This is a genomic window from Ilyomonas limi (genome assembly GCF_005233845.1).
Lineage (GTDB): Bacteria > Bacteroidota > Bacteroidia > Chitinophagales > Chitinophagaceae > Ilyomonas > Ilyomonas limi.
In genome coordinates, this window is sequence record NZ_SZQL01000001.1 from 359304 (window position 1) to 416974 (window position 57671).

Below are 57671 nucleotides of genomic sequence, written 5' to 3' on the forward strand. Positions count from 1 at the left end.
CAATGCTACCAACATAGATTGGGAAGACCTTGCACAGGATGATAACTACATTTATATTGGTGATTTTGGTAACAATGCGCAGGGCAACAGGAACGATCTGAAGATTTATAAGGTTAAAAAATCGGATGTACTGAGTAAGACTTCGGTGCAGGCAACTGTTATCAACTATTCGTATAACGATCAAACCAATTTTACAGCTACCGGCAACAACAATACAAACTTCGATTGTGAAGCATTGATAGCTTACGGCGATAGCTTGTTTTTGTTTAGTAAAGATTGGGTGGATAATAAAACGCGGTTGTATGAGTTGCCTAAAACAGCCGGCACCTATACGACAGTTAAAGTTGGTGAACTGAACGTGCAGGGCTTAATAACCGGAGCTGAAATTATTGCAGATAAAAGAGTAATAGTACTTACCGGATACAGTACATCCGTGTCGCCATTTATTTATCTCTTGTATGATTTTGCCGGCAATCAGTTTTTTGCTGCTAATAAGCGAAAGGTGGGCATTAAGCAAAGCTTCCTGCAGTTAGAAGGCATCTGCGCTACCACCGACACTAGTTTTTCTATAAGCAACGAACGGCTGGAAACAATAATTACTACCAAAGCTAAACTGCAAACACTTAACCTGGCAGCGCTGTTAAACCCTTATTATAGCACACTGCCTGCAGCACAGGTTCCTGTAGTTAACTATACCGTTGTTCATTCTCTTAAGTGAATAGATTACTTTTTTGAAATAGATTTTATAAACGGAAACTAACAGAACAACAGCTTTAACATGCTGTTCAATGTAGCCCCATTGCCGTCTTCTTGTGAAGCCTTACCTGCGATGAGTGCTTCCCTTACGACACTTTTACCAGAGAAAACGTGCCTTTATCAAGCATTGCCTTATGCATGTATATTAGTCCTATGCCTTTCCTACGCACTTTTTAACATCTCCTTTTCCTAATATTGATGATGCCTGTAGAAGTATTATAATGATAGCATGGTCATTGTACTCTACCATATTTAACGCAGTGTATAAACTTTACTTCATCTCTTTGTCAAATGTTTCTTAGGATTATCTCAACACTTGGGCACTCAATAGCCAAATATCTTTCTGTAAAAATATGTGTAGCTTTTTTTGCTCTAGCATGCAGCTTCCATACTTCCCATGCGCAGCCAAGTCCCCTTGCCATCCATGCAGCAAACACTCATAAGGTAAATATTGGTGCTATCAAACCAGCACTTGATACCAGGCTTAGCAATAAGGTTCACGAAACATCCGGTCTGCTCTGGTGGAATAATCAGGTATGGACACATAATGATAGCGGCGGAGAACCGGCATTGTATGCTGTAGATACAACTACCGGAAAAGTTGTTAAAAAAGTGGTAGTTGCCAATGCTACCAACATAGATTGGGAAGACCTTGCACAGGATGATAACTACATTTATATTGGTGATTTTGGTAACAATGCGCAGGGCAACAGGAACGATCTGAAGATTTATAAGGTTAAAAAATCGGATGTAAAAAGTAAAACCAAGGTGGAAGCTACTGTTATTCATTTCTCCTATAACGATCAGACCAGGTTTGCTGCAAGGGGGAGTGAAAATACAAACTTCGACTGCGAAGCTTTTATAGCTTACGGCGACAGCCTGTATTTGTTTAGTAAAGATTGGGTGGATAATAAAACGCGTTTATATAAGCTCCCTAAGACGTCCGGTACCTATACTGCTGTAAATATTGGAGCATTGAATGTGCATGGATTAATAACGGGCGCTACAATTATTGCTGATAAAAGAGTGGTTGTACTTACCGGGTATAATCCGCTAATGATGCCATTCATTTATCTTTTGTATGATTTTACAGGCAATCGTTTTTTTGACGGTGATAAACGAAAGATTAATATAAAGCAACACTTTTTGCAGGTAGAAGGTATTTGCCCGATAACAGATACCAACTTTTATATAAGCAACGAAAGATTCAGGAAATTGATTAACAAACCTGCAATGCTTCAGACAATAAACCTTGCTTCTCTTTTAGATCCTTACTATGCTACGCTATCTTCAAAAGCAATGCCTGTTGCTAAGCAAGAGGCTATTCATTCTTTTAAGAAGAAAGATTTGCCAGAATTGAAGTGAGAAAATGGTAATTATAATAGTAAAAAATGGAGTAATTCCAATTGCCGCAAGTAGCTATGTTCATGTACCAGTCGTTCCTATAGAACGGAGCGGTATATACATTAACTTTATGCTATTCACTAAGCAACCCGAAGGGACAACTGGTGGGTGGATAGCTGCGTTTTGTACCAACAGCTCATCGCTACTATTGGATTTAACCTCTTGAAAAACTTTCTATCCAATGAAGCCTTTAACAAGTGCAATATTGTTCCGGTAATGCATTGCTGTTAGTCAGAAAGAATCATTCATTCGCCATAGACTTTCAGGCCACCTACATACGTAGCAAGCACTTTAGTAGATAAAATACTTGTTGCTGTTGATTGCATCAGGTCTTTATCCAAAATAATAAAATCTGCTTTTTTAGCCGGTTCAATACTGCCTATTTCATTTTCTAAAAAGCCAGCTTTAGCTGCCCAGATGGTCATGCCGCGGATAGCTTGTTCTTTGGTTAACGCATTCTCCATTTGAAAGCCGCCGGGTGGATAGTCTTTTGCATCTACGCGAAACACTGCCGCTAAAAAGGTTTTAAAAGGGCTGATATCTTCTACCGGAAAATCAGTGCCCAGCGGCAGCCAGCCGTTTTGCTGCAGCAATTGTTGAAAAGCATAGCCTTCGCTTTGCAACCGTTCTTTACCCAACCTGTCGGCAGCCCAGTACATATCGCTGGTGGCATGTGTTGGCTGTACCGATGGGACAATAGAAGCTGCACCAAAAAGTTTAAAATCGGTCGGATTAATAATTTGCGCATGTTCTATGCGCCAGCGTTTATCATTTTTGCCATGCAGGTATTTGTTGTAAATAGAAAGTATAACACGATTGGCAGAGTCGCCGATAGCATGGGTACACATCTGGAAATCAGTTGTAGTAAGCATTGCAGCAACAGAATCGAAATGCGATTGCGGGCTTAGCAAAAAGCCATACCAGCCCGGCTTATCATTATAGGGTTGCAGCAAACAAGCGCCGCGGCTACCTAAGGCTCCATCGGCATATACTTTAAAACCTTTTACAAATAGTTTGTCTGTTTGGTAAGGACCACGTTGCAAATAACGGCTATAATTAGCCGGATCATCGCTTAACATAGCATACACCCGCATTGCCAGCTTGCCTGCCTGCTGCAATGAATCGATCAACTGAACAGCATTATACATCAGTCCACAATCCGATACCGTAGTAAGCCCTTGTGCAAAGCAGTTGTGTGCGGCTGCCTGTAACATGGTTTCCATTTCTTCTGCAGAAGGTGCAGGTATTTTTGATGCTACCAGCCCTACGGCATTATCTATTAATATACCTGTAAGTTTACCGTCTTTAGTTTCTATTTCACCGCCTTCAATTTTTTGGTTTGGCTGTATGCCGGCCAGCTCTAATGCCTTTGCATTGGCAAGCGCTGCATGACCATCTATCCTGTCGAGCAATACGGGTGTATTAGGATATAAACGGTTAAGGGTTTCATTGGTTGGAAAAGCCTTACCAGGAAATTTATTCTGGTCCCAACCTCCACCAGTTATCCATTGCCTACCGGGGTGTGCAGCAGCAAATTGCTGCACCCGCGCAACGAGTTCTGCTATGCTTTTTGCATCATACAAATCAACAGAAAAAAGCGATTGGCTATACCCCACAAAATGCGAATGTGCATCTATAAAGCCGGGATAAACAGCCTTACCCTTTACATCTGTTTGCTTTGTAGCAGTATAGTGGTTTAATATATCCTTATTACTTCCAACAGCTATTATTTTACCATCTTTTACAGCAAATGCTTCGGCTTTGGTAAAAGCAATATCTACCGTATATACCACAGCATTGTGTACAATGAGATCTACCCGTTGTACCTGCGAAAAAGCTAAAGTGCAGCAGCACATAATAACAGTTAGTATAAAAAGACGCATGTAATAATTTTTTTGCAAACTTATAGCTTGTACATGCAGCAATAGAAAAATTGCTACTTTTCATCTTTATACTAAATAACTAAAGAAACGTGTAACGAGATAGCGCAGTGCAGCGAAAAGTAATACTACTTTGTGTATTGCAGTGTCTTTGCCGTTCCATTCTTTTTATTATGAAATTACTCACTACATTCTTCTTTATTATTCTTACTCATATTGCATTTGCCCGGCAATATGATGTATGTGTATATGGCGGCACATCTGCCGGTGTAATAGCTGCTTATACGGCTGCTGCAATGGGGAAAAAAGTAATTCTGATAGAACCCGGTAAGCACTTAGGCGGGCTAACTTCGGGCGGATTGGGCTTTACCGATATTGGTAATAAATATGCTATTACCGGGCTGGCAAGAGATTTTTACAGAAGAGTAGGCCAGCATTATGGCAAGTTTGAAACCTGGATATTTGAGCCGCATGTGGCAGAGCAAATTTTTAATGAATATATCAAAGAAGCAAACATTACGGTGTTGTATGATTATCGCATTATTAATGCAACAAAGCAGGCTGGTTTTATACAAAACATTACAGTAGAAAATAGCGCTGCGCAGCTTTCATCTACCAACAAAAATATCACTGCAAAAATGTTTATAGACTGCAGTTACGAAGGCGATTTAATGGCAAAAGCGGGCGTGCAATATACCGTGGGAAGAGAAGACAACAAAGTATATAATGAAACCTGGAATGGCGTGCAGTTATTGGATAAACATCAGTTCCCTGATGGCATTGATCCATATACAATCCCCGGCGATACTGCCAGCGGATTGCTGTGGGGTATTAGTAATAATAAGTTGTTGCCCAATGGCACCGGCAATAAGATGGTACAGGCTTACAATTATCGCATTTGTCTTACCAATAATCCGCAAAATCGTATTCCCATTACTAAACCCGAAGGCTATGATTCCACCTGGTATGAGTTATTGCTCCGGCTAATGCAGGCGCAGCCCGATAAGCGAACACTCAACGATTATATGTTTTTTGGTTTAATGCCCAATGGCAAAACCGACATTAACAACAGAGGAGGTTTTTCTACTGATATGATTGGTATGAATTATAATTATCCCGATGGTGATTATGCTACCAGAGCCAACATTATAAAACAACATGAACTATATACAAAAGGATTGTTTTGGTTTGTTGGAAATGATACACGCGTACCGCAGGAGTTGCGCAATGAAATGCAGCAATGGGGCTATCCCAAAGATGAGTTTGCAGATAACGGTCATTTCACACCGCAGTTGTACATACGCGAAAGCCGCCGTATGATTGGCGATTATGTAATGACGCAAGCCAATTGTGAGAGTCGTGCTACTGTAACCGACGGCGTGGGCATGGCAGCTTATACGATGGACTCACACAACTGTGAGCGCCTGGTGGTAAATGGTATGGTAAAGAACGAAGGTGATGTGCAGAAAGGTGGTTTTGGCCCTTACCCTGTTTCGTACCGTGCACTGATACCCAGGGAAAAAGATTGTAAAAATTTGTATGTGCCGGTATGCCTGAGTGCCAGCCACATTGCGTATGGCTCTATACGCATGGAGCCGGTGTTTATGGTGCTGGCGCAATCGTGCGCTGCGGCTGCTGCTATGGCTATAGATGCGCACCAAACAGTGCAGCAGGTAGATGTGCAGCAACTACAGCAACTGCTTACACAAAACCCGTTAATGAACGGCAGCACACCCGAAGTACTGGCAGATGATAATGATAGTGTGCAGGTAACTATTACGGGCAATTGGATAAAAAAATCAAACGGTGGTTACGGTCCTTCATGGTTGTTTGCTGCACCTGCTAATGCACCGCAAAGTGTACAGTTGAAGCCGCAGATTATTGCGCCGGGTAAGTATGCTTTATATGCGTACATACCTGTGGTGGATAGTGCTGCTACACAAACGCATTATATTATTAATAATGGAACAATAACTAAGGATGTAATTATTTCTCCAAACATTAAAGCAGAAGGACAAACGAGTGGTGAATGGGTATCACTGGGCATTTATACTTTGCCAAAGGGAGCTGCTACAACAGTAACAATTAATACCAAAGATGCAAATGGGTACGTAGTGGCAGATGCGGTGTTGTGCGTGCCGGTGAAGTGAGATGAAAAATCTTTTTGGATGCGGTGAATTATTCAATAATTCACCGCTTTTTTCTAAACTATCGAAGCCTGATAAAATAAATACTGCATGGATTTTGTTTGTTCAACTATTAGAACAATATATTAAGTAGTAACAGATCAGCAGTTATACTGCTATCCAATATTTTAAAATCCAACATTAAAATACCTGATGAAGTTATTTGCCTTTCCCTATTATAACTCATTTCTCCAACCTAATAATTTACTTAGATGAAAATAGCCTTATCAACCGTATTAATTATTTGCCTTCTGCTGTTCAACCATTTACTTTTTGCACAACAGGATACTATTGTTGTACGAAAGAACATTGTCAAATTTAATTTTACAAGCATTGTATTACAACACTATAGTGCTCAGTATGAGCATCTCATTGGCAAGCGCCAATCTTTAGGTATTGGTTTTGGTGTTTCACCAAATGTAAGCATACCTTTTAAGCATACCTTACTTGAAAAATATGGTGGTAGCGATGATACCCGGAGAGCCATTGAAGCTACCAAACTTAATAAGATCAGTATAACACCTGAATATCGCTTTTACTTAGGAAAAAAAGATGCACCTACTGGCTTTTATATTGCTCCATTTGCAAGATATATGCACATGGAAATAGACCAGGATTATTTGCTTACCACTGAAGATAACAGCTTGTATGTAGCTCATGTAAATGGTAAGCTTAATGGTGTTGGAGGCGGCATTCTGTTAGGTGCACAATGGGCATTATCGAAGCATTTTACGTTTGATTGGTTTATAATAGGTCCCTTTATTGGTTCTTTACATTCAAGCATAAAAGGGACAGGTGATATGAGCAATTTATCGGATGATGATAAAGCTTATATTAAGGACGAAATTGAAAGTGTTGACATTCCATTGTGGGATATAAACGCAACTGTCGATAATGATATAGTTGATATCAAAGTAAAAGGTCCTTTTTATGGTGTACGGGCTTTTGGTTTCAACATTGGTTATCGGTTCTAAGTGCAATTCTTAGAATGAAATATTATTAAAAGCCAAAGCCCTGCACAGCAGGGCTTTGGCTTTTAATAAACGCTATTTCAATTCCTGAATTTCAATATCCTTCCATTTCACTTTAATACCACCACCTTCATGTATTTGCAAAGCAATAAATCCTTCACCCTGTCCTATCTTTTCATCTTTAATGTGACACATTTCATGACCATTGAGCCATGTGGTTACTTCATCACCATCTACCTTTAATTTATAGGTATTCCATTCGCCCATTTTCAGGTATTTTTCATCTTCGGGTTTAGGCTGCACCAGCCAGCCTCTGCCATACGATTCATAAATACCGCCCGTATGTTGCCCCTGAGGCGCTACTTCTGCCTGCCAGCCACTAATCTTTACACCTTCGGGTATTTGCGAGCGAAAGAACACGCCGCTGTTGCCATTGGCTTCCTGCTTGAACTGTAAAGTGAGAATAAAGTTTTTATAGTTTTTATCTGTAGATAAATACCCGTACTGCTTATCGGGGCCACTTTCGCAAATAAGTTCGCCATTATCGGCATACCACTTTTCTGTACCATGAACAGTCCAGCCGGTAAGGTCTTTTCCATTAAACAGTTTTTCTTTTTGCTGGCCCATAACAATGGTGCCCATAATCATACATAAACAAAGGAGCAATGCTTTCATTAGAAATTATTTTGACGAATATAGGAAAACAAACATTGCAAATTGTTTTGGCCAATAGCTATCTTAAACAATTGTGTAAAGAAAAAGTAGTATGACTTCAGGTATTGCTAATAGAATAATAAATCTTCCTCATCCTTATAAAAAAACACAGTAAAATTGTAGTAGCAATACTACACGTTGTCATTCAACGTTTTATTTTTGTGTATTTTTAAAAAAATTGAATGAAATAGATTTGATTATTTGAAATATCCTCTTACCTTTATCCCTGTTTTTTAAGGGTTTAGGGTTGAAAAAACTGCCCCTGTCTTCACAGGGGCTTTATTTTTTAATAACCATCACAGACACATTACTTTCTTTAGCTTAATGGTTTAAGCAACTTGTACGCTTGCTAAGTTATTGTTTAAGAAGCAGTTATCAGGTTAATTATTGGGGTAGTGGAAGAATGTTTCTATAACGCAAACACTTGGGTTTTGAGTAATAGCTGGCACCTGAGGCGAAAAAATCAGCACAATAACATCCGGGCAAATTACATAGCTAATAGCAGGTAGTGAGTGCAAACAGCTTTATAATTCTTTTGTTATTTACAACCCACCTGACTGTAAATTGCAGGATGCCGGCACTAAACCAATATTTCCTTACACTTATCGATGGCAGAAAGTTGAGTTATGCTTTGTATGGTCCTATTAATGGCAAACCGGTTTTTTATTTTCATGGTACACCGAGTTCAAGATTAGAGCCCTTATTGCTGAATGTGTATGTCAAAAGTCTGGAGCAATCATTACAGCAGTACAACATTCAGCTGATAGCAGTTGATCGTCCCGGCATAGGGCTTTCCACTTACAATCTGCACAATAGCTTTTCGTCTTTTGCAGGCGATGTGCAGCAGTTAGCAACTCATTTACATATTAGCAGTGCTGGCGTATTAGGATGGTCGGGCGCGGGTCCGTTTGCATTGTCTGTAGCCTTCCATTTTCCAAAGCTGATAACAGCTATATATCTTATTACCACTTTCACCAAAAGCTTCGGCGAGCCGGCTGTTTTTAAAGTAATGCACGCCAACAAATATTACTTTGGTACGGCAAAATATGCTCCATGGTTGTTAAGAGCCATCATGAATATCGTGAGCAAAAAACCGGCAAGAAAACCGATGCCCAAGTGGTTATCAGGCTTACCCAAAGTAGATTATGATTGCATGAATACACCGGAATGTATTCAACACCTGAGTGCGGTTACTATATGCGAATCGTGCATTACCGGCAGCAGAGGCTCGGTGCAGGAAGCTTCGTTGTATTTCAATCCTACGGGTTATGATATTGCACAAATACAACAACCCATTCACTTCTGGTGGGGAACGGCAGATAATGTAGTACCTATTATTCATGCGAAAGCAATTGCAGAACATGTGCCCAATGCGAACATACATTACAAACAAGATGAAGGACATCTGTCCATTTACATCCATTACTTTGAAGAGGTGCTGGCAGCCATAGCAAAGCAGTAAACGATTTAGCTGCCTGGCATAAGCTATTTCTTTTTATATACCCGCACATAATCTACATACATCTTCGCCGGTAGCTTACTGTCATCAATGGTTTGCCCCGGCCAATCGCCGCCCAGTGCAAAATTGAGCAGGATAAAAAATGGTTGATGAAACTCGGTGGTACTATTTACGCCGTTAGCAATATTCACCTCGTGAAACTTTGTTTTATCTATATACCAGCGGATGGAAGCAGCATCCCACTCCACAGCATATACATGGTAAGCAGATGGGGTAGAAGCAATGGTATCGCCCTTTTGTACATGGCCGTTATTATCCCAGTGCAGCGTACCGTACATGAGGCTATCTGCATTAATATGCTCCATAATATCGGTTTCGCCGCAGGCAGGCCAGCCAACAGTTTCAACGTTAGAACCTAACATCCAGAACGCCGGCCAAAAGCCTTGTGCCACGGGTATTTTAATACGCGCTTCTACCCTGCCATACATAAATTCGTGCTTACCCTGCGTAGTCATTCTGGAGGAAGTATAATGGTTAGATCCTACATCTTCTTTTTTGCCGGTTATTACGAGATTACCATCACTTACGGTAGCATTATCAGCCTGGTAATACTCTTGCTCATGGTTGCCCCAGCCTTGCCCGCCAACCTCAAAGTTCCAACTGGTAGTATCCACCGCATTGCCATTAAATTCATCAGACCATGCCAACTGGTAGCCCGGAATGTTACTGACAGATGTAGTAGTTTTTGATAGGCTTTTGCAGGAAACAATGAAAAGAAAAGAAAGAAAGATGGCAAGTTGAAAGTAATCAATTGAAGGTTTTTTCATGATGATAAATAATTAGTGGATAATAGTGCAGTAGTACAAACCGGCTCAGCTAAACAAGATAAAGATAATCCGTAAAGTAGTAAGTAGTTAACCAGGCATTTCTCTTTGCAACCAATTACCCAGCAACGAAAAAGCAACAGATGTGAAGAGGCATATAGCTGCCAGCATCCACCACACCATATTGTAGCCATTATCTTCTGCTAACTGGCTGCCAAAAATGGGTGCTGTAATTTGTGCAATGCTCCACGCCATCGCATATATGGCAGCATATTGCCCGCGGTTGGCTTCGGTAGTGCGGCTTATCCAAAAAGAATTCATAAACGGCATGGCAAATATTTCGCCCAGCGTAATAATAAACATAGATAACACTGCCGTCCATGCTGTAGGTGGCAACAGGTTAAGTGCGGCATAAGCAACGCCTATGAGGAACACGCCTGCACGGATAAAAGTAATTAATGGTTTGGTGCCTTCGAGCGAGTACACCAATATCATTTCGATAAGCACAATGATGACACCATTGAGTGCCATGAGGATGCCTATAAATTGCTCATTAAAATGCCATTCTGATTTGTAGAAAACCGGTAGAATGGTAAATATGTGAAAGAAACTATAAGCCAGTAAAATAGTTAATGCAATAAACACGAGATACACTTTATCTCTGTAAGCGGGCTTAAGAATAATGGGTTCCTTCGTGTTGTTATTCCTCGAGCCGCTCTTTACATAAGGCAACAGCTTAAGCAGTAAAAATGCGGCTGCGATATTGGTACAGCCATCTACCCAAAACAGCAAATGATAATTGGCCGAAGCAAGAAATCCACCCAAAGCGCCGCCTACTGCCCAGCCTAAATTAATAGCCAGCCGGTTGAGCGAAAACGACCTTGTTACATTCTCAGGACTGCTGTAAAAAGCCACTGCGGTTGCATTGGCAGGGCGGAACGATTCGTTGCAAACCGAGAGTATAAAGGTGCCGATGCACAGTGAGAGGTATGTGTGCAGGTAGCCGGTAATGATAAACATAATACCACCTAGCAATAGTGCTGCAACCTGCTGCGGATAAAAGCCAAATTTATCGGTGATTCTGCCGCCGATAAAAGCACCCACAATAGCACCAAAGCCAAACAAACCCATTACAAAACCTGCCTGCGTAAGACTGAAGTGCAGTGCCTGTGTGCAGTAGATGGTCATAAAAGGTATCACCATCGTTCCGCTACGGTTAATAAGCATCACTGCCGATAAATACCAGGTGTGCAGCGATAAGCCGGTATAAGCGTTTTTATATAATCGGAGCGTTGCAGTAAGCATAGTTGGACTACGAAATTAAATGAAAAGTATTGCTGCCACAGAGATTGTGATATATGGCTGTAAGGGCTTTAAAACTAATAGATATTTTTGTGGAACGAACCGAATGCTACAATTAAGCAGTTGGTGTAGGCTATGATGATATAAGTGCCATCACTCCCGTAAATATTTGTACGTGCCTGAGTTTTTAAGTGGGTACGTTAGTTTTAAACCACAGCATAAAAGAAGTTTGATAACAGAGGAGCACAGCGATAGCTTATATCAGTTTAATTAAAAAAACATCAGGCAATATCATGATTTAAAATAGGTGCCAATGCTTTCTTTACAGCCGGTGCTACTACTGTTCCAAACAACTCGATGGAACGCATCATTTGTTGGTGCGGCATAGTGCCTACACTCATTTGCGCAAGAAAGCGCGTGTGCCCAAACAATTCATGCTCGTATAATATTTTATCAATCACCTGCTGGGGGCTGCCAACGAGCAACGAGCCCTGCTCACTGCGCATATAATCAAATTGTTGCCGCGTGGTAGGCGGCCAGCCGCGCTCTTTACCAATCCTGCTCATCATTTGTGCATACGAAGGAAAAAACAGGTCGGCTGCCTGCTGCGAAGTATTGGCAATAAAGGTATGTGAGTTGATGCCCAACTGAAGTTTGGAGCTATCATGTCCTGATTTTGCATACGCATCGCGGTACAACTTTGTATGTGGCGCAAAATGCCTTGGGCTGCCGCCAATGATAGCCAATGCCATTGGCAGCCCCAGCGTGCCTGCGCGTACAATGGACTCTGGTGTGCCGCCTACTGCAATCCAAATAGGAATCTTATCTTGGTAAGGTCTTGGATAAATACCGAGGTTATTGATGGGTGAGCGGTGCTTGCCTTTCCAGGTAACAAATTCACCTTCGTTGAGTTGCATGAGTAATTCCAGCTTTTCGGCAAACAAGGTGTCGTAATCCTTCAGGTCATAGCCAAACAAGGGAAACGATTCAATAAACGAACCTCTGCCTGCCATTATCTCTGCTCGTCCACCCGAAATCAGATCAACTGTTGCAAACTGTTGGAATACCCGCACCGGATCATCGGAACTTAATACGGTAACGGCGCTGCTGAGTTTTATCTTTTTGGTTTTTTCAGCGGCAGCACCCAATACTACCGCGGGCGCCGATATTAAGTATTCTGCACGATGATGCTCGCCCACAGCAAACACATCCAATCCTAATTCATCTGCCAGTGCTATTTCTTCCATCAGGTTGCGCATCCGCTGGTAGCCGCTTATTTGTTCGCCGGTCACTGCATCAGGCGTTACTTCCACGAATGTATAAATACCTAATTGCATACTTAAAAATTGTATTTGAAATTTGCTAAAACAAGTTCAGCATACACCATAAACAATGCCGGGAGTTATACAACATCCATCAGCAATCATTCTATACAATATCATGTAAAAGGTTCCAAATTTTAAAGAGTTTGGAACCTTTTACATGATATAGAAGCCTCTTCATGCACTTTCATTCCTTTTCATGTCTTAGTAGTTTAAGAAATGGTACAAGCAGTTTTACTGCCTTCTATCCACCATACAACTTCTCCTCCAAAAATGCATTCCTGAACTTTCCCTGTGGATCATATCTGGCAACTAATTGTTTAAAATCAGCCAGCTTTTCATACCGGGAATCTAACACATCTGCAGGCATGGTAAAGAGCTTACCCCAGTGCGGTTTGGCATTAAAAGGCGCTAATGCTTTTTCTATCTGCGGCAGCAATTTGCTCACTGCATCCCACTCCTGTTTCCAGGTGAAGTGGAGCGTAACTGAGTCCTGCTGGTAGCAGGGACTCATCCACAAATCATCTGCAGCAATGGTGCGTATTTCGGAGATAAACAGGTGCGGGCTGATAGCTTTACCCAATTGTTGTATAGCCATAATCGCCTCCGTTGCATGTTGGTGCGGAACAAAATATTCGCTTTGCAATTCTTTACCGCTGCTGGGCGTAAAGCCCATTTTAAAATGTGGCAAACGCTCGTACCACGCGCCCGGCACGCCCATTTGCTCAGTGCAGTTTTCGGCAGATAAAGCTATTATCGGGTGTACATTTTTAGTAGCAGGTATTGCACCAAAAAAGTCCGCTTTCGCACTGCTGTTTGCAGCATCATCCACCCGGCTTTTAATCCACACTTCATTGATGCTGTCTGTTGTCCAATCGGTAAACAAGCTTACACTATAACCCGCGCCTACAATGGCATCAAAATGCTGTTGCAGTTGTTGCATGGGGAGGTTTTCATATACATATTGCCGCATCATAAATGCAGGCTGTATAGCAAGCGTTACCTTGGTTATTACGCCCAACGCACCAAGCCCCACTACGGCTGCATTAAAAATATCTCCATCCTTTTTTGAAAGATGCACTATACTGCCATCTGCCAGTACCATTTCCAACCCGCTTACTGCAGTAGAAAGGTTGCCATTCTTTACGCCCGAGCCATGCGTAGCAGTAGTAATAGCGCCGGCAACAGAAATATGCGGCAGCGATGCCAGGTTGTGCAAGGCAAAACCCTGATCGTTCAGCCAGGGACTTAACTCGCCGTATTTAATGCCTGCTTCCACTGTTACGGTATGTGCATCTTTATCAAGCGATAGTATTTTATTCATCTTTCGCGATGAAATAAATAAGTGCTTACTATCTGCAATCCGGTTAAAACAATGCTTTGTACCCAGCACCTTCAGCTTGCTGTGTGCTGTTACGGCCTGCTGCACTGCTGCTACCGATTCGGGGTAACTTATGTTGTTGGTGCTGTATTCAATATTGCCCGACCAATTCATCAGTGTTTCATCCTGTGCAAAATCTTTTATGGGCAAAATAAGTGGTGCTGCCATCAGTGTAGAAGATAATTTTATAAATGTTCGTTTGTTCATAAACAGGGTACTAAAGTAGTTTGTAAATTGGGTAATGTTGTTGGTTTTTATTTAGAAGCTATTTAAAATTATCATGTTGAAAGTTAGTCGTCATGCCGGGGAACCGAGGCATTTTTACATTCCGGGCTCGTCATCGTTGCAACGTTTATCAGTGTGAGTGCCCGCCTCCCCTTAGTCGAAATTACGAAGCATGAATGTAAAAACTAAACATTGTAAACAACACCGTATTGCGATGATAAAGATATTGCTTTACCTGCTGATATTCATTTCAGCTTATCAATACAATATTTACTACTCTTTATATCACTACTATAATGCTGAGGCAATATGCTTATGAAATTGCAACAACCAATTTCTGTGAATTTTTTGCGGTGAACGATATTTTATTACATTGCCTGCAAATTAAACGCTGCTTCTTGTCTGCCGATATGATTGCTGGTTTGAAATCAGGGGATTCATTCATCTTCGAAGAATTGTTTCATACACATTATGAAATGGTATATCGCTACGTGCTCAAAAAAACAAAATGCGAATACATAGCAGAAGAAACCACGCAGCTCACTTTTATCAAGCTGTGGCAATACCGCAAAAGTCTTAATGAAGCAATTACTTTCGAAACGCAACTGTTTCGCATTGTTAGAACTACCATAATAGATCTGCTGAAGAAGCAACAAACGCAAAGCAAGCTTGCTGCTAATGCCGATAATAATCCGGTATCGTTTACAAACACTGTATGGGAATCAGTAACCGCGCAAGAGCTAAAAGGACGCCTGATGCTCCGTATGGAAGCCATGCCGGCAGTAAGAAAAAAAGTATTTCAAATGAGCCGTTTGCAGGACAGAAGTAATAAGGAAATAGCAGCCGAGCTCTCCATATCCGTGAAAGCAGTAGAGTTTCATATTACCAAAGCACTCAAATACCTGAAGCAAATTCTTACATTGCTTACCACTTTATGCTTTCATTTATTTTAATTCCGGTTTCAACCAGGCGGACAAAGTTCTTTTTCGGTAACCATCTGACAACTGTTGTCTCTGGCAGTACTAACGTTTTATAGGAAAATGACAACGCTGTAGCCAGCGTATTTCTTGAGCGGACAATTTATCAATGCTGGTCTGTCTAATTTTAAACACTGCAATGCTCATTGTCCAATAAGAAGAAAAAGTGGAGAAAAAATCCATTAAATAGAAGCAGCCATTGCCGGATCACTGATGCTGTGTTTGCCTGTTTCTACCCTGCCTGCAAAGCGGCGTAAATATCCTTCTCCCGCTTTCACAGAGAAATCGTACCAGTTGCCGCTCCTCGCCAGCAGCCAGCTCTTTTTTATTATTTTTCCGGGAGCGAGCTGAGCTGACCAGGGACCGCCGTATTCGTACACACCAGATTCAATTGTTGCAGCTATTGCCCCATTATTTTGATTATGTATTGTAACGGATATGCCCGCTTTGCTATGGTCGTACTGAATGGTAATTTCCGGCTCCTGCAATTGAGCATTTCCTGAAAATTTTTGAAAATAACCATTTGCTCCAAACACTTCCAGATCATACTTACCACCGTTTTCTGCCAGGTTCCAGGTATCGTCAAGCCATTTACCGGCTTCTATGGTATAACGCCTGGGAATACGGTCGAGGTGATACATATCGTACACATGATATACGGCACCGGCTTTTCCTTTATTTTCAAATTGAAGCCTGATTGTATTGTCCTGTTTTATTATCAGCGAATGGGTGTATAAACGGTAAGGAAGCGCTCTTGAAAAACGGCTTCCTTTTTCCTGGTAAAGCGGTGCAGGCGTTTGCGGAGCTTTTGCTTTCGGCAACTGTTTAGAAGCAGCATCAATCGAAGCATAGTTGGATGTATCTGGCATTGGGGGAAATACAGGATCATTTGGATGTTCAAAGTCAAAGGCAGTAGTAAGATCGCTGCTGACTGCCCGGTGCCACGGACTGATGGCAGGTACAGTAACGCCAAAACGCTTTTCGATAAACTGCGCCACCGAAGTATGATCGGCTACCTGCGAATCAACCCAGCCACCTTTGCTCCAGGGCGAAATAATGTACATAGGAACACGCGGTCCCATTCCCCAGGGACGTATATCTCCGCTGATAGTATCCCGCTTATCGAGGTAGTCTCTTTTTGAAGCACTTTTATCGTTGTGAAAATACATGCCGGCCAGCTCAACTGTTGACTTTCCGGCAAGCGTACCATCTGTGTTATACGATGGCACTGCCGGTGCCGGAATATGATCAAAAAGTCCATCATTTTCATCGAAGGTCAGGAAGAAAACAGTTTTACTCCAAACTTCAGGATTGGAGGTAATTGCCGCTAACACCTGATGGGTAAAATTACTGCCACGATATGGGCTGGAAGGTGCACCCGGATGTTCCGAATCATTTTGAGAAGGCAATACCCAACTTACCTGTGGCAATGTATTATTTTTTACATCATTTGCCAGGTGCTCCAAAGACCAATGGCTCATTCCGTTTTTGTAAATGGCAGTATCTGGTTTTGCTGTACGGAAACTCTCAAATGCCAGGCAGCCATGCATAGCGCCGGTCCAGTTATCGTTTGGATTCTGGTAAATACGCCAGCTAATGCCGGCAGCTTCCAAAACATCGGGTATGGTTGCCCATTTAAACGAATTTCCTGCGTATGTATAACCCGGATCGGGGAGTTTGCCTTCTATCCAGCATCTAAGATTTACAGGCTCCGAGTCTTCATCGGTGCAGTTAATGCCGGCTGCCCGTTTTGCAGGATTAAAATTAGATCCTGAAAAAAATACAATTCTGTTGGGGTCTGTGCCGGAAGCTACCGAACAATGATAAGCATCACAAATAGTAAATGCCTCTGCAAGCGCGTATTGAAATGGTATCTCCTCTCTTGTGTAATACGCCATCGAATAAGGTGTCTTAAATTTAGGCCAGAAGCCATATTTTCCCTGGTTCCAGGCAGCCTGCGTATCCGGAAAATCGTGCGGGGTGCCATTAATGAGTGCGGCATTCGATGTTTTTCGATGGGCACGATAAGGAGCGATAATTTTTTCTCCACCTGACTGATAAAAAGCCCGCTCTCCACTTTCCAGCGGAATGGGAAAGCGATCACCATAACCACGAACGCCTTTCATCGTTCCAAAATAATGGTCGAAGGAGCGGTTCTCCTGCATGAGTATAACAATGTGCTTTACATCCTCGATAGACCTGGTAGCATTATGTGCATCTACCGCCAAAGCCTTTTCGATCAATGAGGGCCATATAAGCGATGCAATACCGGCTCCAGAAGACATTTTAATGAACTTTCGCCTGTTTAAATAACTCATGAATAACTATGTTTTGATTTATTCCGCTCCGCTTAAAAAGAAAATCGCTATAATTATTGAAGCAACTCCGGCTAAAATTAAATAAATTATTTTTTTACCCACTTAGGGTTGCTTTACTTTCAAACGTATAACTATATAATACATTCACATTGCATGATAACAAAGGAACTGTTTAGCAGGTTTTTGCAAGGCGAATGTACAGAAGAAGAGCGCAGGCTGGTGGCTGGCTATTTAGAGGAGCATCCCGAAGCACTTGAACAACTGATGCCTGAAGAAGAATTTAGGAACACTGAAACGGAAGGCGAACTTACGCCCGAAGTAAAGGAAAGAATTGTAAAAAAAGTAAGCAGCAAAACATTTGGTGCTGCAAGCATGTATCAGATTAGCAAACGATGGCTGGTTGCTGCATCTTTTATCTTACTGGTAGTCCTGGCGTGGAAGTTTATTATCAGGGATAATAGCCATTCGCCTGCAATCAGTAAACAAGCCATTCATCAGGATACTGTATGGAAGCAATTTGCTGCTGCAGCAACAGGCTTGCGTGTTGTATTGCCGGATAGTTCTTTGATAGAATTATCGCCCAACAGCACCATACAATACAATAACCTTTTTCAGGTGAATGGAAAACGCATGGTTTACCTGAGTGGAGAAGCTTATTTTAAAGTAGCAAAAGATAAAACAAAACCATTCATTGTTTATACCGGAGCTATTACTACTACGGCATTGGGCACTTCGTTTACCATACATGCTTATGACAATCGCAACATCATCAGCGTGTTTTTGCATACAGGAAAGGTGGTTGTACAATCAGCCGATTCGGTTAATAAAAAACTGGTAAAAGATATGTACCTGCTGCCCGGTGATGAATTGTTTTATAACAAACAAACATACGTAGCCAGCGTTCATTCGCATAATGATAAAAAGCGGAATCTGGCCAAGAAAAACAGAGCTGAAAAGGAAATGGTGTATAAACCGGACTGGTATAAATTTAATGACCAGCAATTAGGCGAAGTGCTCGACCAGTTGAGCTTTTATTACCAGGTGAATATTGATTATAACGAAGCTGATATCAACAACTGTTATATTACCGCACAATTCAGCAACAGCGATTCGCTGGATGCTATATTGCATGATATTGCATTGCTTAACCATTTAACGATTGATAAAAAGAATGACCAATATATTATCAGAAAAGCAAAACAGTAATACTATTTTAAGTAATCGGACGCAGTTCGTTTAAATGGCGAATAACACATAGCCCAGGGTGGAACTTGGGGTTAACAAGAGCTGATACTGTCCAATTACTTACAACAATAAAGCTTAACAAACAGATTGCTTAAGTGTCATCAGGGTGCATAGTACAACACATCCCGATGCTGTTTTAAATAAAACACCGGATACAACAGGATTAATAATTAAATAATAATCAGGTAACGATAGATTATTGTTACAAACCACTGTACCCACAGGGGCAGCAATACTTTTGCTCACTTTTTAAAACCAATGCTCAGCTATGAAAAAAGACAATTGTACAAAACCCATTTGGCGGCATGTATTACTTGCCGTGTTGTCCATTATCGCTTTACAGGCAGGCGCGCAGGAGCAGCGCAGCAATGTAACGGGGATTGTTAAGAACGAACAGGGAGCGCCCCTAACCAATGCAACCGTAACAGTAAACAACAAAAACGCCAATTTTACAGCCAGCACGCAAACCGATACAGGTGGCGTTTTCCATTTTTCGGGCTTGCCTGCGGGAGATGCGTACAACTTCACTTTTTTGTATATTGGTTACGAATCGCAAACGTTGACCGGCTATACTTTAAAGCCCGGTGCTACGCTTTCGCTGATTGTGAATCTGAAAGGGCAGAGTAATGCACTGAATGATGTGGTGGTAGTTGGCTACGGCACACAGCGTAAAGCAAACCTTACGGGCGCGGTAGCGCAGGTAAGCGGCGATGTGTTGGAGAACCGTTCGCTGCCCAATATTACGCAGGGTTTGCAAGGGCTTATCCCCAACCTGAACCTGGTAATGGGTGATGGCAAACCTACCCAGTCGCCCACCTACAATATCCGTGGTACCACTTCTATTGGCCAAGGCGGTAATGCCCTGGTACTGATAGATGGCGTGCAGGGCGACCCCAGCCTGCTGAACCCTGCCGATATTGCCAGTGTTACGGTATTGAAAGATGCTGCTTCGGCTGCTATTTACGGCGCCCGGGCTGCCTTTGGTGTGGTGTTGATTACCACTAAGAATCCTTCTAAAGACAGGGCAACTTTTACCTATTCTTCCAACTATTCTATCAAGAGTCCTACTGCGGTGCCCGATATCGTATCGAACGGCTATCAATATGCTTCTATGTTTAATGAAGCCTGGAGCGCATGGAACGATTATTCGCAGGTGCCGCAAAACATCAATAAAACACAGCCTTTCTCTCAGGCTTACCTGGAAGAGTTTAAGAGAAGAAATGAAAATCCTTCTTTGCCGCGCGTGGATATAGACGCTAATGGTAACTATGTATATTATGGCAATACGGACTGGTACGATCTCTTATACAAAAATCATAACAGCGCAACAGACCAGAATATATCGGTATCGGGTAGCAGCGGTAAGGCAAGCTATTATATAACGGGCCGCTATTTTGGACAGAGTGGTTTGTTCCGTTACAATTCCGATGATTACAAGATGTATAATTTTACAGCCAAGGGTTCTGTTCAATTATTGCCCTGGTTGCAGATAACCAATACTACCCAATATACCAACCGGCTTTACCACAATCCCTTAAATGTGGGCGAAGGCGGCGGTATCTGGAGAAATCTGGCAGATGAAGGGCATCCATCTTCTGTATTGTTCAACCCCGATGGTACGTTTACACAATCGGCTGCTTATACTGTCGGCGATTTTGTATATGGCAAAAATGGTATTGATTTTAGCGATAATTTCTTTAAAAACACCGTAGGTGCTTCTGCCAGATTGTTTTCTGATAAGGTGCATATCCGGGGCGATTTTACTTATCAGCAAACCAATAATAATCAAAAGCGCATTCGCGTGCCGGTGCCATACAGCGTTACGCCGGGCGTAATAGCATATGTGGGCACTGCCACCAACGACCTGCAAATGACAGCCGACAAAAATGAGTACATGGCTACCAATATTTATGCAGATTATGAATCGCGGTTTGGTGGCGGGCATTATTTTAAAGCACTCGTTGGCTACAACTACGAGCAGTCGGTTGCCAACGATTTTGCAACGCTCCGCAATGGCTTGATTTATCCCAATGCAACTGATTTAAACCTGGCATTAGGGCAGAATATCAGCACTTCGGGCGGCTACGAAAAATGGGCAATTATGGGCGGTTTTTACCGGTTGAACTATTCATACAAAGACCGTTATCTGATAGAAGCAGACGGCCGGTACGATGGCTCTTCCAAATTCCCTTCTAACCAGCGCTTTGCTTTTTTCCCTTCCGTTTCTGCCGGCTGGCGCGTGGCTAAAGAATCATTCTGGCATGTATCGCCTTCCTTCATCTCCGATTTAAAAATCAGGGCATCGTATGGTTCTTTGGGTAATGGAAATATCAATTCTTATGTATTCTTGGAAAACTTTGCCATTAGCCAGTCCGGCAGGGTTATCAATGGCGTACGGCCACAGCAAACCAGCCAGCCCAATGTACTGCCCGACGGACTCACCTGGGAAACTTCCACTACGAAAGACCTTGGACTGGATATGAATTTTTTGAATAACCGGCTGGCATTTACCGGCGACGTTTATATCCGCAAAACTACCGACATGTTTACCGTAGGGCAAACCTTACCCGCCGTGTTTGGTACCGATATACCCAAAGGTAACTATGCCGATTTGAAAACAAATGGCTGGGAAGCTTCTTTAACCTGGCAGGATGCATTTGAAATCAGCAATAAACCGTTCCGTTACAATATAGGCGTTTGGATGTCTGACTACACGGCTACCGTTACCAAGTACAACAATACCGGTAATAAACTGACGGATTATTATGCCGGTAAAACAATTGGTGAAATATGGGGCTATACCAATGATGGCTACTGGACTGCCGATAATGTAGCGGATGCTGCTGGCATGCAGGCAATTTTTAAAGCTTCTACCAGTGGGCAATGGTTGCCAGGCGATATTAAATTTAAAGACCTGAACGGCGATAAAGTAATTAACAATGGGAGCAATACATTAGACGATCATGGCGATCTTTCAGTCATAGGCAATACAACACCGCGCTACAGTTACGGCATCAGTCTGGGCGCTGATTATGCCAACTTTTCGTTCTCTGCTTTCTTCCAGGGCGTAGGCAAGCAGGACTGGTGGCCGGGTGGCGAATCCGATGTGTTTTGGGGACAATACAACCGTCCGTACAACTACCTTTTCAAATCGCAGGTGGGTAACATCTGGAGCGAAGAAAACCCGAATGCTTACTGGCCAAGATACCGCGGCTACGTGGCGCAAAACAGTCAGGGTGAATTGCACTTTGAGCAAACCAAATATTTGCAGAATGCAGCTTACATCCGCTTAAAAAACATACAGCTTGGCTATACTTTACCCGCAACGCTGGTTAACCACTGGAAGCTGACCGCCGTACGGTTGTATGTATCGGGCGAAAACCTGTGGTCGTGGTCGCCACTATATAAAGTAACGAAAAACATAGATGTGGAAAACATTGGCAAATCGGATGTAATACTCACTGGCACAAGCAACAATGGTAATGGCAACAACTACCCCATTTTAAAGAGTGTAACATTTGGTCTTAGTGTGACTTTATAACCTGATAACATTTTTAAAAGAAAATATTTTATGCTGAATACAATAAGAAATAAGAACAAACTATTGTTACTACTTGCGATAGCTGTAGCAACTACGGTAAGTTGTACCAAAGAGCTTGATCAGACACCGCAATCCACGGCCACCAAAGATGCCATCTTCAGCAACGAAGATGGTCTGAAACTATATACCAATTCTTTTTATAGCACCACAACACCGAATAAAATATTGCCCAGCATCAACGATGTCTTCAGGGGTGACGAAATGGCTGATTATGGTGGCCGTAGCCAGGTGGCTGATTACCTGCGTACCGGCGCTTATACTTCCCGCCAAAGCACCGGCTGGGATTGGGCAGCACTGCGCAACATCAACTATTTTATAGCCAATTGCAATAATCCTGTACTGTCCGAAACGGTTCGGAATAATTACATTGGTTTAGCCCGGTTTTTCAGAGCGTGGTTTTATTTTGATAAAGTAAAACGTTTTGGTGATGTGCCCTGGATCAGCACGCCGTTGGCCGTAGATGATCCTGCCCTGTATAATGGCAGAGACCCGCGTACACTGGTGATGGATTCTATCCTGGCAGATTTGAATTTTGCCTGTGCAAACATTACCTTAAACGACGATCCTACACGCAGCCAGATCACTAAATGGGTAGCCTATGGTTTCAAATCGCGTGTGTGCCTGTTTGAAGGTACCTTCCGGAAATACCAGACGAGTTACAACCTGGGTGCTACCGCCAATCAATGGCTACAGGAGGCTGTTGATGCTGCCAAAATAGTAATGGACAGCAGCGGCTTTACGCTGAATACAGCCGGTGGCACCAACCTGTCTTACCGCCAGTTATTCATCAGTACAGCGCCGGTTAACAGCGAAGTAATGTTGTCTAATGTGAGCAGCACCAGCTTAAGCGTATATAACGATGCTAACTGGTATTACACCAGTTCTACATATGGGGTACGTTACAGCTTTATCCGCACTTTTATCAATACCTATTTAAACTTAGATGGTACGCCTTTTACCAATGTGCCCGGCCACGATACGATGACGTTTGCACATGAAACACAAAACCGTGATATGCGGTTGCAGCAAACGATCCGCACACCAGGCTACCTGCGTACCAGCAGTGGTAAAATAATAGCAGCGCCACCCGTTTTCTCCTATACTTATACCGGTTATCAACCCATCAAATGGTCGTTGGATGATACGTATTACGACAATGGTGCAAATAATATTAATTCCATTTGTGTAATGCGCTATGCCGAAATATTACTCAACTACGCAGAGGCAAGAGCTGAACTGGGCCAACTGACTGATGATGATTGGAAAATGACCGTTGGCGCATTGCGTGCAAGAGCAGGTATTACCGGCGGAACGACTGCCAAGCCTACGGTACTTGACCCATACATGAAAGCCAATTATTTTGAAGATGTTACCGATCCTTCGCTGATGGAAATACGCAGAGAGCGGGGTATTGAACTGGTACTCGAAGGCTTTCGCTTCTATGACCTTGTAAGATGGAAACATGGCGAATTGCTGCTGCAAACATGGAACGGCTTTTATGTGCCGGGCTTAAATATACCGCTCGACTTAAACGGCGATGGTGTATATGATGTGGCTTTTTACAAAACCATGCCCGAGAATCCTGTGGACGGTGTTACATACATCAACGTATCTGAAACGGTAAACGGTGTAACCAACCCGCAGCGTTTGGAGCACGATACGTATGGCGAAATTCGCTGGCTCGATAATATACCGAGGGACTGGCAGGATTATAAATACCTTTATCCCATACCGCTTACCGATGTGCAGTTGAACCCGGCATTGGGGCAAAATAATGGTTGGGAATAAGGTAGATTGATTTTAAAAATTGCTGACTAAGCTGTCACTTAAAAGCTTAAAGATTTAAACGGGAATACATACAAAGACTGTTTGGGATAGTGTTGCTGTTTAATGCTATAATTAAAGGCAGGGCACGAGGCATTAGAGTTTATAAGTAAAATCAACATAGGCCTTGATTAGTGATTTATTTCTAAACTCAGATGCTTCGTGCTTCAGCACGACAAAGCCGGAGTTTAATTGCGTAGGATATATGATAAACGCAGCTTAATTGCATATTGGTCCTACACTTCTAATAAGAAAAGCGGATAAAATCAGTTAAGGCGTACATTCAGGAACATATTTAAAAACATCAATTTTATATGAAGAAAATAACAGGTATTTTTATAACAGTTTTACTAATTATCACTTCATCACTACAGGCGCAAACATTGCGTATTGCCACTTACAACATGCGCAATTCCAATGCAGGCGATTCGGCTAATGGCAACGGGTGGGGGCAACGCTACCCGGTAATTGCGCAGTTGATCCAGTTTCACGACTTTGATATTTTTGGTACACAGGAATGTAAGCACAACCAGTTGGTGGATTTGAGAAGTAGTTTGCCAAATTACGATTACATAGGTATTGGCAGGGATGATGGTAAAGAAGCAGGCGAATACTCCGCCATTTTTTATAAAACCAACCAATTTACATTGCTAAAAAAAGGCGACTTCTGGATGTCCACCATTACCGACCGTCCCAATAAAGGCTGGGATGCGGCACTGCCAAGAATATGCTCCTGGGGCGAATTTAAAGACAATAAAACAGGCTTTACTTTTTACTTTTTCAATCTGCACATGGATCATATTGGTGTAAAAGCACGTGCCGAAAGTTCGAAGCTGGTGCTGGCTAAAATAAAGGAGCTGGCAGGTGATGCGCCTACTATTCTTACCGGCGACTTTAATGTAGATCAAAACAATGAAAGTTATACCCTGATTAATACATCGGGCGTGCTAAAAGATGCGTATGAATTATCACCTATCAAGTACGCACTCAATGGTACATTTAATAATTTTAAAAGTGACAGCAAAACAGACAGTCGCATTGATCATATCTTTTTAAGTAAACAGTTTACCGTTAATCGCTATGGCATACTCACCGATAGTTACCGCTCCGCCAATACGGATACTACAGGTACAGCTTCTGCCAACTTCCCGAAAGAAGTAAAGCTCTCTAAGTACACGGCACGCGAGCCATCCGACCATTTTCCCGTAATGGCAGAAGTGGAATATCATCAGTAAGTAATAGAATAAAATGGGTAGCCATTTTATAAGTTTTGATAAGTGGACAACACACATGACCGAAAGATTTTGATAGCCAAACCGTTTATCCAAAAACAAGAAATGCATCTAAGGCTAAGTGGTGGCGTTGGCCTGGACAAACGCGCGGAGCGATCGGATTGTCCTTGATTTTTTTGGTTACTTTTTGTGTCAAGACAAAAAGTAACCAAAAAAGAACTATAATACTAAAATCACCTTCTAAACATCCCTGGTGATAAAATACACTTACCTATAAAGACAATATCATCTATAAACATTATCATGATCAATACTAAAAATACATTCTTCGCATTTGCGCTATTACTCTTTACTACATACAGTTTTGCCCAACATCCAAAGCATGTAGTGTTAATCAGTGTAGATGGGCTCCGTCCTGATTTTTATTTAGATACAAACTGGCATACCGATAATATGCGGGCATTGATGAAAGATGGTGCTTATGCGAAAGGTGTAAACAGTGTATTTCCTTCCATGACCTATCCTTCGCACACCACGATGGTTACCGGCGTACAACCGGCAAAACATGGCGTATATTTCAATGCCATGTTTGAACCTAATGGACCAACCGGTAAAATTTATTGGAATGATAGTTCTATTCATAGCCCTACCTTATGGGAAGCAGTGGAGGAGGAAGGACTCACTGCCGCAGCGTTGCTATGGCCCGTATCTGCAGATGCACCTGTAACCTACAATATTCCGGATATTGGCAGTTTGGGCGAAAAAGTGCGTGAACAATATTCAAAGCCTGCTGGCTTTGTTGATACATTAAAAGCTACTGTTTTTAGTGGTGCTGAAAAGATTGATTATGGCAAAAATGTAAATGTTGCCCGCATTGCAGCGTATGTTATTCAAAAGGCGCAGCCTACCTTAATGACTATTCATTTTTTTGCAGTGGACCATGCCGAACACATGGAAGGCAGGAATGGTGATATGGTAAAGGAAGCGGTGCAGGATGCAGATAGCGGAGTTGCCATTATTGTAAAGGCATTGAAGGAAACTAATAGCTGGGATAGCACGGTAGTAATTGTAACCGGCGATCATGGCTTTGTAGATGTAAAAACAACATTGAGCCCTAATGTGTGGCTTAAAGAAAACGGATTGTGCAATGATGTAAAAAATGACGACTGGAAAGCGCAGTTTTTTACGGTGGGTGGCTCGGCTTATTTATATGTAAAAAACAATGACCCTCAGGTAATCAGCCAGGTAAAAAAGATATTAAACAAACTGCCGGAAGATAAAAGAAAACTTTTTGCCATTGTGGATAGAAAAAAGCTGGATGCTATAGGTGCTAATCCCGAAGTGCCACTTGCGTTAACAGGACTCAATGGTACTTCGTTTAGCGGTGCATTTACCGGCGATGACATAAAGCCGGGGCATGGCGGCACACACGGCTACTTTCCCAATTTTAAAGACATACAAACCGGTTTTATTGCTTACGGGCCCGGCATACAAAAAGGTACCGTTATCCCCGAGATGAACGAAAGAGATATCTGCCCGATAGTGGCAAAATTGCTTCAATTATCTTTTCCTTCTACTACCGGCAAAGTGCCGGCAGGACTGATAAGTAAATGATTTTTTTCTAAGAAAGAAGTATTACAGCATAATTGGCTGTCGGTAATGCAGTCGTTATGCTGTAATGGCCACCATCAAAAAGATTGTACAAATAATAATTGAGCGGCAGCTTACTCGGAACCTATCTCAATGAATTATATTATTTGAATATGCTTACAATCTTTACGAAACGGCTCTTATAATAGTCGTTCAATGGGGTTATGGTAACGCCATTGGCTTTACCCGAAGTGGAATGAATAAAAACAATGCTGCCATTACTGTTTGAAACAATAATCCCCATGTGCCCGACTGCTTTTTCTGTACTATCAGTGCCGGTGAAAAGTATCAAATCGCCCTCTTTTGCACTATCAACAGGTACCTCGGGATAAGCGTTGGTAAACTCAACAGAAGAGCGGGGTACTTCGATATTGAAGTGGTTGAATACATACGTAATGAAGCCCGAGCAATCAAAACCCTGTTGAGGATTGGCAGATGCATATTTATACGGAATACCAATCAGTGTTTCAGCATAGTCAACTATCTGTTGTGGTGTTACACTATTTGTTTGAATAAGCCCATCGTGGATGGAATCATAAAGCGGAGCAGCAAGGGTTGTTTTTGTTGCTGAGTCATTGGTGTCATTTTGTTCTTGTATGTTGGAACAAGCTGTAGTAAATAATAAACAGCCTGCCATAAAATAGAACTTCATATAGGTTAAAAATCAAAAACCATGCTTACGCTTTTTTATATCACTTATCCCAAATTTTACAAGGCTTACAATAAGATACTCATTTCCTTCGCTTACCTGCGCAGTTCAGTCAATTTATTTTACAGTTCATCTATGCTACTATTTACTTGCGGCAACAATCCTTTTTAATCTTGCAGTATAAGAGGGCTGTATGAAAGTATAGGACTAATACCATTCTCAATTAAGTAGCATGATACACGCTTAAGTTTCCTGCTTACAGCTTGTAGTTGGAGGCCTGCGGCTAATACAGCATAGCTTGTTTGAATCCGGTATAGCCTTGTCATCTGCCTTTTTAAACCTTACACCAATGAATGCCTCACTCTAAATGCTTAAAACAAAAACCATGTTTATCGGTAAATTAATCCTGTTTATTGCTATAGGTATTATCGCCTGCTCATCTTGTAACAAAGACAAAATTAGAGATACTGCAATAGCCGGTGACCGTGCTGCATACAATGCTGTTGCTACGCTTGTAAACACCTCCAATGTAAAGGTTACCACTATTGCCGGCAAGCTGGACGATCCTGGAAATGCACAGGATGGCAATGGCAGCAATGCCCGCTTTTGGAATCCGACAAAAATGGTGTATGACAGTCGCAACAACCTATTGTACGTAGCCGATGGTACTGTAATACGCAGTATAGACGGGCAGAATAATGTAAAAACATACGTTCCGCTGGGTGCCATCGGTAGTTCATACAACGAAATCCTCGATATGGACGTAGCACCAGGAACGGCAGGTGGTACGTTATACATTATTACCAAAGAAAATGATTTGTGGAAGATAGTACCCAATGGCACTTCCGGTAAAGCCACGAATATTGTAAACAGAATATATGGGGGCAATGCGGTAGGGGCTTTAAACTCGGGTGATCATTTTGACTTACCTAACGGGCTGGCAACAGGCGCCAATGGAGAAATCTATTTCTTTAATGAAGCATGGAATACGATGCACCGTATTACGCTTTCTGGTGCCAAAACAGGTACAGTATCAACTTTTGCCGGTAAGCCTTTAACCGTAAGAGGTGGCACCGGCACTTCATATCCTTATAAAAACGGATTAGGCGATGCAGCCACCTTTGGCAGCAGGGTTTCGGATCTATCTGCTGATACTGTTGGCAACATATACGTGGCAGACCTGGATAATGAGTTGGTACGGAAGGTAACGCCTGCAGGTAAAGTGACAGCTTTGTTTCAGTACACCAATAAAATAGGCTCAGATCTGGACGGACCTGTATCCAGTGCAACTTCTAACAATGTAACACAGGTATCTGCCAGGAAAGACGGCAAAATGATATTCTTTACTACTTATGGCAATGCGAACAATGGTTTATCGGCATTGCGTGTAGTACGCCCTGGCAATGATGTAACCACACTGGTGGGCTATGGCTAAAGTAGCTACTATGGTGATGGAACCGGCACAACAGCCGGATTGGCTCAGATAGGTGGTATTGCAGCAACCCCCAGCGGAAGGACGATTTACTTATCGGAGCCTGGCAGAAAAGTAATCCGCAAGGTAGTATGGTAATACAATAAAGATGTAATGCTTTTTACTTCCTCCAGGTTTGTAATAGCAGTACAGCCCTGGAGGAAGTGGTAATTTACAAGCTGCAATAAGTTATTAATTATTTCATATTTGGTATAAACTAGTAAAAGATCGCATCAATGAGGTTGAATAACGTTTTTTGTAAAATCATACTGTATTTTGTATAACTACTTCAGCATAATAAGAGTGCATCAGCAAAGTATTTACATCCATTTATCATCAGATAGATAAACAGTTTTATACTGCTTCCATGATGTATGTAAACCGGAACATTTACAAATTGCCACTAATCAATTTCTAATTTTATTGATGAGAAAATTGCTAATGGCACGAATAAGCTGAAAGTATGTTCCTGAAAGCTGAATGAAAATAATTGCTTAAACAACAAAGACTCAAAGAACACTAAGCCTCACAAAGAATTACTTAATAATACTTCGTACAATCCCACCTTTGCCGTTCGGCAGGCGCTCTTCTTTGAGCCTTCGTGGTTTAAAGTTTTTACAATCTTAAACAGCCTGTAAATTTCTTCGTAAATTGTTTTTATAAAGGCATACTACTGTTTATGCAGCAGATCTCTGCAACAATAAAATTCCAATAACCAGTCTTTGCCTATTTATCCAATTTATGGCTTATCTCGGTCAACAGTTTTTCGGTTAGGGTAAGTTCCGGAACAGGAGGCACATCTACTTTAGCATCTTTCTTGCGCTTCATTCTGTTAATTACCTGGATAATCAAAAATAGTACAAAGGCAATAACAATAAACTTAATGACATTGGAAAGAAAGTTTCCATACTTAACGGTTCCCCACGTGAGTTTATTCAGGTCTTCAACATGAGCAGCCTTAAGCGCAGGCGTTAATAACAAAGGGGTGATGACATCATCTATTAATGAAGAGACGATAGCGCCAAAAGCAGCACCTATTATTACCGCTATAGCCAGATCAATAACATTACCTTTTAAGGCAAATTCTTTAAATTCTTTGATGAAACTCATAGTTGTTGGTTTTAAAGTGTTATGGAATTGTTTTTCCAATGTAATGTACATAAAAAGATATGAATAAAATACTTGGCTTTTTGCCAGTAACCGTTTTACGGTGCGCCTTATAAATGTATCATTTTCATTCACGCTATTGCTGTAACATCCTTCTTTTTTATACTACGCTGAATGCGTGATTTGTTTCTAGGTTTATTTCTTTTGTATCTGTCGTGTCGTTGTATTTCAACTTCCCGGAACTGGTCGCTGAAACTACTGTTAGCTATTTTACACACCAGGGACTTTTATTAACAACTGCAAGCCTGTTGAGGGAAGAGACAGGCTGTAGCACCTTGCTATAAATCAAACTGCTTTTTACTTAACAAACTTAAACCTGACCAAAATCATATTTCTCTTTGTTGTTCATCAATACTAAGGTTTGCCTGCGCCAATACTTTTGTCTATATCTTTTTATATGAATACACAAGCCATTGGCAAGCATACAGCTTGCTATCATTGCGGCGAAGCTTGCGGCAAACAACCGGTTATAGCACACAGCAAGAGCTTTTGCTGCGAAGGCTGTAAAATGGTTTTTGAAATATTGAGCAGCAATGGTTTATGTGATTATTATACACTTACCCAAAACCCTGGCAGCAATCAAAAAGTACAGGTGCGGGAAGGCAAGTTTGTTTTTTTAGATGATGAAAAGATTATCCGTTCGCTCGTAGCCTACCAGGATGAAGTGCAAACGCACGTTACTTTTTACCTGCCGCAGATCCATTGCAGCAGTTGTTTGTATCTCTTAGAAAATCTGCATAAACTCAACGAACACATCATTAGCAGCAAAGTAAATTTTACGAGAAAAGAAGCCGACATTATTTTTAATCACCAAAAAGTCTCTTTACGAAAAGTATCTGAAATCCTCACCAGCATTGGTTATGAGCCTTATATCAGCTTTAGTGATATGAATAAGGCAAAGCCGAAAATGGACAAGTCTAAGATTTATAAGCTGGGTATTGCCGGCTTTTGTTTTGCCAATATTATGCTGCTTAGTTTTCCGGAATATTTAGGTATTAATGCGAAGGAACAAAGCCTGATTGGTTTATTCAGAATATTAAATCTTATACTCAGTTTGCCGGTTGTTTTTTACAGTGCCTCCGAGTTTTACATCAGTGCATGGAGAGCTTTTCAGTATAAGTTTCTGAATATAGATGCTCCTATTGTACTGGCGGTAATTGTAACCTTTGCAAGAAGTTTGTACGAAGTATTCAGCGGTAGTGGCAGTGGCTATTTTGATAGTATGAGCGGTATTGTTTTCTTTATGCTCATAGGCAGGGTATTGCAGGACAAAACCTATCAGCAGCTTAGCTTTGAAAGGGATTATACCTCTTATTTTCCGCTGGCTGTAACAAGATTAAATAATGATAGCCAGGAAACAGTTGCGCTGCCCGATGTTAGGCTGAACGATACGCTGCTGGTTCATAATGAAGAGCTGTTACCGGCCGATGGTATTCTTACCCGTGGCAAAGCATTGATAGACTACAGTTTTGTAACCGGCGAAAGCATACCAATAGTAAAAGAAATGGGCGAAATTGTGTATGCCGGTGGCAAACAGATAGGCAGCAACATAGAAGTTTTGGTGATAAAAGAAGTGGCGCAAAGTTATCTTACCAAGCTGTGGAACCGTGAGGAACTGAAGCAGGAAAAAGACAGCAGTAAAGCCTCTTTTGTGCATTTATTAAGTCGCTATTTTACATGGGTGGTATTAGCTATTGCCACGATTACTGCGGTGTATTGGTATGTAAATGACCCACAAAAAATTTGGAACAGCATTACGGCAGTAATGATTATTGCATGCCCTTGCGCTTTGCTTCTGAGCAATACATTTACCAATGGCAATATCTTACGGCTGCTTAGCCGCAACAAGCTGTACCTGCGCAATGCCCAAACAATTGAAACCATTGCTGGCATCAACCATATTGTATTTGATAAAACCGGTACACTTACAACCGGTAACTACCAGGATGTGCAATACGAAGGCTTATTGCTTACCGGTAATGTAAAAAAGAAGATTGCAGCATTAGCAGCACAATCTACACACCCTATCAGTAAAGCTGTTTTTACTTATCTGGGTAATGGGGAAGAGAATATTGTAAAAGGGTTCAAAGAAATATTAGGCAGAGGCATTGAAGGTTTTGTGGATAATGATTTGGTAGCAATTGGTTCTAAAGATTTTTTGTTTGGAAATAATGACAAGGACGAAGAAACATCGGTATATGTGGCAATAGAAGGAAAAGTAATTGGTAAATTCCGTTTTAAAAATCATTACAGAAATAATATCCCTGCACTGCTTCAGCAGCTTAAAAAAGCATACCCCATTACCGTACTGAGTGGTGATAATGCCGGTGAAAAACACTACCTGCAACAACTGCTTGGTAAAAGTGCCAATGTGCTCTTTCATCAACAACCTGAAGACAAGCTGAACAGGGTACAGCAACTACAGCAACAAGGCAAAAAAGTGATGATGATTGGTGATGGGTTAAATGATGCCGGTGCCTTAAAACAGGCAGATGCAGGCATTGCTGTAACTGATAACGCCAACAACTTTACGCCCGCCAGTGACGGTATTTTAGAAGCTTCTAATCTGCCTTTGTTGTATAAATTTATCAGACTTTGTAAAATTAATAAGCAAATAGTACTGGCAAGTTTTATTATCTCTGTCATCTACAATATTGTTGGTATTTACTATGCTGTGCAGGGCAACTTGTCGCCAATGATCGCCGCTATTTTAATGCCTTCCAGCAGCCTGAGTATTTTGCTCATCACCTTTGGTGCGAGTACGCTGGCAGCAAAGCGTACGGGCATTTTATAACTATGATTCTGCTGATTAAACTGACGAAAGAAAACAGGATGGTGTTGTTGATATGATGTGAGAACATGTACCGGATTGAATAATTTACCAATATGCAACTTAAAGATCAGCCGCCAACATCATTGCGAGTGGTAGTGAAGTAATCTGTGAATGGTGGTGCAATCAATATAAGACATTAATATTGATGTAAGGCTATTTAAACCGACGGATTAGATATAAATAATAAATTTAATGCTTTCTGCATATCAATTTGCTGCGCTCGGCAGGACGTTTTTCTATGTGCTTTATTGTAAAAATGTATCGGCTTACCTGCTGAACAGCAAATATTTACAACGAGCGTCGTTGCAAAAGTTTTATATCCGCATTGTCTCTTATCCATACATAAAAATGTGTTTTATACACTTAACACATACTGCCTGACCAAAATCAGCCCTCTGCTTGAGTACCGTCACCTGCTGCGCTAAGGCTCACTTCTATTTTTACAACCTATTTCAATTATCATATGAGTGTCATTTTCATCTTGCTTATCGCAAGTATTACTGTAGCCGCCATCTTTCTGGGCGCTTTTTTATATAGCGTAAAGAAGGGGCAATTTGAAGACGAAAAAAGTCCACCCATCAGAATTCTGTTCGACGATAAACCATCTTCAACAACCATCACAAAAAATCAATAATGTTTCAGGAAAAAGAAGTAAAAAGTAAGGTGATTGCTGTTCCGGCGGAAACGCGAGAAGCGCTTGCTGTTGAACGATTTTATTACGATAACAAAATCGTAAAATTATTTGCCTATGCTACCATGTTTTGGGGTGCCGTAGGTATGATGGCCGGCTTGCTGGCAGCCATTCAGTTGTTTTTTCCGGCAGCCAACTTTGATACGGCTGCTACTACTTTTGGCAGGGTGCGTCCGGTGCATACCAATGCAGTCATATTTGCCTTTGTGGGCAATGGTATTTTCATGGGTGCTTATTACTCGTTACAGCGCCTTTGTAAATCCCGGATGTTTAGCGATAAACTGAGCAAAATACATTTTTGGGGCTGGCAGTCTATTATCGTTGTGGGTGCTATTACGTTGCTGATGGGTGCTACAACCGGTAAAGAATATGCCGAATTGGAATGGCCAATAGATGTGGCGATTACTATTGTGTGGGTGCTATTTGGTATTAATATGTTTGGTACCATCATCAAGCGGCGAGAAAGCCACCTGTATGTAGCTATCTGGTTTTACATTGCAACATGGGTTACGGTTGCCCTGCTGCACATCGTTAACTCATTTGAATTACCCACCTCTTTTTTACACAGCTATAGCTGGTATGCCGGTGTGCAGGATGCGCTGGTACAGTGGTGGTATGGTCATAATGCGGTGGCATTCTTTCTTACTACACCGTACTTAGGTTTGATGTATTATTTCTTACCTAAAGCAGCTAACCGCCCGGTATATAGTTACCGCCTTTCTATCATTCACTTCTGGGCGCTCATATTTATTTACATCTGGGCTGGTCCGCACCATTTGTTATACACTGCTTTGCCCGACTGGGCACAAAGCCTTGGTGTAGTATTTAGCGTGATGCTGATTGCTCCAAGCTGGGGCGGTATGCTTAATGGCTTATTTACATTGCGCGGTGCATGGGATAAAGTAAGAGAAGATCCTGTGTTGAAATTTATGGTGGTAGCTATCACTGCTTATGGTATGGCCACGTTTGAAGGGCCTATGCTGAGTTTAAAAAGTGTAAATGCTATCTCGCATTTTACCGACTGGACTATTGCACACGTACACGTAGGCGCATTGGGTTGGAATGGCTTCTTAACCTTTAGCGTGCTGTATTATATTATTCCAAGAATATACAATACCCAACTGTATTCTAAAAAACTGGCAAATGCACACTTCTGGGTGGGCACTATCGGTATCCTGCTGTACACACTGCCTATGTACTGGGCTGGGTTTACACAAAGCACTATGTGGAAAACCTTTACCGAAGAAGGTCAGTTGAAATACCAGTTTTTGGAAACGGTACAATACCTCAAACCTTTTTATGCACTGCGTAGTGTTGGGGGCTCTATCTATCTGGCAGGCGTATTCATTATGGTGTACAACTTAGCAAAGACTGTAAAAAGTGGCAGTCTGGTAGCCAATGAGGCAGCAGAAGCAGCACCATTGCCAAAAGTAATTACTACACATGGCAAGCAACACTGGCACAGGTGGATTGAAAGAAGGCCTACGCAAATGTTGGTGTTTAGCTTAATAGCTGTTGCGATTGGTGGTGCTATAGAAATGATGCCAACCTTCCTGGTAAAAAGTAATGTACCTACTATTGCAGCCGTGAAACCTTATACGCCGCTTGAGTTGCAGGGACGCGATATATATGTACGCGAAGGTTGTTACCTGTGCCACTCACAAATGGTACGCCCGTTCCGAGATGAAGTAGCACGCTACGGCGAATACAGCAAAGCAGGTGAGTTTGTATATGACCATCCCTTCCAGTGGGGAAGCAAGCGCACCGGTCCGGACCTTGCGCGTATTGGTGGTAAATATCCGGATAGCTGGCACTACAATCACATGCTCGATCCGCGTATCATGTCGCCCGGTTCGGTGATGCCCAATTATCCCTGGTTGTTTGATAATACATTGGATACTGCCGGCACACCGGCTAAAATAAGAGCAATGATGAAGCTGGGCGTACCTTATCCTAAAGGCTATGATAAACGTGCAAACAGAGACCTGATTATACAAGCGGATGGCATACGGGCGGGTCTTAAAAAAGATAAGCTGCCTGCAAAAAACACCAGCGAAATCATAGCCTTAATTGCTTATCTGCAACGTGTAGGTACTGATATTAAAGGCGCAAATACTGGTGTAAAATAAAACTGTTCATACAACTCAAAAACCCACTGTTACAAGGCAGCGATTGGGAAACCGCTGCCTTCCTTCAACAAAATTATAAAGCATTAATAACATGAGCTTCATTCACTACCTGGAAAAAATAATGGGCGTAGATATTTATGCCATGATATCCTTTTTCATCTTCTTTTCCTTCTTTGTTTTTATGTCGCTGTGGGCATGGAAGGCAGATAAGCGTTTGATTGATAAAATCAACAATATTCCTTTGGACGAAGACAAGACTTCACTATAAAAATTACTTAGTACAATGAAATTCATTTATAAAAAACGATGGACAAAAGCAGTAATGCTAATGAGTGCGCTGCTGCTCTCTGTCAATGTATTTGCTGAAGGTAAAAGCGAACCATCGCAGATGGATAATCCATTGGCATTGGTATTAGTAATAATTGCAGGTGCCTTGCTGCTCGCTATTGGTGTATTAGCGTATGTGCTTATCAGTGTAGCCGGTTTGTACTTAGAACATACTAAAGAAAAAGAAGTGCCTAAAGCTACGGGTACTGCATTGAAAACGCTGGCTGTTGTTGCATTTTGTTTGGTATCTTCTTCTTTACTGGCTCAAGATGCGGCTGCTGCTCCCGCTGCTGCACAACAAGTAGTAAGCACTACTATCAGCGGTTTGCCAAAGTCTTCTTTTTATACATTGATAAGTGTGATTGGACTGGAGATTATGGTGATACTGGTGATGGCTTATTTTGTAAAAGTATTTACTGCCAAAGAAAAAGTAATTACTGAAGCTGTAACGTCAGAAGCAACACATACCAGCAATATATTTACTAAGATTAAAAAAGTATGGGGCAGGCTCAACAACTTCCGTCCTCAAAGCGAAGAGCAGGAAATTACCTTACACCATTCTTATGATGGCATTCAGGAGTTGGACAATCGCCTGCCGCGCTGGTGGATAATGGGTTTTTATTGCACTATCATTTTTGCATGTATTTATCTCTATCGCTATCACATAGCACATACAGCGCCATCCAGTATTGAAGAATACCAGATAGCCATGACGCAAGCCGAAGCACAAAAAGCAGCATATCTGAAACATGCAGCGAATAATATAGATGAAAATACAGTAACGCTTATTACCGATGCCCCGGCTGTGGAAGAAGGCCAGAGGTTATTTACCAGCAGTTGCTCGCCTTGCCATGGCGACAAGGGACAAGGCGTGGTAGGGCCCAACCTTACCGATGATTATTGGTTGCATGGCGGCAGCATTAACGATGTGTTTAAAACCATCAAATACGGCTATCCCGAAAAAGGTATGAAGAGTTGGAAAGATGATTTTTCGCCAACACAGATTGCCAGGATTACCTCTTATATAAAAAGCCTGCATGGAAGCAATCCTGCTAATGCCAAAGAGCCGCAGGGCGAATTATTTAAAGACAATGGTGCACCTGAAAAAGATTCTGTAAACCTGTCTGTAAAAAAGGATGTAAAAGCTGCTGAGGGCAAAGAAACTGCGCTAAAATTTTGAACCATAAAAACAGAAAGAGCATAAAGTAAAAGATAATTAAGGAATAGACGAAATAGTATTAATAGAAAAGACATGAGCCTAAAGCTTCAAAAAACATACTTCGTGCAACTTCTTTCTTTCGTCTTAGTGGTTCTAATTAAAAATGTAAATAGTTGAGTGTAAAAGGAGACAAAACAATGAATACGGCAGTACAAGATATAAAAACAAAAAAACAAAAAGATAAAGAAGCCTTTCGTGATACATTGGCGAGCGTAGATAAACTGGGCAAGCGGAAATGGATATATGCACAAAAGCCAAAAGGTATTTTTTATAAAATACGCACGTATCTAAGCCTCCTTTATTTTGCCGTTTTCTTTGGATTGCCATTCGTGTATGTAAATGGCAGACCGTTGTTTATGTTCAATATTCCGGAGGCAAAGTTTGTCTTTTTTGGTAAGTTATTTCTGCCACAGGACTTCTTTATCATCGGCTTAACGATGATCATGTTTGTCTTGTTTATTGTGTTATTTACGTCTGCTTTCGGCAGGTTGTTTTGTGGCTGGGCTTGCCCGCAAACCAACTTTATGGAAATGATGTTTCGTAAAATAGAGTATTGGATAGAAGGCGACGCAGCCCAGCAAAAGATGCTTGCCAAAGCACCGTGGAATGGAGAAAAAATTTTCAAAAAAGGTGCGAAACATGTAGTATTCTTTGCGCTCTCTTTCATCATCTCCAACTTCTTTTTAGCTTATATTATTGGTATAAAAGATTTGGAGAAAATTATCAGTGAACCATTATCTCAACATATTGGTGGCTTTACTTCCTTACTCATTTTCAGCGGTATTTTTTATGGTGTATACGCGTTCTTCAGAGAGCAGGTATGTACGGCTATTTGCCCTTATGGCAGACTGCAAAGTGTGTTGATGGATAAAAACTCTATGGTGGTTGCATACGATTACAAACGTGGTGAACCGCGTGGTGTAGCCAAGAAAAATACAGAGAATAATTTGGGCGATTGTATTGATTGCTTTGCCTGTGTAAAAGTATGTCCTACCGGCATAGACATCCGCAATGGCGTACAGATGGAATGTGTTGGATGTACGGCTTGTATAGATGCATGCGACAACATTATGGATAAGATTGGCAAGCCACGTGGCTTGATACGCTATGCCAGCGAAAACAGCATTGCTACCGGCGAAAAACTGCACTATACTACACGCATGAAATTATACACGGTATTGTGCTTAGCTGTAATGGCATTGTTATCTTTTCTTGTTATTACCCGCAAAGATGTGGACGCAACCGTTTTTCGTACGCCGGGATTACTGTATCAGGAAAGAGGTGCAGATAGCGTTTCCAATTTGTACAATATCAAATTTGCCAATAAAACATTGAAAGATATTCCGCTTACTATTATGTTGGAGAATGGTGGCGGCGAAATACAATTAGTGGGCAAACAAACCATTCATATTGAAAAGGAAGGACAAGGCAGTGGTTCTTTTTTTGTAGTGCTGCCAAAGAAAATGATACAAAGCCGCAAGACCAGTATTAAGCTGGATTTGTACGAAGGAAATAATAAATTAAACACAATAACTACTTCCTTTTTAGGACCTGTTGAATAAATAACTTTTAAAACTATTGTATATGAAATGGAACTGGGGATATGGATTGACTATTGTATTTATTGCCTTTGCTTCAAATGTAGGTTTCCTTGTGTATAAATGTACCCAGGAAAAGTTCGACCTTGTATCTGCCGATTATTACAACGAAGAATTGAAGTACCAGGATAAGATTGATGGTATGCAAAACGCTAAACAATTGAGTGCGGTACAACTTGTGCAAACAGGCGATGAAGTAAGTATTCAACTGCCTAAAGAATTAAACGGCCATGCACTTACGGGGCAGGTTTGGTTGTATTGTCCTGCCAATGCTGCGCTTGATTACAAGGCGCCTTTGCAAGTAAATGAAGACGGCGTTATGCTGATTGATAAAAAGAAATTAGCAGATGCAAAATACACTGCAAAAATTACCTGGGAAACCGGTGATACCAAGTATTACAACGAGCAATCATTAACCATCGCTAAGTAATGAGCTGGCAATTATTTATATCGGCATTAGGGCTTGGGCTGGTAAGCAGTTTTCACTGTGTAGGTATGTGCGGTGCTATTGCTTTTTCGTTGCCGGTACGAGGCATGCCGCCGGTAAAAAAAGGCATAGGCATTTTACTCTACAATCTGGGCAGGATAAGCGTTTATGCTGTATTTGGTTTATTATTTGGCTTGCTTGGCAGACAGATTTATGTTGCCGGTTTTCAGCAGTGGTTTTCCATTATTGCAGGTATATTAATCTTACTTGTTGTATTAAATATTTTATTTCCTTTTCATCTTCGACTGCCTGTATTTCGTAATGCACACGGATTTGTGCAAACATGGATGAGCCGGTTTTTAAAACAGCCGCACCTTGGCAATCTGTACCTCATTGGCGTAGCTAATGGTATGCTGCCTTGTGGCCTGGTATATTTTGCCATTACAGGTGCATTGGTAACCGGTAGTGTGGTAAATGCAATGTTGTTTATGGCAACATTTGGTTTAGGCACTTTACCTGCTATGTTTGCCGTGTCTTACTTTGGTTATATGCTGAAGTTGTCAGTAAGACAAATGGTGAAAAAAGCAGTACCATTCTTTATGGCAGTAATGGGTATGTTGCTCATCCTGCGCGGTATGGGTCTGGGTATTCCTTATGTAAGTCCCTTTGTACCGGGCGCGCCAAAAACAGCTATTGTTTGTCATTGAAAGTACATTGCACGATATCGCCAGCTATTTTGCTGATGTAAACAACGCTGCGCACTTCTGCTATTAAATTCGCTTTCTGCTGCGGTGTAAATAGTACTCGCGTAAAAGCTGAAAAACGCACAGGTGTTGACGTGAGTGACACACCAAAAGTTCCATTATATTCTTTAGCTTGTTCCACAGAAATAAAAAACGCTACCATGCGTTTTCTTGTTTATTTGTATGCTTGCAGGTTATTCATTTTACCCTTTTCTGATTATCTGACGTTAATCAGGTAACAGCCTGACCACCGTTTCCTTTTTTCTTCTTTCATAACAAGAGCTTTGATATAATCTTAATAAACCACAAAACTTACATATTATGTTTGGAAAATTAGAAGCGCAGGAAATTGAAGTAGTTCTTTCTCACCAATACATTGGCAGGCTGGGTTGCAGTGCCGGCGGACGAACCTATGTAGTGCCCATTAGCTATGCATATGATGGAGCATACATTTATGCACATACACACGAGGGTAAGAAAATAGAAATGATGCGCGAAAATCCTGAAGTATGTTTTCAGGCAGACACAATGGAAAATATGGCGAGCTGGAAAAGCGTGATTTGCTGGGGAAGCTTTGAAGAAGTAACGGATGAAGAAGCGCGTACAGATGCACTTAAAAAACTGCTTGCCCGCGAGCTGCCCATTATTGCCAGTCAAACAGTAAAGCTAACGCCAAGCTGGCCGTTTCAGCCCCATGATTTTAATGTGATTAAAGGTATTGTGTTCCGCATATTGATTACCGAAAAAACAGGACGTTTTGAAAACATTCAAAAGGCTGCTGAAATGAATACGTTTGTATAAGTACGCTGTATGATAGTAATTGAAAATGCTCATTGCTACACCTGGGTTATTATACCTTATTGTCATTGCAACTGTGCTTATTTACTGTACTATTAGTATTTTTTTCTGTATGAATTGAAAAGTATGAAAACGATTATTGCCCAAACCGACTTTTCTGATGCCTCCATCAATGCGGTGCTCTTTGCTGTTGATATAGCACTGGAAGTAAATGCAACCTTGCAGATATATCATGCAGTACCCGACCGTGTAGTGCTGATAGATGATATGGATTATGATGCAGAATATGCAGCAACAGAAGAAGCGATGCAGCGGTTGGAAACATTGCAGGAAAAAGTAAAAAGCTACACCCGATACCGGCTAAACGTGGGTGTACAATTGAAGTATGGCAACATAAGCAGTTTACTGGAACAAGCGTGCAGGCATGATGTACCTTTTGCAGCAGTAATGTCGGCAACCGAAAAGACAGCAATAGCGTGTTTTATGCAAGGTAGCGAAACGCTTTCGGTAAGTAGTACCATACAAGTACCGCTGTTATTAATTCCGCACGAAGCCGAATTCAGGGGCTTTAGAAAAGTAGCTATTGCCACCGATTTGAATAAAGTATATGATACGATGCCGCTGGATATTTTAACGCGCTGGACAGATGCCTTTAAGCCTGCGCTCGAAATCGTTTTTGTAAAAGAAGATGACCGGTTTGAGGCAGGCAATGTATCGGAGGCTGTTGCATTGCAAACGCATTTTGAAAAATATTATCCTTCGTTTTGCTATATAAAAAACGATAGCGTAGCCAATGGTATCAATACGTATTTGAGTAATAACAGTCCTGATTTATTGATAGTTATTCCGAAAAAACATATGTTTTTTCATACAAGTATTTCCAGGCAGTTTATTCTTCATCCAACTGTTCCTACAATGATTTTGACGGGGCATCAATGATGACTTTTAAGACCCAAAGCTGCCATTGATTTATAGAAGATAGTATCAGCGGATTGATAATTGCATTACAGTTGAAACGAAATAGCGTGCTGCATTGTGCCGCTCCAGATCTATTAACAACTGCTGTTAAAGCTGCTTTTACTATTATTTGACGTAATAATGACAGTAATCATATTCCTGCATGATTTGAATCATAATATTATATACAATCGGCATTTACTTTTACCCGATATAAAAATAATGTTGTATGCTAACCAATATATCAAAGAAAGAGCAGGTTCCACTTATTGCCATACAGCCCGATAGAACCACACCTGTTGTATCACTTTTTATGCCGTTTGAGCCGAAGATGGTGACGAAAAATGAACTTGTTTATAAGCTTCAGTTACTTGTGCATGAAGCAGAGCTAAAACTGGTAAAGAGCTTTTCTTTTAAGGTAGCAGAACCTGTGCTCAAAAGGTTGAAAGCAGTTGTAAAGAACCTTGATTACAGCACGCATAAAAGAAGTATTGCCATCTATGTTTCGGCAGAGGGCGAAAAGGTATTTTACCTCAATACACCATTAGAAGAAAAAGTGCTTATTGATACATCTTTTAATGTCCGCTCTTTGATAGCGCATCGGAAAAAGCTGCAGCATTACTTAGTGCTGGTGCTTGGCACTAATATCTCCAGGATTTATTTTGATAACGGCGAACACCTTATTGCTATGTTTACCAACATCCGTAAGAAAAGCCGGAGTGAATATGGTTCTTCGTTAGAAACCTTTTTGAAAGAAACTGATAACAACCTGAGTATTATTTTAAACTATTTTCCATCGCTTCCCTTGTTTATAATGAGCAGTACTTATACATTGAGCAGGTATAAGACTATTACCCAAAACAAAACACATATTACACAGTTGATAGAAGCTGATGGTAAAGAAATAGTAATAGATAAAATTAAAACAGCATTACAACCCTATACGCACAACTGGGGGTATATACAAACGAAGCACTTGCGCCATACGCTGGATAATGCTACAGATAGCAGCAGAATAGCAACGGGAATAGAAAATGTTGTAAAAGCTGCTCATCAACGAAGAGCAAAGCTGCTGGTACTCGAGAAAGATTATACGTGTCCGGTGGTAAAAGCAGGGAAAACAGCGGATGGTTTACTCGGCAATGTGCCTTTTACAGATGCGGTGGATGAAGTAATTGAACGCGTATTATCAACCGGCGGCGAAGTGACGTTTGCAGATAGTGAGGTGCTGGAAAAATATCAGCATATTGCAATGATTTATTAGTCATACAATTCTCTTCATTTATTTGAACGTTAATACAAAAGCTCATAAACGTTGCTTTATTTGAAAGCATTCGTTTATGAGCTTTTTGCTTTATACTGTTTTTGATAAAAACAGTACGGTTTGCAGGACTTCAAAACAGATACTTGCGGGTAAAAGGCTGGAGGTAGTTTCATTCCATATCTACTGGCTTTTTAATATCACGACAAACATTCTTCCTTTACATAACTATGGCGCAGTTTTAGAATGGTAAATGATAAAAAGCGATTATGAAAAAGTTTGTTTATCTTCTTTTAATTGTGCTATTCGGCAATACATTGTATGCACAGCAGGAAAGCAAAATTACAGCCGCCCAGGCAGGAGATTTTGTGGGTAAAAGTGTGCTGTTGTGCGATAGGGTAAAAAACGGGCACATGGATAATATATCGAAAGACGAGCCTACCATAGTATATGTTGGCGATACGTACGAAACACGCACCCTGGCACTGTTATTTACCAAAGATGTTTTAAAAAATTTTTCCTTCGACCCGGAAAAAAAGATGGAAAACCACACATTTTGTGTGCATGGAAAAATTACCATGTACAAGGGCAAACCGGCAATTTATGTACAATCGGAGGAGCAGCTAAATGTGGAGGATTGATATTTTCATTTTTAATCGTGAAGAGGCTAAGGTTCATGAAGTATTTATAAGATAAAAATGCTGTTTAAGATTGTAGAAGAATAGAGCCACGAAGATTCGAAGAGATAAGATGCTGCAAAGTTTATTTGCTACATTCTTTATCTATGAGACTTTGTGAGTGAGTCTTTACATCTTCGTGTCTTTGCGATATAATTTCTTCTGCTCCTTTGTGAATGAATAAAAGTTTCTTATAGCAGAGCGCGGAACAGTTATTGACAGAATATTTAAAAAGATTGTATGAATGCACTTGCTATACGGAATGAATTGCGGAATAATGATTCGGAAGTGATGGATAAGCGGCGAACAATCATTCTGTTATCAGCTTTAGGACTGGTGGATTTTTCTGTTATCTCTTTGTACCAAACGGGTATCATTGAAAAGTTGCCCGATCTGCCGTTTGCCATTTTCGATTCCAATAAAGTAAATGCCTCCAAAGAAGCCTACCAGTTTGGCGTGCCAGATGGGCCTGTCAGCGCGGTGGCGTATGCGGCAATAATGGTGCTGGCGGCAGCGGGCGGCAGCGAGGCATCGGGGCGTAAACCGGTGATGGATAGTTTATTGGGTGCTACTATTGCGGGCAATACTGCCGGTGCCGTATATTACCTGTATGATATGATTTTTAAGCAAAAAAAAATTTGCCTGTACTGCCTTGCCGGCGCTGCCATCAATATTGCATCGGCAGTAATTGCTGCACCTTTGCTAAAAAGAAGTATAAAGCAATTGTTTGGCAAATAAAGCTGCAAGCCTCAAGCTATGAGCTTAGGGCTACTGGTAGCAAACATAGCTTTGTAGTCTTTGAAACGGGAAATAAGTGTATTTTATATGTTTATTAAGCTAAATTAATTATCTGCGTCTTTAATAGATGGTCGCCTGTCGTTTGCATCCCGGTGCTCATACTGCATCTTAAACTCACTTAAGTTGGGCGGGTATGGACGTGGGCGATGTAATTCGTAGTTGTAAATTGTTTGCCCAAGCTGATACAGAAACGGATGCCCGACTGTCTCATATTCATATTGATCATCGTTGAGTGTATCGTCTTTATTTACATATATTGTTGCTGCCAGCATGAACTCGGTATTGTGTGCAAAGTCAACAATATATGATGCATCGGTTAAGAAGCCATACGACCAGCCTACTTTATTAAACACCCGCACATTGTTGGGCATTTGATGTGTTTCGTTGTTAAAAAAGAATTTTACATAACTGTCGTAATATACTGCTGTATCGTATTTAGGGTAAGGCGTTTCGGAAGGGTATTGCGAGAGATATTGCCATAAAAATTGATAATCTTTCTTAGTGAGTTTAAAACGTTGTTTTGCTGGTACCGATGCAGGAAATAAAATAGACTGCAATAGCTGCTGCAAATCTTCTAATGGGATAGTGTTCTGTCGTGCAAAATTCATCGGTTCATTTACCAAACTATCATTACGGTTGTAATAAGCTTTGCCAATGGGTATTGTCTCTGGATAATACATTGAATCGATATTATACCTCATTGGTTGCTCATATAAAATATTCCCTTTTTCATCTATAAACCGCACCGGATTGGTATGCCGGTTTTCATCATCGGTAAAACCCATAAATTGCCGTACAATACGGGTGTGTACATAACCTTTTTGGTGCAGTTTTCTGTTAATTGCCTGCTGTCCTACAAACTGGTACATGCGGTTATACGCATCGTTATCGCTGATCAAAAAAGCTTTGCGTATAAACTGCGCAATAGAAGGCAAACCACTTTGTGAAGTGCTGTCGTTGTATTCTATTACCTGCCGCGAATAGGCACTGTCAAACTGCATGGAAGTATATTTATTTATCCCCTTTTTATGTAGTTCATTTAACTTTTCTAAAGACAATGCAGCGAGTGGCAGTTTTACGGTGGAAGCCGGATAAAAGTATAAATTGGTATCTACATTAAAGTAGTAATTGGTAAAGTGTGGTGTATTGCTTTTATCCCTGTTTATTTGGGTGTAAATAACCTGCAGGCGATAGGTATTTGGATGAGTAATGACTTGTTGGAACAATGAATCTTTATTATGCTGCAAAATGTTTTGGAGCAGTGTATCTGTTTGGGGCTGCGCATGCAGCAGACTACAGCAAATGCAAAGTGAAAAGCAGATGAGTAAGCGCATCGTTAAAAATAAGCAGAAAAGAAAAAGAAACAGTTATTATATGAGTGGTGATTAAAAGTATCCGGTTATTTTTCGCGGTAACCGAGCTTTTAAATCTTAAATAAGAATCTGATTATATTATTCCAATTGAATACTGTTTCCCTTTAATCCTCATCCATAGAATATTTATTACGTTCCCGATATTAGCTGCGCCATATTTGTCTTGAATGTAAGCCCTCAAAGATTATGGATAAACGTAGCACCCTTTACGGCTTTAGTAAGTATAAGAGCTAACTTTTTCTTGCCTGATTAATTTCAACATATTTATTCAACATCCTTAAATACGCTTTGATGAGGTAACAACTATTGTCCCATTATTATAGTATTCTCCTGCCTCATTTATATACTTAGTTCCTGTTTTATGTGTTTGTACCGGTGTAAGCAGCATACATATAGCCAATAAACACTTATTTTCACGGCGTTGCTGCAATACGTCGCATCATCCTTGTGTTATTGGATGGTTTAGATGCGGATGCATACAACGTAATCAACAACGAAGCATTATCAATTAATAATACACATGTCTTCAAACGAAAAAACAATTGCTGAAAAACTATTGCAGGCGGGTGCTGTGCAACTGAGCCCGCAGCAGCCTTTCACCTGGGCGAGCGGCTGGAAAAGCCCTATTTATTGCGATAACCGGAAGATATTATCCTTCCCTTTTATCCGTGATTTCATCAAGAGCGAAATGTGTAATATCATCTTCGACCGGTTTCCGGATGCCGAAGGGCTGGCAGGCGTGGCTACTGCCGGTATTGCCTGGGGGGCCATGGCTGCCGACCAGCTAAAGCTGCCTTACCTGTATGTGCGCCCCAAACCTAAAGAACATGGGCTGGGCAACCAGATTGAAGGCTACTACGAGCCACGCCAAAAAGTTGTAATTATAGAAGATTTAATCTCCACCGGTAAGAGCAGTTTGCAGGTAGCCGAAGTACTCCGGAAAGCAGGACTGGAAGTAATGGGTATGGTTGCTATTTTTACGTATGGATTTGATGTAGCAGCCACTGCCTTTAAGCAGGCGGGTGTGCCATTAATTACCTTAACCAGTTATCCAACACTGATTAGTCTTGCTCTGGATAAAGGGAACATTGCGCAGGGAGCGGAACAAGCCTTGCTGCAATGGCGCGAAGATCCCGCAGCGTGGCAAGGAATGTAATTTTTTGCCGGCAAAAACGTTAATACAACCAATATGAAAAAATTACTCTTTTCTTTAATGCTTTTTTGCAGTGTAAAAGCCATAAATGCCCAGGTAATGAGCGCCAAACCGCAATGGGCTACGCTGAATGTACCCCAATTGAAATGCTGGGAATGTAAAGACCGCCTCGATAAATACCTGTTGCAGGAAACTGGTCCGAATGGCGATAACGGCATTATGAAGTGGACCGTGAATATGAGTAGCGGTACGCTCAAGATTCAATATGTGCCCGACAGGATAACGCTCGATTATATAAAAACGGCTATCAACAACGCCGGCTTTGATGTGGATAGCACTACCGCTACAGAAGATGCTTATAAAAAGCTGCCGCCTATTTGTAAAAGAGCAGCCGAAGGTGGCGGACAAATAAAAGGACAACCGCCTTGCAAACTCCCGCCAAACGAAAGGCAATAAGCAATTATTGGTATTAGCCATAAAGACAAAATAGTGCAACGTATTTTTGTGCTGTTTTGTAGTTAAATGACTTGGTTAGCATCTGATTCATCATTTATATTTGCCATCCATTTTCGGGATGTAGCGCAGCCCGGTAGCGCGTTTCGTTCGGGACGAAGAGGCCGCTGGTTCGAATCCAGTCATCCCGACATTAACTGTAACAAACGACCTAAAAGCCTGTAAATAATTGTATTTACAGGCTTTTTGCTTGGTATCTATATCAAATCTGTTCAAATGAGTACAAATCATTCGTGAGTTCATTCGGATTTCTACATTTACTCACGATTTAGAGCATAAGGTTTTGTAAAGCAGGTTAATAGCATGGTGAGTTTTGATATGATCTGGCTTGTCTTGGCATTAATAATCTGACCCTTCGCGTTCAGAACTTCTACAGTATAGTGGACTGGCATTGTGCAAAAGGAATTTAAATACTTAAAAGTTATCTTGTATGAAAACAGTAAACACTTTCTCCGTCATTCTTATTTGTAGACCTGGTAAAGACAACATCAATGAAGGGCTTATCTACACTTGTATTTAGGTTAATGGTGAACGAAAAGAAATTCTCTAAAAGAAAAGGTTCCGGTCAGCCAGTGGAATAGTGACAAGCAACAACTCGAAGGGCGCACTCCGCAGATAAAAGTGCATCTAAATATTGTTTTATAATTGACTTTTCATCTAATGCACAAATGGAGTATGGTCTTCTTAAAAGTTAGATTAAGATAGCAGTAACCACAGATTAATCATGTTTCGAACACTTACAGCTACGCGCCTGACTAAGTTTGGAGAATGCAGCTAAATACTTTAATGGCAATCATAACCGAAATTGGTCTTTCCATAAAAAACAGCTATTCCTTGTTGAAAATCTCCACTTGCTTCCCCAGATAGAACATAGCCATACTGATCTATTTGATAATTGCTGTAATTGGTTATCCATTTGTCAAGTAACGTCCCCGACGACGGATCATAAATCTCAGTAACCATTTGTTTCAAGGGATTGGAAGGACGCTTACCGAAATTTAATACAGTGAAATACATTGATCCTTCTATTGCATCGGGAAATGTGTAAATCCAATTCTTTATTTTAATACTACTGTCATATGTTGAATTAGACTCAAGTACTTTTAAATTGCCTGAGCTTACAGCCACCATTATACACTTTGTAAGCAAGTTGTTCGTGTAAGTATAAGTAGTACTCAGATTTGGAAGTAATGAACCATTTATATAGAGATCTTTAGTTGCAAGATATTCCTGATTATTATAAGTGTATTCAAATGTATAATCATCGGCATTTGCCGGGTCACTTAAATCTGACTTTGTAACAAAACGAATAACCCGTCCGTTTGCATCTAATTTAAAATATTGATATTGATCTAATCTTACTGAATCATCTGTTACATAATTAAAATTGGCTTCAAAATTCTTTTTGTTATTAACACTGTCATAAATAATCAGCCTGGTCACTCTTGGCCTACTGTCATAAGTAACAGTTAAAGAGGACGCTGTACCCATATTACTGTTTACCTGTGAGATGGTGGAGATTATGCATGTTGTGTCATCACGCGGTGGTGGCGGTGGAGGTGGTTGTACATCTATACCTTTATGGCAACTGCTTAAAGCGATAATCACCACAATGAAATATTTTAAATCGCTCTTCCTCATTGGTTTTCTATTTACATAATTACAATAGTCTGCATTTTAATATCGCCATTTACAGATACTTTCACAAAGAAGGTTCCTCTGCTACTTAATGTCATAGGAATGATTGTATGATCCCCGAAAAATATCAGCCTGTTAGTCTGTAAAACCTGTCTTCCATTTACATCATATACTGTTACGTAAGCTATTACACCTGTAGCTTGTGGCAGTTTAACATCAATGTTAAAGCTTCCTGTCGAAGGGTTGGGATACATTATCATCTTCAAGGTATCGGATAATGGACTTTGAGTAACTAATACCGGATAGTCCAATGATGAGGTCCAGCATATGTTATCCTGGCTTGTTTCTACACGATAAAATCCAACTTTATCAATAGAAATCGAGTCTGAACTTTCATTTAAAATCCTATTATTATTGAAGTACCATCTATAATATTTCGCCGGTGGCGTGCAAATGAGTTTAGTTGCACTAAAGCTATCTGTATTAAAATTAGAAGTAATTATTGGTTTTGGATTATTGATAGGACAGCTATAGGTGAAATGCCCAAAGGAGGTTGCACCATAAGGTGTCTTTACCAGCACACTTCCTGTTAGTCCATTACCAACAGTAACAATAATAGTTGAATCATTATTAGAGACTATAATAGCAGGAGCACCTCCAAAACTTACCAGGGTAACTCCGGTGAAGAATTTCCCCTTAATGGTGACCTGTGTACCCAACGAGCCACTGGTAGGTGTAAAAGAAGTAATTATTGGAGCAGGAATAGTATAGGTAAACTGTCCTAATGATGCTACTCCACCAGGAGCCTTTACCAATACACTTCCCGTAGATCCATTTCCAATAATTGCCGTAATGATCGAATCATTATCAACTGTGAATGAGGAGGCATTAGTTCCTCCAAAGCTCACTAAAGTAGCTCCGGTAAAGAACCTGCCTTTGATGGTGACTTTAGTGCCCAATGGACCGCTGGTTGGTGTAAAAGAAGTAATTAATGGAGCAGGAGGAGTATAAGTAAATATCCCGGTTGAATTTACCCCAGCCGCTGTTCTTACTAACACGTTTCCTGATGAGCCATTGCCAACTATAGCAATTATAGTCGAATCATTATTAAACGTAATGGTAGCAGGAGTTCCTCCAAAACTTACTAAGGTGGCATTGCTTAAGAATTTACCTCTAATGGTGTCCACGGTACCCAATGTACCGCTGCTTGGAGAGAAAGAGGTTATCTGTGGAAGAGGGAGATTATATGTAAAGGTTCCAAGTGAATCTACACCGTAAAGGGTTTGTACCAATACATTTCCTGTTGCTCCTTCGCCAACAATAGCAATAATGGTTGAATCATCTTTGTAAGTAATGGTGGCGTTGGTGCCTCCAAAACTTGCCAAAGTAGCACTGCCCAAGAACCTGCCTCTTATAGTGTCTGCAGTACCCAGTGTACCGCTTTTCGGTGTAAAATCAGTAACCTGAGGCTCAGTTCCCGTGTTACGCCATATCGAAAGGACGCCGGGCTGCCCTTCATTATAATAATTGCCACTTGCAACAAAATCTGGTTTTCCATCTCTGTCTATATCACATGCTATTCCTGAAGTAGGAAACTGTTCTGTAGTGTACACAACTGCTGTAGCAAACCTTATTTTCCCAATACTACTTTCATTTCTATAGATGGAAAAGCCAGTGGCGGTTGAAGTACAAAGATCAACTTTGCCGTCTCCATCCATATCATTCAACGAAAAAATATTGTTACCGTTATAATCAATAGGAATTGGATTCATGAAAGAAATACTATTAGCAAAACTTTGATTTAACAGAACTGTAATTCTATTGGTTTCACTGCTTCCACTATATCCATCTACTACAATATCCACTTTGCCGTCTCCATCTATGTCTCCTAAGTATGTATCTCCATAATCTAAAAAACTATTTACAAGTTGAATGCTATTTTTAAAAATAAACTTTCCATTTTCACTTATATTTTGCAACACAAAGATTGAAAAAGTAAAGTTTGAATCATATCCTGGAATAATAAGCTCTGGCTTATTATCATTATCCAAATCGAGGAATGATATTGTACCACCCTGGTATGTACCTATTAACAAATCCTGTGCTGCCGAAAAAGATATACTATCCCCGCTACCCGTATTCTTAAACACGGAGATTACACCATCTGACCTAGGTATAATGAGTTCAGGCTTACCATCTGCATCCAAATCTGCTATAGTAATGCTGCTTCTAAAACTATTTACTGGTAAGTCGTTTATATGTTGCAATTCAAAATCTCCATTTTGGCTGATATTTCTGTACACGCTAACTGAACTTGAAACATTATTTGCTATAGCAACATCCAGTTTGCCATCTCCGTTTAAATCTGCAACAGATGCTAAAAATGCGTCTTGACCTATATCCTGAGCAGATTGTAAAGAGATCGTTTTAGCACTGCTTGTATTTATGAATGTCTGACCTCCGTGACTTGTACTCACAATTATATCCACTGTACTGTCATTATTAAAATCACTGGCTGTAAGGAATCTGCCCCCTGTATAGGTTGCGTAATCCTGAGTATCGTTTACAAACGTGTTTGGTGTTAATCCACTGCCATCTGTTGGAAAAGTAACATTGAAGAAGGTATTCGAATATGCAGTTAAGTGATTGTTAGTAACTGTAATCGGCCGGTAGGTTGCACCAGCAGGTACCGTAACTGTAAGGATTGTAGTGGCTGCGCTTACTACAGGTGCCCGTACTGCTCCAAAATACACAATATTACTTGCAGGGTCTGTGCTAAAATTATTTCCTTTAATAGTAACAGTTGTACCAACAGGACCGCTAAGCGGAGCAAAAGACGTGATTACTGGTGGAGGGATAAAGATGAACTGTTCGTTTGTTGAATCCACCCCAGCCGGTGTTTGTACCAGCACGCTGCCCGACGAGCCATTACCAACTAAAGCAATGATAGTTGTATCATTATTAAACGTAATGATAGCAGGAGTTCCTCCAAAGCTTACCAAAGTAGCACTGTCTAAAAATCCGCCATTGATGGTAACCTGAGTGCCTGGAGATCCACTGGTGGGTGTAAAAGAAGTAATCTGAGGAGGCTGAAGGTAGATGAATGTATCACTCGATACAGCTTGTCCATAAGGTGTTTGTACCAGCACATTGCCCGAAGAGCCATTGGCAACAATAGCAGTAATAGTACTATCATCAATGACTGTGAATGAGGAAGCCGGAATGCCTCCAAAGCTTACCTGACTAGCACTGCTTAAGTACCTGCCTGTGATGGTGATTTTAGCATCTGATGCACCGCTGATGGGTGTAAAGGATGTAATCTGTGGTTCGGTACCTGTATTACGCCATATGGAAAAAAGCGTAGGTCCAAATTCATTAACAACACCTCCTGTTACAACATCCGGTTTCCCATCTCCGTCTATATCACCTGCTGTTCCTGAATAAGAATCATCTTTATACGTTACTGCTGTACCAAAACTTACATTTCCTAAACTACTTTGATTTCTGTAAATAGAGAGTCCTTGTAAACCTAAAGTACAAAGATCAACTTTGCCGTCTCCATCCATCTCACTCAATGAAATAATGTATGAACCTGTTTCAATAACAGTAGCTGGTATCAGTAAATCAATCTTACCTTCAGAACTCTGGTTTAATAGAACTGCCTGAGTATTTCCGGTGTTTACTACTACATCCGTTCTTCCATCTCCATCCACATCACCTAAGTATGTATCTCCGCCTTCCCCTGGTACATCATAATGGTTTATGTCTCCGATTATAAATCGTCCATCATAAAGCAGTTGCACTACGAGAACTTGGGAGTTGCTTGATACGATGAGTTCTGGCCGATTATCATAATCCAAATCAATAATCGAAATTTTGCCGCTAATGCGCCCTATTGCCAAATCTTGCCTGTCTGAAAATGAAATTTTTTTTCCGTTACCTGTATTTTTAAAAATTGAGATTGTATCAAAAGATGAGACAATGAGTTCCGGTTTACCATCTGCATCTAAATCTGCAATAGCTGCACTATTAGGGGCATAACTTGTAGCAAGATCTCCTATATAATTTAAACTAAAATTTCCGTTTTCACTGATATTTTGAGAAACAGAGACGGTGTTATCATACAAATTTACTACCGCAATATCTTGTTTACCATCCCCATTCAAATCCCCTATAGTTGTAAAAAGCGGGAACCTTCCTGCTGTTACATTTTGACCTTGTTTTAAAGAAATCATTCCAAGGCTACTTGTATTAATAAATGTTTGACTTGCATCCCCTGTACTTACTATTATATCTGCTTTGCTGTCATCATTCAAATCACCAATTGCAACATTAAGCCCCTCACTGTTTATTTCATAATTCTGCTTTACAAACGTGTTTGGTGTTAACCCACTGCCATCTGTTGGAAAAGTAACATTGAAGAAGGTATTCGAATACGCAGTTAAGCGATTGGTGGTAACTGTTACGGGTTGGTAGGTTGCACCGGCAGGTACGGTAACCTCAAGAGCTGAAGTGGCTGCGCTTACTACAGGTGCCCGTACCGCTCCAAAATACACAATATTACTTGCAGGGTCTGTACTAAAATTATTCCCTTTAATAGTAACAGTTGTGCCAATAGGACCGCTATTAGGAAATAATGAAAAAATCGTTGGAGTTGTTTGTGCAAAGAGTACTCTACAACATAGGAATGGAAGAATAAGTATAATATTCTTATAGGGTATGGTCGTCCAATCCATAGGGAACGTTTTATTGTAAAAACACATTGACTTTGAATAGCCTATGATAAGTTGTTCTATACAACAATTCCTTAGCTTGTCATTATACAGGTCTGTCTATCAGCCTTTATGCCGTACTTATTTTAGAGTCAGAAGAAGCTTACAAAGAAGCGCTGTAGCGCTCAGCAGCAATTGGATTTTTCACATTTGCAAACAGCAGCAATTATCAACTGCAGAAAATTTATTCGTATTACGTGATTGGCTATTAAAAAATGATTGAACAGGAAAAGTTAGCTTACAGGCTTTATAAGAGTCTAATGGTTATATGTTTTAGCTATAGAAGAATTCCTGCAATAAATCTACAGCCTAATTTTTATTTTTCCAAATTTTATAATGATCCGACTTCTATACTCTTGATAGAGTATAGAGCAAAAGTAAAAGATAGCATAACTCTTCAACATCATTTTCACAATTTCAAAAAAACACTTCCTTTATCCTTAAGAACTTTTATAGCTGTTTGCAACCAAAAGGCTTAAGTACAAGCGCTGAAAGTATTACAAGCAAACCTTTTAAATAACAGCAATAGTTTTGAAATTAATAAAGCAAGTGGATGGCATAAGCATCATTTAAATAAAAATTCGTAGTAGCTACATTGATATGTAACTTATGAAATGCACTGCCAAAAGTTATTTTAGTTTTATATTAATTATAGTTGTATGGCGAGTTAGTTTAATAAAACAGCAATAACCATTATATGTACTGTTATTATTAGTTCATTCTTTTGTAGAAGGATGTATTTTGCTGGCCTCATTAGGATTAAAACGCCGCCATACATTATATTGCTGGTATTTGCATGCTTTATAATGCTCCTTTGCTTCGCGTTCATAGTCTCTATTTAACGATTGCCATTGCTCAGGGGATAAACATTCAGTTTCGTTTGTCTTAATATTATACCTCGCACCTGTTAGTACCTGTACCTGCAGTTTAAATAAAGCTTTTGGGATATCTAAATCTCCGGGAATTCTTGAGAGCATTGCATTGGAATCGCGATTGGCTGTGAGGATGCTTGTTTGATCAGGACTGAAAACGACACTGTTAACAGGCGACTTTTGCAGTAGCGCAATAATTTGATTTTTAGTTGTAATCTCCCATATACGAACACACGAGTCCCATCCTGCTGTAAGTATCCATTTACCATCGGGGCTAAATACTGCCTCCATTATATATTTGGAATGTCTCATTGAAGAACCGTTTTGCTCGCCGGTAGCAATGCTCCACATGCGGGCTGTATTATCCCATCCCGCTGTAAGTGCCCACTTACCATCCGGGCTGAAGACTGCACTTTTAATAACATCCTCCTGCCTGAATGATTTTAATCTTTTGCCTGTTTTACTACTCAATAAATATGCTGTTGAATCCGCACCGATGATAAGCAAGGATGCTCCATCCGGGCTTAACACTCCGCTTCGTACCTTATCTTTAAATTTAATAATCCTCCCCGGCTTTGCCTGTATTGTCCAGAAGCGAATGGTTGAATCATCACCTGTGGTAAGAATGGTTTTTCCATCGGCATTAAATACGGCACTGCGTACTATACCATTGTGCTTAAAATGATTTTGTAATTTACCGCTACTAATATTCCAAAGCCTCGCAGTTGAATCGCTGCCGCATGTAAGTACATATTTCCCATCATTGCTAAATACACCTTTGTTTATTACACTGCCATTATTAAAGGAGTTTATTAATTGTGAATTCGCTATATTCCATACCCTGGCAAGTGAATCAGAGCCACAGGTGAGTATAAACTTTCCATCATTACTAAAGCCGGCATTATTAACAATGCCTCGGGTTTGGAAAGTATTGATTGCATTGATTGTTGCTGCCTCCATATTCCAAAGACGTACTATTGTATCTTTTCCTCCGGTTAAAAGCCATTTACCATCTTTGCTGAAGTTCACACTATAAACAGCTCCGGCATGCTTTAAGATAAAACTTTTTGAATTGGGGCTCTCTATATTCCAGATATGAACATATTTGTCACGGGTGCAGGTGGCTATCCATTTTCCATCCGGGCTAAAAGCGCCATTGGTAACTTCTGATTCATGATAAAAGGAGTCAATCGGCATCCCTGTTGCAGCGTCCCAGATACGGGCAGTTGAATCATTACCGGTCGTTAATATCCGTTTTTCATCAGCACTAAAGACCGCACTGTTAACATAAGGGGTATTGTGCCTAAGGGAATAAACAGGTTTACCTGTTACAACATTCCAAAGGTGTGCAGTTGAATCACTGCCGGAAGTAAGTAACCGTTTATTATCCTGGCTAAGAACGGCGCTATAAACAGTAGCATCTTGCCTGAAGGTGTCAACCTGGTTTTCAGCAGCCACATTCCAAATGCGGGCGCAACTGTCTGCACAGGCAGTTACTACAAAATGCCCGTCTGCACTAAAACTGGCACCTGTAACAGCCTGCGGATGCTTAAAAGCTTTTATTTGCAATCCATTTTTTACGTCCCACAAACGAGCAGTTGAATCATGACCCGCAGTTAATATTGAATTTTGATCCGGGCTAAAAACGGCACTAACAACAGGTAAGCTATCGCTTATAAACTCTTCAACTTTTTTGCCTGTTGTTTTATCAATTACAGATACCACACCATTTTGTACCGCTATTATAATTAACTTTCCATCTGGGCTGAAAACTGCGCTATTAATTATAGCGTTAACCGGAAACATATTTTTAAGACAAGCTGCCGGCAAAAAACTTTCTCCGTTAATCAGCAGGTCTTTAATGATGTCATCGCGGCGGCTTGTTTCTTCGGCTTCTGCAATTAAATGCAAGGCATCAAAAAAATTATTTTTATCAGCCAGGTTTTGGCTACTTGTCCAATAGCTTAGCGCAAGCTGGTTAGTACTTGCAACATAATCGGAATATACTTTAATAGAAAATATACAAATCACCAGCACAACAGAAGTAATAGCACCGAAAAGCAATATCTTATTTCTAAGATTTACTGATCTACTTTTTTTTAAATAATTAATGCAATCATTGCAGGACTCGCTATAGCGCCGCGCCCATTCGGGGCTTGGATTAAAAGTAGTGTACCAATGCCAGAATTGATGCAACTCATTTCCTGATAATAGATTCTTATTTTTCTCTTTATATAATTTTTCTGCCTCAACCAGCCGTAAAAAAATTCTGGCCGAGTCGGCTTCTGTATCTACCCAATCATTCAAACGCTGCCATTGCCTGATAAGGCTTTC

At 40.8% G+C, this 57671-nt stretch carries 41 protein-coding genes and 1 tRNA gene (1 of these 42 only partly in view); 28 read left to right on the forward strand and 14 right to left on the reverse strand.

Annotation, left to right across the window (positions count from 1 at the left end; translation table 11 throughout):
• The coding region (locus FC093_RS01500; RefSeq protein WP_170970959.1) for a T9SS C-terminal target domain-containing protein at nt 1-718 on the forward strand (718 nt) is incomplete at its 5' end.
• 329 nt (nt 719-1047) lie between these two features.
• Nucleotides 1048-2121, forward strand: a complete 1074-nt coding sequence (locus FC093_RS01505; RefSeq protein ID WP_137259965.1) for a T9SS C-terminal target domain-containing protein — start codon at nt 1048-1050, stop codon at nt 2119-2121.
• A 284-nt stretch (nt 2122-2405) separates the two neighbouring features.
• On the opposite strand, the gene FC093_RS01510 is transcribed toward FC093_RS01505, so the two are convergent.
• Nucleotides 2406-4043 (reverse strand): amidohydrolase, encoded by a 1638-nt coding sequence (locus tag FC093_RS01510; RefSeq protein ID WP_137259966.1) that lies wholly within the window; start codon nt 4041-4043, stop codon nt 2406-2408.
• 170 nt (nt 4044-4213) lie between these two features.
• Between FC093_RS01510 and FC093_RS01515 the strand changes: the two genes are divergently transcribed.
• Nucleotides 4214-6190: an FAD-dependent oxidoreductase gene (locus FC093_RS01515; protein ID WP_137259967.1), complete on the forward strand. Its 1977-nt coding sequence runs from the start codon at nt 4214-4216 to the stop codon at nt 6188-6190.
• Between the two features lie 248 nt (nt 6191-6438).
• Nucleotides 6439-7200, forward strand: a complete 762-nt coding sequence (locus FC093_RS01520; protein ID WP_137259968.1) for a DUF3575 domain-containing protein — start codon at nt 6439-6441, stop codon at nt 7198-7200.
• A 72-nt stretch (nt 7201-7272) separates the two neighbouring features.
• On the opposite strand, the gene FC093_RS01525 is transcribed toward FC093_RS01520, so the two are convergent.
• Nucleotides 7273-7872 carry a 3-keto-disaccharide hydrolase gene (locus tag FC093_RS01525; protein WP_137259969.1) on the reverse strand — a complete coding sequence of 200 codons (600 nt, stop codon included), beginning with the start codon at nt 7870-7872 and terminating at the stop codon, nt 7273-7275.
• A 610-nt stretch (nt 7873-8482) separates the two neighbouring features.
• Here FC093_RS01525 and FC093_RS01530 point away from each other — a divergent pair.
• Entirely contained in the window at nt 8483-9373 is an 891-nt protein-coding gene (locus FC093_RS01530) for an alpha/beta fold hydrolase (RefSeq protein ID WP_137259970.1), read from the forward strand.
• A 23-nt stretch (nt 9374-9396) separates the two neighbouring features.
• Here the strand turns inward: FC093_RS01530 and FC093_RS01535 are convergent, their stop codons facing one another.
• The 4 genes from FC093_RS01535 to FC093_RS01550 form a co-directional block, all read right to left on the reverse strand.
• Entirely contained in the window at nt 9397-10197 is an 801-nt protein-coding gene (locus FC093_RS01535) for a glycoside hydrolase family 16 protein (protein WP_137259971.1), read from the reverse strand.
• An 87-nt stretch (nt 10198-10284) separates the two neighbouring features.
• Entirely contained in the window at nt 10285-11499 is a 1215-nt protein-coding gene (locus tag FC093_RS01540) for an MDR family MFS transporter (RefSeq protein ID WP_137259972.1), read from the reverse strand.
• Between the two features lie 278 nt (nt 11500-11777).
• On the reverse strand, nt 11778-12833 hold the full coding sequence (locus FC093_RS01545) for an LLM class flavin-dependent oxidoreductase (RefSeq protein ID WP_137259973.1): 1056 nt from the start codon (nt 12831-12833) through the stop codon (nt 11778-11780).
• Nucleotides 12834-13062: 229 nt separating this feature from the next.
• Complete coding sequence (locus FC093_RS01550) at nt 13063-14406, reverse strand: FAD-binding protein (protein ID WP_137259974.1); 1344 nt, start codon at nt 14404-14406, stop codon at nt 13063-13065.
• Between the two features lie 314 nt (nt 14407-14720).
• Between FC093_RS01550 and FC093_RS01555 the strand changes: the two genes are divergently transcribed.
• Nucleotides 14721-15377: an RNA polymerase sigma factor gene (locus FC093_RS01555; protein ID WP_137259975.1), complete on the forward strand. Its 657-nt coding sequence runs from the start codon at nt 14721-14723 to the stop codon at nt 15375-15377.
• A gap of 206 nt (nt 15378-15583) precedes the next feature.
• Here the strand turns inward: FC093_RS01555 and FC093_RS01560 are convergent, their stop codons facing one another.
• Entirely contained in the window at nt 15584-17719 is a 2136-nt protein-coding gene (locus FC093_RS01560; RefSeq protein WP_137259976.1) for a phosphocholine-specific phospholipase C, read from the reverse strand.
• Between the two features lie 153 nt (nt 17720-17872).
• Between FC093_RS01560 and FC093_RS01565 the strand changes: the two genes are divergently transcribed.
• From FC093_RS01565 to FC093_RS01585, 5 genes are all read left to right on the forward strand, one after another.
• Nucleotides 17873-18925, forward strand: coding sequence for a FecR family protein (locus FC093_RS01565; protein WP_137259977.1), 1053 nt, complete (start codon nt 17873-17875; stop codon nt 18923-18925).
• 307 nt (nt 18926-19232) lie between these two features.
• On the forward strand, nt 19233-22505 hold the full coding sequence (locus FC093_RS01570) for a SusC/RagA family TonB-linked outer membrane protein (protein WP_137259978.1): 3273 nt from the start codon (nt 19233-19235) through the stop codon (nt 22503-22505).
• A gap of 30 nt (nt 22506-22535) precedes the next feature.
• Complete coding sequence (locus FC093_RS01575; protein WP_137259979.1) at nt 22536-24353, forward strand: RagB/SusD family nutrient uptake outer membrane protein; 1818 nt, start codon at nt 22536-22538, stop codon at nt 24351-24353.
• Between the two features lie 350 nt (nt 24354-24703).
• On the forward strand, nt 24704-25624 hold the full coding sequence (locus FC093_RS01580) for an endonuclease/exonuclease/phosphatase family protein (protein ID WP_137259980.1): 921 nt from the start codon (nt 24704-24706) through the stop codon (nt 25622-25624).
• A gap of 300 nt (nt 25625-25924) precedes the next feature.
• On the forward strand, nt 25925-27235 hold the full coding sequence (locus FC093_RS01585) for an alkaline phosphatase family protein (protein ID WP_137259981.1): 1311 nt from the start codon (nt 25925-25927) through the stop codon (nt 27233-27235).
• Nucleotides 27236-27374: 139 nt separating this feature from the next.
• Here the strand turns inward: FC093_RS01585 and FC093_RS01590 are convergent, their stop codons facing one another.
• Nucleotides 27375-27923: a C40 family peptidase gene (locus tag FC093_RS01590; RefSeq protein WP_137259982.1), complete on the reverse strand. Its 549-nt coding sequence runs from the start codon at nt 27921-27923 to the stop codon at nt 27375-27377.
• Nucleotides 27924-28305: 382 nt separating this feature from the next.
• On the opposite strand from FC093_RS01590, the gene FC093_RS01595 reads away from it, so the two are divergent.
• Nucleotides 28306-29355, forward strand: a complete 1050-nt coding sequence (locus FC093_RS01595; RefSeq protein ID WP_137259983.1) for an NHL repeat-containing protein — start codon at nt 28306-28308, stop codon at nt 29353-29355.
• 762 nt (nt 29356-30117) lie between these two features.
• On the opposite strand, the gene mscL is transcribed toward FC093_RS01595, so the two are convergent.
• The gene (gene mscL / locus FC093_RS01600; RefSeq protein WP_137259984.1) at nt 30118-30501 is read right to left on the reverse strand and encodes a large conductance mechanosensitive channel protein MscL; all 384 of its coding nucleotides are present in this window, start codon (nt 30499-30501) and stop codon (nt 30118-30120) included.
• 454 nt (nt 30502-30955) lie between these two features.
• On the opposite strand from mscL, the gene FC093_RS01605 reads away from it, so the two are divergent.
• The 8 genes from FC093_RS01605 (at nt 30956) to FC093_RS01640 (ending at nt 40489) form a co-directional block, all read left to right on the forward strand.
• The gene (locus tag FC093_RS01605) at nt 30956-33352 is read left to right on the forward strand and encodes a heavy metal translocating P-type ATPase (protein WP_137259985.1); all 2397 of its coding nucleotides are present in this window, start codon (nt 30956-30958) and stop codon (nt 33350-33352) included.
• A 502-nt stretch (nt 33353-33854) separates the two neighbouring features.
• On the forward strand, nt 33855-34025 hold the full coding sequence (gene ccoS / locus FC093_RS01610) for a cbb3-type cytochrome oxidase assembly protein CcoS (protein ID WP_137259986.1): 171 nt from the start codon (nt 33855-33857) through the stop codon (nt 34023-34025).
• Nucleotides 34025-36211 carry a cytochrome-c oxidase, cbb3-type subunit I gene (gene ccoN, locus FC093_RS01615; protein ID WP_137259987.1) on the forward strand — a complete coding sequence of 729 codons (2187 nt, stop codon included), beginning with the start codon at nt 34025-34027 and terminating at the stop codon, nt 36209-36211. The genes ccoS and ccoN overlap by 1 nt, the downstream gene beginning before the upstream one ends.
• 91 nt (nt 36212-36302) lie before the next feature.
• Nucleotides 36303-36479 (forward strand): CcoQ/FixQ family Cbb3-type cytochrome c oxidase assembly chaperone, encoded by a 177-nt coding sequence (locus FC093_RS01620; protein WP_137259988.1) that lies wholly within the window; start codon nt 36303-36305, stop codon nt 36477-36479.
• A gap of 15 nt (nt 36480-36494) precedes the next feature.
• The gene (locus tag FC093_RS01625; protein WP_137259989.1) at nt 36495-37718 is read left to right on the forward strand and encodes a cbb3-type cytochrome c oxidase N-terminal domain-containing protein; all 1224 of its coding nucleotides are present in this window, start codon (nt 36495-36497) and stop codon (nt 37716-37718) included.
• 152 nt (nt 37719-37870) lie between these two features.
• The gene (gene ccoG, locus FC093_RS01630; protein WP_240743146.1) at nt 37871-39319 is read left to right on the forward strand and encodes a cytochrome c oxidase accessory protein CcoG; all 1449 of its coding nucleotides are present in this window, start codon (nt 37871-37873) and stop codon (nt 39317-39319) included.
• 22 nt (nt 39320-39341) lie between these two features.
• A complete protein-coding gene (locus FC093_RS01635; RefSeq protein WP_137259990.1) occupies nt 39342-39785 on the forward strand; it encodes a FixH family protein in 444 nt (147 codons plus the stop codon).
• Nucleotides 39785-40489 carry a sulfite exporter TauE/SafE family protein gene (locus FC093_RS01640; RefSeq protein ID WP_137259991.1) on the forward strand — a complete coding sequence of 235 codons (705 nt, stop codon included), beginning with the start codon at nt 39785-39787 and terminating at the stop codon, nt 40487-40489. Before FC093_RS01635 ends, FC093_RS01640 begins: the two co-directional genes overlap by 1 nt.
• Here the strand turns inward: FC093_RS01640 and FC093_RS01645 are convergent.
• Nucleotides 40473-40688 carry a hypothetical protein gene (locus FC093_RS01645; RefSeq protein ID WP_137259992.1) on the reverse strand — a complete coding sequence of 72 codons (216 nt, stop codon included), beginning with the start codon at nt 40686-40688 and terminating at the stop codon, nt 40473-40475. The genes FC093_RS01640 and FC093_RS01645 overlap by 17 nt on opposite strands.
• Nucleotides 40689-40846: 158 nt before the next feature.
• Here FC093_RS01645 and FC093_RS01650 point away from each other — a divergent pair, with 158 nt between their 5' ends.
• The 5 genes from FC093_RS01650 to FC093_RS01670 all read left to right on the forward strand — a co-directional run bounded on the left by FC093_RS01650 (nt 40847) and on the right by FC093_RS01670 (nt 44956).
• On the forward strand, nt 40847-41326 hold the full coding sequence (locus FC093_RS01650; RefSeq protein WP_137259993.1) for a pyridoxamine 5'-phosphate oxidase family protein: 480 nt from the start codon (nt 40847-40849) through the stop codon (nt 41324-41326).
• A gap of 123 nt (nt 41327-41449) precedes the next feature.
• Complete coding sequence (locus FC093_RS01655) at nt 41450-42262, forward strand: universal stress protein (RefSeq protein ID WP_137259994.1); 813 nt, start codon at nt 41450-41452, stop codon at nt 42260-42262.
• A gap of 247 nt (nt 42263-42509) precedes the next feature.
• On the forward strand, nt 42510-43544 hold the full coding sequence (locus tag FC093_RS01660) for a baeRF3 domain-containing protein (protein WP_137259995.1): 1035 nt from the start codon (nt 42510-42512) through the stop codon (nt 43542-43544).
• A gap of 266 nt (nt 43545-43810) precedes the next feature.
• Complete coding sequence (locus FC093_RS01665) at nt 43811-44182, forward strand: hypothetical protein (protein WP_137259996.1); 372 nt, start codon at nt 43811-43813, stop codon at nt 44180-44182.
• Nucleotides 44183-44458: 276 nt separating this feature from the next.
• Nucleotides 44459-44956, forward strand: coding sequence for a vitamin K epoxide reductase family protein (locus tag FC093_RS01670; RefSeq protein WP_137259997.1), 498 nt, complete (start codon nt 44459-44461; stop codon nt 44954-44956).
• Nucleotides 44957-45060: 104 nt separating this feature from the next.
• Here the strand turns inward: FC093_RS01670 and FC093_RS01675 are convergent, their stop codons facing one another.
• The gene (locus FC093_RS01675; RefSeq protein ID WP_240743147.1) at nt 45061-46242 is read right to left on the reverse strand and encodes a serine hydrolase; all 1182 of its coding nucleotides are present in this window, start codon (nt 46240-46242) and stop codon (nt 45061-45063) included.
• Between the two features lie 667 nt (nt 46243-46909).
• Here FC093_RS01675 and pyrE point away from each other — a divergent pair.
• The 3 genes from pyrE to FC093_RS01690 all read left to right on the forward strand — a co-directional run bounded on the left by pyrE (nt 46910) and on the right by FC093_RS01690 (nt 48186).
• Nucleotides 46910-47545, forward strand: a complete 636-nt coding sequence (gene pyrE / locus FC093_RS01680; RefSeq protein ID WP_137259999.1) for an orotate phosphoribosyltransferase — start codon at nt 46910-46912, stop codon at nt 47543-47545.
• Between the two features lie 33 nt (nt 47546-47578).
• The gene (locus FC093_RS01685) at nt 47579-47998 is read left to right on the forward strand and encodes a heavy-metal-associated domain-containing protein (RefSeq protein WP_137260000.1); all 420 of its coding nucleotides are present in this window, start codon (nt 47579-47581) and stop codon (nt 47996-47998) included.
• Between the two features lie 114 nt (nt 47999-48112).
• Nucleotides 48113-48186: transfer RNA gene (locus FC093_RS01690), tRNA-Pro, on the forward strand.
• Between the two features lie 652 nt (nt 48187-48838).
• On the opposite strand, the gene FC093_RS01695 is transcribed toward FC093_RS01690, so the two are convergent.
• The 3 genes from FC093_RS01695 to FC093_RS01705 form a co-directional block, all read right to left on the reverse strand.
• A complete protein-coding gene (locus FC093_RS01695; protein WP_137260001.1) occupies nt 48839-49696 on the reverse strand; it encodes a hypothetical protein in 858 nt (285 codons plus the stop codon).
• 11 nt (nt 49697-49707) lie between these two features.
• Nucleotides 49708-54429, reverse strand: a complete 4722-nt coding sequence (locus FC093_RS01700; RefSeq protein WP_170970960.1) for an IPT/TIG domain-containing protein — start codon at nt 54427-54429, stop codon at nt 49708-49710.
• A 752-nt stretch (nt 54430-55181) separates the two neighbouring features.
• A protein-coding gene (locus tag FC093_RS01705) for a WD40 repeat domain-containing protein (protein ID WP_137260003.1) crosses the window boundary here: on the reverse strand, nt 55182-57671 show its 3' portion. It continues 1143 nt past the right edge of the window; only the last 2490 of its 3633 coding nucleotides appear in the window; its start codon lies beyond the right edge, outside the window; its stop codon occupies nt 55182-55184.

Excerpts from the sequence above, each read along its gene's own strand:
- FC093_RS01645 (WP_137259992.1), bottom strand. The coding sequence starts at position 40,688 with ATGGTAGCGTTTTTTATTTCTGTGGAACAAGCTAAAGAATATAATGGA.
- FC093_RS01570 (WP_137259978.1), top strand. The coding sequence starts at position 19,233 with ATGAAAAAAGACAATTGTACAAAACCCATTTGGCGGCATGTATTACTT.
- FC093_RS01625 (WP_137259989.1), top strand. The coding sequence starts at position 36,495 with ATGAAATTCATTTATAAAAAACGATGGACAAAAGCAGTAATGCTAATG.
- pyrE (WP_137259999.1), top strand. The coding sequence starts at position 46,910 with ATGTCTTCAAACGAAAAAACAATTGCTGAAAAACTATTGCAGGCGGGT.
- FC093_RS01555 (WP_137259975.1), top strand. The coding sequence starts at position 14,721 with ATGCTGAGGCAATATGCTTATGAAATTGCAACAACCAATTTCTGTGAA.
- FC093_RS01540 (WP_137259972.1), bottom strand. The coding sequence starts at position 11,499 with ATGCTTACTGCAACGCTCCGATTATATAAAAACGCTTATACCGGCTTA.
- FC093_RS01535 (WP_137259971.1), bottom strand. The coding sequence starts at position 10,197 with ATGAAAAAACCTTCAATTGATTACTTTCAACTTGCCATCTTTCTTTCT.
- FC093_RS01585 (WP_137259981.1), top strand. The coding sequence starts at position 25,925 with ATGATCAATACTAAAAATACATTCTTCGCATTTGCGCTATTACTCTTT.
- ccoN (WP_137259987.1), top strand. The coding sequence starts at position 34,025 with ATGTTTCAGGAAAAAGAAGTAAAAAGTAAGGTGATTGCTGTTCCGGCG.
- FC093_RS01640 (WP_137259991.1), top strand. The coding sequence starts at position 39,785 with ATGAGCTGGCAATTATTTATATCGGCATTAGGGCTTGGGCTGGTAAGC.
- FC093_RS01660 (WP_137259995.1), top strand. The coding sequence starts at position 42,510 with ATGCTAACCAATATATCAAAGAAAGAGCAGGTTCCACTTATTGCCATA.
- FC093_RS01580 (WP_137259980.1), top strand. The coding sequence starts at position 24,704 with ATGAAGAAAATAACAGGTATTTTTATAACAGTTTTACTAATTATCACT.
- mscL (WP_137259984.1), bottom strand. The coding sequence starts at position 30,501 with ATGAGTTTCATCAAAGAATTTAAAGAATTTGCCTTAAAAGGTAATGTT.
- FC093_RS01700 (WP_170970960.1), bottom strand. The coding sequence starts at position 54,429 with ATGGATTGGACGACCATACCCTATAAGAATATTATACTTATTCTTCCA.
- FC093_RS01510 (WP_137259966.1), bottom strand. The coding sequence starts at position 4,043 with ATGCGTCTTTTTATACTAACTGTTATTATGTGCTGCTGCACTTTAGCT.
- FC093_RS01635 (WP_137259990.1), top strand. The coding sequence starts at position 39,342 with ATGAAATGGAACTGGGGATATGGATTGACTATTGTATTTATTGCCTTT.
- FC093_RS01505 (WP_137259965.1), top strand. The coding sequence starts at position 1,048 with ATGTTTCTTAGGATTATCTCAACACTTGGGCACTCAATAGCCAAATAT.
- FC093_RS01545 (WP_137259973.1), bottom strand. The coding sequence starts at position 12,833 with ATGCAATTAGGTATTTATACATTCGTGGAAGTAACGCCTGATGCAGTG.
- FC093_RS01620 (WP_137259988.1), top strand. The coding sequence starts at position 36,303 with ATGAGCTTCATTCACTACCTGGAAAAAATAATGGGCGTAGATATTTAT.
- FC093_RS01550 (WP_137259974.1), bottom strand. The coding sequence starts at position 14,406 with ATGAACAAACGAACATTTATAAAATTATCTTCTACACTGATGGCAGCA.
- FC093_RS01655 (WP_137259994.1), top strand. The coding sequence starts at position 41,450 with ATGAAAACGATTATTGCCCAAACCGACTTTTCTGATGCCTCCATCAAT.
- FC093_RS01650 (WP_137259993.1), top strand. The coding sequence starts at position 40,847 with ATGTTTGGAAAATTAGAAGCGCAGGAAATTGAAGTAGTTCTTTCTCAC.
- FC093_RS01695 (WP_137260001.1), bottom strand. The coding sequence starts at position 49,696 with ATGAGGAAGAGCGATTTAAAATATTTCATTGTGGTGATTATCGCTTTA.
- FC093_RS01520 (WP_137259968.1), top strand. The coding sequence starts at position 6,439 with ATGAAAATAGCCTTATCAACCGTATTAATTATTTGCCTTCTGCTGTTC.
- FC093_RS01590 (WP_137259982.1), bottom strand. The coding sequence starts at position 27,923 with ATGAAGTTCTATTTTATGGCAGGCTGTTTATTATTTACTACAGCTTGT.
- FC093_RS01665 (WP_137259996.1), top strand. The coding sequence starts at position 43,811 with ATGAAAAAGTTTGTTTATCTTCTTTTAATTGTGCTATTCGGCAATACA.
- FC093_RS01525 (WP_137259969.1), bottom strand. The coding sequence starts at position 7,872 with ATGAAAGCATTGCTCCTTTGTTTATGTATGATTATGGGCACCATTGTT.
- FC093_RS01670 (WP_137259997.1), top strand. The coding sequence starts at position 44,459 with ATGAATGCACTTGCTATACGGAATGAATTGCGGAATAATGATTCGGAA.
- FC093_RS01515 (WP_137259967.1), top strand. The coding sequence starts at position 4,214 with ATGAAATTACTCACTACATTCTTCTTTATTATTCTTACTCATATTGCA.
- FC093_RS01575 (WP_137259979.1), top strand. The coding sequence starts at position 22,536 with ATGCTGAATACAATAAGAAATAAGAACAAACTATTGTTACTACTTGCG.
- FC093_RS01595 (WP_137259983.1), top strand. The coding sequence starts at position 28,306 with ATGTTTATCGGTAAATTAATCCTGTTTATTGCTATAGGTATTATCGCC.
- FC093_RS01605 (WP_137259985.1), top strand. The coding sequence starts at position 30,956 with ATGAATACACAAGCCATTGGCAAGCATACAGCTTGCTATCATTGCGGC.
- FC093_RS01560 (WP_137259976.1), bottom strand. The coding sequence starts at position 17,719 with ATGAGTTATTTAAACAGGCGAAAGTTCATTAAAATGTCTTCTGGAGCC.
- ccoS (WP_137259986.1), top strand. The coding sequence starts at position 33,855 with ATGAGTGTCATTTTCATCTTGCTTATCGCAAGTATTACTGTAGCCGCC.
- FC093_RS01565 (WP_137259977.1), top strand. The coding sequence starts at position 17,873 with ATGATAACAAAGGAACTGTTTAGCAGGTTTTTGCAAGGCGAATGTACA.
- FC093_RS01685 (WP_137260000.1), top strand. The coding sequence starts at position 47,579 with ATGAAAAAATTACTCTTTTCTTTAATGCTTTTTTGCAGTGTAAAAGCC.
- FC093_RS01530 (WP_137259970.1), top strand. The coding sequence starts at position 8,483 with ATGCCGGCACTAAACCAATATTTCCTTACACTTATCGATGGCAGAAAG.